At 36.3% G+C, this 42715-nt stretch carries 13 protein-coding genes; 4 read left to right on the top strand and 9 right to left on the bottom strand.

What is annotated here, in order from left to right:
* Positions 1-65: 65 nt before the first annotated feature.
* The 9 genes from HN894_16255 to HN894_16215 all read right to left on the bottom strand — a co-directional run bounded on the left by HN894_16255 (position 66) and on the right by HN894_16215 (position 17907).
* On the bottom strand, positions 66-614 hold the full coding sequence (locus HN894_16255; GenBank protein ID MBT7144877.1) for a hypothetical protein: 549 nt from the start codon (positions 612-614) through the stop codon (positions 66-68).
* A 52-nt stretch (positions 615-666) separates the two neighbouring features.
* A complete protein-coding gene (locus tag HN894_16250) occupies positions 667-1032 on the bottom strand; it encodes a hypothetical protein (GenBank protein MBT7144876.1) in 366 nt (121 codons plus the stop codon).
* Between the two features lie 55 nt (positions 1033-1087).
* Entirely contained in the window at positions 1088-2107 is a 1020-nt protein-coding gene (locus tag HN894_16245) for a hypothetical protein (GenBank protein ID MBT7144875.1), read from the bottom strand.
* A 395-nt stretch (positions 2108-2502) separates the two neighbouring features.
* A complete protein-coding gene (locus HN894_16240; GenBank protein MBT7144874.1) occupies positions 2503-3858 on the bottom strand; it encodes a YARHG domain-containing protein in 1356 nt (451 codons plus the stop codon).
* A gap of 1 nt (position 3859) precedes the next feature.
* Positions 3860-5344 (bottom strand): RHS repeat-associated core domain-containing protein, encoded by a 1485-nt coding sequence (locus HN894_16235; protein ID MBT7144873.1) that lies wholly within the window; start codon positions 5342-5344, stop codon positions 3860-3862.
* Between the two features lie 42 nt (positions 5345-5386).
* Positions 5387-6247, bottom strand: a complete 861-nt coding sequence (locus tag HN894_16230; protein MBT7144872.1) for a hypothetical protein — start codon at positions 6245-6247, stop codon at positions 5387-5389.
* A 13-nt stretch (positions 6248-6260) separates the two neighbouring features.
* Entirely contained in the window at positions 6261-8828 is a 2568-nt protein-coding gene (locus HN894_16225) for a hypothetical protein (GenBank protein ID MBT7144871.1), read from the bottom strand.
* Between the two features lie 377 nt (positions 8829-9205).
* Positions 9206-12874: a PKD domain-containing protein gene (locus tag HN894_16220; GenBank protein ID MBT7144870.1), complete on the bottom strand. Its 3669-nt coding sequence runs from the start codon at positions 12872-12874 to the stop codon at positions 9206-9208.
* 113 nt (positions 12875-12987) lie between these two features.
* A complete protein-coding gene (locus HN894_16215) occupies positions 12988-17907 on the bottom strand; it encodes a PKD domain-containing protein (GenBank protein ID MBT7144869.1) in 4920 nt (1639 codons plus the stop codon).
* A 409-nt stretch (positions 17908-18316) separates the two neighbouring features.
* Here HN894_16215 and gatE point away from each other — a divergent pair, with 409 nt between their 5' ends.
* The 4 genes from gatE to HN894_16195 all read left to right on the top strand — a co-directional run.
* Positions 18317-20290: a Glu-tRNA(Gln) amidotransferase subunit GatE gene (gatE, locus tag HN894_16210; protein MBT7144868.1), complete on the top strand. Its 1974-nt coding sequence runs from the start codon at positions 18317-18319 to the stop codon at positions 20288-20290.
* Positions 20291-20360: 70 nt separating this feature from the next.
* On the top strand, positions 20361-21788 hold the full coding sequence (gene gatD, locus HN894_16205; GenBank protein MBT7144867.1) for a Glu-tRNA(Gln) amidotransferase subunit GatD: 1428 nt from the start codon (positions 20361-20363) through the stop codon (positions 21786-21788).
* Between the two features lie 231 nt (positions 21789-22019).
* Positions 22020-24953 (top strand): phosphoenolpyruvate synthase, encoded by a 2934-nt coding sequence (locus HN894_16200; protein MBT7144866.1) that lies wholly within the window; start codon positions 22020-22022, stop codon positions 24951-24953.
* A 987-nt stretch (positions 24954-25940) separates the two neighbouring features.
* Positions 25941-42715 (top strand): hypothetical protein (locus HN894_16195; GenBank protein ID MBT7144865.1); only part of this gene is annotated, 16775 nt, incomplete at its 3' end.

Here is a 42715-nt window from a genome sequence, read left to right as displayed (position 1 = left end):
TTCTATAGCTATGCCATGGCAGATGGTATCTTTAATTATCTGTTTGATAATAAATATGGGCTAATTTATAAAACTAAACCCAAAATCCCTGATAGCCAGCTATCTATAATTTGGGAGGAAAATTGAGGAAACTTCAGTGAAGAAATGGTATTGCCATTCTCCACAGTTTTAGTTTCAAGTTGGGCAATTGTGTTTCTGCCTTCGGAAATCTTCAGAGTTTCACGTTCGTAATCCAATGTTCCTGAAACAGTTTTGCGGTAAACTTCAAAACCACCAATGTAAAATCGTTCTTCAACTATTCCACCAGTTTTTTCTACAACTTTTCTTACTCTTTCGCCACCTGCATCATAAACATAGTAAGCTTTGTTATTGCTTGCATCAAGCGTAACCTCTTTCAATTCATCTTTGTAATCCCAGGCTAATTCCGGCAAGTGTGGCATTTCTGTGCAGTTGCCATGTTCGTCATAATCATAAACATCTGTTTGGTTATCGTGGTTTTTCAGGCGGTTATTTACAGTTTCGTAGTAGTAATCGCGTGTCCAATCGCCAACAGATTTCATTTGGTTAATATTGCCAAGTTCATCGTAGGTGTATTCCTGTGTATAGTTTTGCATAGCTTAATCCATAAATCTATTGTTAAATATGTCAGACAATTGTGTAGACTTTTCAGAACTCTATAACTTTTGTATTTGATAGTTTATCATGCCAACCATTGGGATTTTTCGACAAAAATGAAATTACCTCAATAAAAATTAACCTCACTAAAGTTCTAATAAATATTTGCATAAAAGTAGGTCTGTTATTATTTGAACTAACAACTTTAGTATGTGTCAAATACTTTCCAAAAGACCTACCTGTAATACCTTCAAAAACCATGTAATAAATGACATACAATAGTATAAGGATAATGTTGATATCTAAATTAAAGTCATAATTTGACAGTTCTAAAATAAAAAGCAAAGCCTTTAATGAAAGAAAGAACAAAATCAATATACTTACGGTATCAATTAGAAAGTTAATAAATCTTTTCATCTTAGTTGGATTGCTGAATGTTTTATTCATAATTATAACTCGTTAATCAATATTATTAACTCCCACTACCAAATATTGCTTTGAATAATATAAAAATTGGCATTGGCGGTGCCTGACCTGTTGCTTGTTTGGCATAAGAATCAATGAGTATGGATCCTTTAGCACCAGCAATTACGGGGTTTCCGCCAATATTAATCTTAACAGGTCCAGTTTTTAATTTTATCTCCATATTTAAATAATTTACATCTCCTTCTACAGGCATATTCTTTAGTTCAGTTTTAGATTCATATGGTAAAACTGAACCAGATTTCTTGTATGATGAATTAGATGTATTATTACTGGCTTCTATACTACCTGCAATTAATTTTCCGTCTATTTTTAGCCCATCATTATTATATACGGCAGAACCTTCTGCCAAACTACCACTAGTACTCCCGTCTATAACATTTGTAATACTTCCACTCAATTTCACATTGCCTAAAGTCCCTTTTACTCCAATATTTGCAACATTCTCCTTTGCTGTAAGCAGTAACTTGCAATCGTCAACTTTTCCTTCAACATTAGCAATACTTATTGCTGCGCCTCCCTTCAAAGGGCCCAATTGACCTTCTACTCCTGCACCCCAAAAATTCCAATCTATTGAAACATTGAACCACACACCTGAAGCATCCCAAATATTTTGGCTGCCTATATTTACATCATGATTCTTATTAGGCTTTTTTATCTCAATAGTATTATTCTTAGTAGCCCTGTTTGTTAAAGTATGGCGATCTAAAATTCTATCTTGTCTTGCTGGCTCCAATTCAAAAAAGCAAGAGTTGCTATTAATATTTTTTTCCCCAGATGTTTGCTTTTTATCTTCATCTTCTTTCTTCGCTTCCTCCAACCCATCCAAATCAATAAAAGTAATAGGTTTATTTCCGGCATATTGGTAGGAACACAACTGCGGATACTCAAATTGCAGTGGGTCAACACTTAAACAACTCTGTACACCTTTTTTGTTTACAATAGGCTTTCTATATACCACTTTTAATGGTGTTTCAAGATTCTGATATCTTAGTTTCAATGCTCTCATTACTATCCGTAAAATTACTACTTTTTATTTTCATTTGAAGATTTTCAATTGGAAAAAAAAATAAAGTTGTAAGATTTGAACAAACCGGAGCATTTTAACCTCTTAGGCAACCAATCAAAGCCAGCGTAGGTAGGTCAAGGTTTTTGAGATGTTTTTTTAGACCTTAAAATTCCGATTTTTCATCTGGATTGTTGAAAGACCCTGCCATGCTGAAACGATTAAACGAAATCGGAAAAATGGAAAAGGAAGATAAAAGCCATATCCTGCACGTGCTCGATGGATTCATAAAATCTGTGAAACTTAAAAATATTGCGGCGATGTGAAAATGCTTTTCTGTTGTTGTACGCACGGATTGTAAATCTGTGCTAGCTGGGTTATGAAAAGAACGTCACTCTTTACTCACGGCACACATCCGTGATAGCGGGGTTTAATTTATTTATTGTATGTATAATTATCCACAAATTTTTATAATCAGTTGCATTAAACTTCTTCCAAATTTCTTTAGTCTTAACCCCTTGAGAAAAATAAAAGTCATAATAATTAAAATAAATCTTCAAACCTAAATCATCAAAATCATATCCATGTTTAGCAAAAATCATATTAGCTAATAATTTCAGTTCATTGATACTTAAAGCAGCTATATCATCATTCCTTAACGCTTTATTATTATATAGATTAAAAAATAAAATCTCTAATTCTGAATTTGGTTTATAGCCAAACATAAAATGCTGATCACTTATTTTTGTTTTGAAATAAATATGTTGGATTTTAGAATTACTTATATCATATCCAATCAACTTATATTTATTTTTAGTTGAAGGTGCTAATATTTTTTTAAATATTGTAGCATTTACCATTTCTAATGCACTTTTATCAACAATACAAGAATATACATTCTTAGTTGTTACTCTCTCCGTATGAATAAATAGTTTTGAGTCATCAGTATTGCTATGCATATAGAGAACATTACGTTCTAAATTATTTATTTCTTTAAAATTATATGTAATATCCTCTACCTCATTCTTCTTAATACTATAAAGATAATAGTTAAGACTAGAGTAACCTCCAGCCCAATCTCCAAATTCTAGAATATATGTATCGTCAAATAATTGATACCCTTCTACAAACTCATGTTCTGGCTTCAACATGCTTGACATTTGAAAGAGCATTCTAATTTCTTTATTATCTATACTAATAGCTGATATTGAATTGTTTTTTTCGTCAAAGTAATAAACCTCTGAACCATCATAATAGAAAATATCATATAAAATATCTATTAAAGCATTTGAAGTTTCACCCCTTAACATTAATATGTCTGACACTTGGTAAAAGTAAGCAGAGTCTCTACCACCACAACATATATTCAATAGATTGTTTTTTTTGTAAATTTTATAAACACTCCCACATAAGGTATCACATAGTAGAGAATCTATGCGCATGTAGTCAATGAAGTAATTGCCATTATCAATGCTTTCCTCAAATACCGAGATATTAATTGAATCTAAAAGATAAAAGAAACGAATATTTTGTTGGATTTTATATTTATTAATCTTTGTCTTATAATTAAATTCTTTTAATACAACAGTATCAATCACCTGCTTGTTTTTTGGTGCCAATTCATCTATTAACGTAATGTCACTAGACATTATGACTTGGCTGTTATTGTTTTCTTCTCTTGGACTATTTTGTTTCGTAGTACATTCCCAGAACAATAACAACACAGTAAGTATAAATATGTATTTTGCTCGCACTTTATCTCAATTTTAATTCAGGTTCATTCATTGGTTTACTTTGGAGTTTCTCTATTTTCTTAGGAGTTATCTTTTCCAATGGGTTTGCACTGTCCTCTATTCTTTCTGCTAATCCTGGGAGAGATTTAATTAACACAAATGCTTGCACTTCTTTTGCCAATTTATCTTTATATACCCCTCCTTTTCCCAACAAAGAAAATTTCCCAACCTTAGCTCCAGCCTGTACTACATTTCCGTATTGAATATTTTCATTCTCTAATTTCAAGGTAGACAATTCGTCAGACGGAACACCTGTGGCAATATGCCCACTTGCAGAACTACCGGAATCCCATGAATAATAAACCATTCCACCAGCATTTACAAAATCCCATGATTCATTCAAAGATACTTCATGAAAAACATCTGGGTTGTCATTCATGATCTGGTTCATAAAGTTAGCATTAACTCGATAATTGACACCTATAGCTTTCTGTTTGTTGCCATCATGGTCTGTGAACTCCTTGCCATACCATGGATTACCATGTTCCATCTCTTTTGTTAAATCATATGTAAATTGATTACACCATGTCACATTTTTTGAATCATATACTTCTTTTCTAGTAATATTATCTATTGTTTCACCAGGAGCAATATCCACTTTAATCAAACCAAAGGCAAAATTAGATTTCACATCCTTTAGTGGTATGTAAGCACGGTTCTTTTGATATTTTGGCTCCTTAGCCATTTCAAGCCCTTTTGATTCTATTTTGCTAACCTTTTGCTGCCCTTTCTCTTCTTCCTGAAAGTTCTTTGATTCCAACCCATCAAGGTCAATTGAGTTTATCGGCTTATTCCCTGCATACTGATAAGGAGAATAAAATGGAAACATAGTTGCCAATGGGTCAACACTCACAAACCGACAAAGCCAAGCCGAATAAAACCGTGCTCCATAATAGTACAGCCCGGTTTCTTCGTCTCTTTCTTTGCCAACATATTTGTATCTTTTTTGAGAAACTTCGGTTTCAGAAACTCCAGAACGGTAAGAAGTTGTTCCAAACGGATGGTACTCCTCAAAAGAAATAATTGCTGCATTTTCATCAAGTTCCAAACATGCACTTCCCAAATGATTGCTATATTGAAATCTTTGATTAGTAGTCGGCGAAGAAATGGCATTGCCATTTTCAACTGTTTTAGTTTCAAGTTGAGAAATTGTGTTTCTTCCTTCGGTAATTTGTAAGGTTTCTCGCTCATAGTCCAATGTGCCTGAAATAGCTTTTCTGTAAATCTCAAATCCTCCCAAATAGAATCTTTGCTCTATTATTCCACCAGTTTTTTCGACAATTTTGCGTACTCTTTCGCCCCCTGCATCATAAACATAGTAAGCTTTGTTGTTGCTTGCATCAAGTGTTACTTCTTTTAGTTCATCTTTATAATCCCAAACCAATTCGGGTAAGTGTGGCATTTCTGTGCAATTGCCGTGTTCATATATTTTAAAAGCTATTGTCATATTTTTTTACTTCATTGCAAATGTAGTTAAAAACTACAAATCTTAGAAAGCGAAGTTTGAAACTTCGCTTAGCGGGGAGTCATCGGGGCGTAATTGAAGGATCTTACCCGTATGATTTTTTTCTTTTAACCTAATGTAAACTTTTTTATTATACATTTTGTATATATTTTTTCGATTAAACAATATTTTTATTCTGTTTAAATCAAAAAAACGTTCCCAGTTAGTGGGCACCATTGCGATATAACCATACCATATTTCATACATTCGTGAATTGCGGTACAGTTTCATGCCCTTCAAAGAACCGTCTTTTCGATATCTTCTTATAGAAAGATTATCATATTTATCAAACTGATACCTTATCTTATAAACAATTTCACAATTTTTATATTTTTCAACGTAGCTTAAATCACCATCAGTATTATAGAAATATTGAGTACCATAAAGCTTCCCATTTGAATACGCACCAATTCTTGGTGAACCATACTGACTTAAAAAAACGGATGGTCCATTCAATTTTCCATTTTTATAAACATCTGAGTGATTACAAAAGATATTTAAGTCATAATATTCAAAGGTTTGATAATGACCATTTAACAAATTGTTTTTGTAATTACCAGATACTATGAGAAAAGTGTCATTTAAATATACTTTAAATACACCTTCAAGTTTACCTTGTTTATAATTCTTAACAACTTTAGCGCTTTCAATAAAACCTTTTTTTATATTTTTAAAATGGTTTCTCTCAAAGTAGAAAAGCGGCTTCATTTTATCAAAATCACGAAATGAATAATCGTGAAGGGAATCATAAAAATATGTAATCCATGTACCTGTTTTTCTATTTAAAGAGTCAAGCTGATTAATCTGGGCACGACCTGATAATGTATTAGCAATGACAATAATCATCACATACGTTAACTTATTTATTAAACGCTTCCTGAATATAAAATGAAACATTAGTTGAATGTAGATTACCATATAAAACAGTGTTAAATCGTTGTTCGTATTCTTGTTTGTTTGTCTCCAAATAGGAATATTTTGCTTCAAAATCATTTCTCATTTGAGTATCTTCTCTTTCCCATGTACTTCCTTCAAGCACAATAGAAAAATATACATCACCCAATTCATTTGCCATTGAACTATTAATGTCCTTTTGTTCTCTATTATTGCTTTCTAATATAATATTTCCAAAATATCCATCTGTTGTTTTAGACATACCTGTTCCTGCAACAGCTCTTGTGGAACCTGGAACAGTACCAATATCAACATTAATCATAGCTTCAGAATTTTTAGCAATTAAGTCTTCATTTATTTCATTAATCACATTGAATTTTTGTTCTAAAGCACCTTCAGGAAAATATTTTCTTTGATTTGCGCTAGCAAAATGTTGAACGTTTGGACTTTCAATAATTATAGCTTTAATAGCATTATCAATAATTTCTGCTTGCTTTTCTAGTGTTTGAGTTTTTCTGCTAATTTTTGAATATTCTGCTTTTAAAGGATCTGTTAGAATTGATTTAAGATTTGCATTATTGTTGTTTAATTCACTTCCGAGAATAAGATTCTGCTGGTCATCTATTTGCTTTTCAATGTCCGATATTTCACGAGAAATGTTTACTAATTGCTTAATATTTTTATTTAATTCATCTTGCTTCTTATTAACAAAACTAATATTAGAACCACCACAAATAACTGGACTTTTTGCTTTTCCCTTGATTTCGGCATCATGCTTAAACTCCTCCAACCCATCCAAATCAATAAAAGTAACCGGTTTATTCCCTGCATATTGATAAGGAGTATAATGTGGATATTCAAATTGCAGTGGATCCACACTTACAAACCGACAAAGCCAAGCCGAATAATACCTCGCTCCATAGTAGTACAGCCCAGTTTCTTCGTCTCGCTCCTTGCCTACATATTTATATCTTTTCAAGGAAACTTCGGTTGCTGATGAACCGGATCGGTAACTTGTAGTTCCAAACGGATGGTATTCCTCATATGAAATAATAGCTGCATTTTCATCCAATTCTAAGCAAGCTGAACCCAAGTGATTTGAGTATTGGTATCGCTGATTAGTTGTAGGTGATGAAATATTATTCCCGTTCTCAACGGTTTTAGTTTCAAGTTGAGCAATTGTGTTTCTACCTTCGGTAATCTTCAGTGTCTCTCTTTCATAATCAAGAGTTCCTGAAACAGTTTTCCGATATACCTCAAATCCTCCAACATAAAGTCTTTCTTCAACAACACTGCCTTTATCAACTACCTTTCGAACTCTTTCGCCACCGGCATCATAAACATAGTAAGCTTTGTTATTGCTTGCATCAAGTGTAACTTCTTTTAGTTCATCTTTGTAATCCCAGACTAAGTCGGGCAAGTGTGGCATTTCTGTGCAGTTGCCATGTTCGTCATAATCATAAACATCCGTTTGGTTATCGTGGTTTTTCAGGCGGTTGTTTGCTGTTTCGTAGTAGTAGTCGCGTGTCCAATCGCCTACAGATTTCATTTGGTTTATATTGCCAAGTTCATCGTAAGTGTATTCTTGTGTATAGTTTTGCATAGCATTGCTAGCAGTATTGGGCACAGCCAGATTGTTAACAAAATCTGTGTGGCTGGGCATTGCCAGTGAAGAAAGTTCACGGCCTGTGGCTTTAGTCAATCTGTATAAAGCATCGTAATAATACTTTCCTTTTGGCTCAACAACCGAATTTGAGTAATAGTGTGTTTGTTGGGCATCGTCTTCTATTTCTGTGATGTTACCCACTGCATCGTAAGTGTAGTTTATGTCCTGCAAAATATCGGAGCCTGTGTCGCGGGTAGTTAGCAGGCGTGTCAGACGGAATGTTTCCGCATCGTAATAATATGATGTTTTGCTGCCGTTTTCGTAAAAGATCTTCGTGCGTTGTCCTTTTTCGTTGTAGTTTATGTTGTTTACAAAATCTGTCCATGTGGCAGAACCTCTTATTTTTGCTTTCATTTTATCCAACAAGCCGGCTTTGTTATAGTCGTATGCTATAACAGAATTGTCGGGCTGTTTCATAGATTTCGGGCGGTTCATAGCATCATAAGTAAATTCAGTATTAAATATATCCGACAACAAAGCCGGAGAGCCACTCCAATCGATAGTCTGATTGTAGGCATCGCAAAAACGTTTTCGCAAATATACTAAATTTCCTTTAAAATCGTATTCGATAAAAGTATTAAATCCGCTTTGGTCGTATTGCTTAAAAAGCTTGCCATTGCGATTAGTTGAAACATCGGAAACTGTTCCGTAAACAGCTTTTTCAACGAGTTTTTCGCTTGTGCCTTCTTTTACATACATATCCACAGGACGTTGAAGTGTATCGTAGGTATGCCTGAATTGATGGTGGCGATTGTTCCACCGGTAAATAGGTTTCCCTGTAATATCGCTGAGCAACCATCTTCTGCCACTATCAATGTTTTCGGTATAAACAGCTTCGCCAAGCATATTGAAAATGTTTTTGGTCATTTATAAATCTCTACAATAATATGTATATTGGTTTCCATTTTTTAATGCAAATGTAGTTAAAAACTACATTCAATAAAAAGCGAAGTTCGGAAACTTCGCTTAGCAGAAGTTTTGAGTTGCGTAACTTTACAGACTTTCAACTAAAGTCCTGAAAGGATAATCTGTAATAGCCCTGGCATTTATGGCAGGGAAAAGGAAAACGAAAAAATAGTTTTGGCGGGATTTTTGATTTTTTTCAAAAATCATGACAAAACGGTGGGATAAAAATGGAAAAATCATATGCCACAAGTTACAAACTTGTGGTAGGTAAGGGAAAACTAACTGTTAGCTATTGGCATTTAGCTAATATCCAAAGGCCAAAACCCAAATGTCAATATTTAATTAGGAGGATAAACCAAAACACCCGCAACATTCATTTTCACCTGATAGCCTTCGCCCGGAATCATATTTCCAATGTTGTTGATATTATATACAGGCCAATAAACCAATCCGAAACCATTTTTTGCTAAAACAATTTCATTTACAATTGAGCTTAGCATTGTGTCGATAGGAGCGGGGCTTGTTCTTAAATAGCCAATCAGGTTCCAGCCTGAATTTATAGAAACCGGTGTAATTATCGGTTCACAAATGCTACCATAAACAATAAGGTTTGTTGAACTTAAAGTTTTTACCTGATATCCTTGGCCTAAGCTGAGATTGCCAATTTGGTTAATAGAAAATGCAGGCCAATAAATCTGGCCCATTCCACTTTTGACCATTTCAATTTCTGAAACAATTGGCGAAAAAACATCATGAATATCTGGATTTACAGGAATCATATATGTTGAAAAAATGCTCCAGCCCAAAGGAAGAGATATATTTTGAAAGTCGTAAGTGGTTAAAGATGTTATGCCGCTTGTTCCATTGTTTGCGTAAAATCCTTGATTTGTCATTGGAGGCATTGGCATATATGTAGCAATTGCGTCGTAGTCGGTATTTGTTGAAGCATCCCAAATCTTCCATTTAAATTCTTCGCCGTTAACGAAACCGTCGTTTCCTACATCTTCTCCCCAGACAGTGAGTGGTGTTGTGATATTTTCCCAAATTTGCATTCCCGCACAAGCCAATCCACCTATTCCATTGTAAAAAACACCAACATAATCGCCCGAGTCAATAGGAATTCCATTTAATAGAATTTCTGCTGAATTCGGAATTAAAATAACATGATTGTTACCAGTTGTATTGAAAAACCAGCTTGTAGGATATTGAGAGTTAGCAATTTCAACATAGTTTACCAGCTCAAAAGTATCTGCATCGAAAAAGTTAGTAACTATAAGCGAAACGGTATAAAAGCCTACTGTCTGGTATTCATGAACTGGGTTTTGTGATGTAGATGAATTTCCATCTCCGAAATCCCAAAGCCAAGTGGCAGGTGAACCGGTAGAAAGATCATTAAATTGAACAGAATGCGGAACAGGTCCAAATGGATTAAATGCACTGAAATTTGCAATAAGTTCGGGTGCTTGTTCAGCCCAAGCCGACTGATATAGCTGATGCGTAGAACTGTCCTGAACAAAGCTTACAAGCGATAAATTATTAAAATCTTCAATAGTATTGTTTGTAGGAAATATATAAGAAAAAGTGTATGTATAAGTGTTGCCGGGTGAAATTTGCGAAATATTTGTTCCATTTTCGTCAGGCAGCATTTTTTTCAAAATGAAAAGGGCGGAATCGATCTGCGAACAAGAAACATTGTTAAAAGTTTTGTTTTCGACAATAGCAGTTTGCAAAACTAAATTTTGGCTACTAATGCTGTCTATTGCAAAAACATCGACCATAACATTTATTTGATTTCCAATAATATCGAAAACAGGATTTAAACTAATCGGTGTAAGGTCATTGTTAAAACTATTAGAAATTGAAGTAGCCGTAATATTTGCAGAACTTACAGGAGTTTGTCCATTAAAGGTAACTGAAGGAATGGTGCTTATTAGCCCATAATAATTATATCTGGCAATAGATTCACTTGTCTCATATCCGTCGGGAAAAATATTTCCGGGATACCTTATTACAGCACACTGCCCGTTAGTTTGTGCCAAAACATTCTGAAAAGCCAGCTCTAAGTTGCAACAATTAGAGCAAGCACTTGAACCAGACGAAAAATGCTCTACCAATGGAAGTCTTGGAAAATATGCAGGAGAAAGTGTTATAGCATCGCCAATTGAGCACTGGTTTGCATCTGTAACCGTAACGGTGTATTGCCCAAAAGGCAAATTGGAAACAGTGGCTCCTGTACTACCAAAATTCCAGACATATGAATATGGTGGTGTACCACCAAGCACAGTTAATGAAATAGAACCACCTGTTGCACCGGACGTTATAGAATTTGTAATATTAAGCGCATCGGGTTGTGTAATAACAAAAGTATCGATTATAGAATTATTAGCCGCATCATTTACTGTTAGAAAATATGTACCAGCAACTATGTTAGAAATATCTTCGGTAGTTGCCCCATTGCTCCATGAAAAAGAATATGGAGGAATTCCATTATAAACATAAATATCAATAGATGCATTGAAGTATCCGAAGCAAGAAACATGGGTAACACTATCTATTATGGTAAAAGGCTGAGAGAGTTTAGACACAAAGACATCAGGATATGAACCAGCAGTTAAATTATATATAGCTGATCCCGGGTCAAAATCCACAGTTCCATTAAATCTGCCAAAAGTATAGATGCTTTGATTAGAATCAAGAGAAATATAATCACCACAATCAGTATTACTTCCACCCATACTTTTAGCCCATACAAAATTTCCAAGAGAGTCAAGTTTAGAAATGCAGATGCCAATGCTTCCTATGGAAGTGAGGTTTAAAACTCCTATGCCAGGATCAAAATCGACAATTCCTTCAAAACAACCAGTTGTATAAACATTTCCGTTTGGATCAAAGGCAATAGAACTACCATAATCAGAATTACTTGCACCTATGCTTTTAGTCCAAATAAAATTGCCAGCAAGATTAAGTTTAGAAATGAAAATATCAGTCTCTCCATTTGAAGTAAGATTATATATACCTATACCTGGATTAAAGTCAACAGTTCCTTTATAATAGCCTGTGAAGTATATATTTCCTTTTTTGTCAATTTTAATGGACTTCCCATAATCATTATCATTTCCTCCTATACTTTTAACCTCTAATAAATTACCGGAAGTATCAAGTTTAGAAATGAAAATATCATTCTCTCCATTTGAAGTAAGATAAAAAGTGTTATTAGTATCAGGATCGAAATCAACTGTACCATCAAAAGCCCCTATAATATAAAGAAAATTTTTATCACAAATAGCTAAGTCAGAACAGTAGGCACTGAAATCACCCACACCAAGCATAGATTTAGCCCATATGAAATTTCCTAAAGAATCAAGCTTGGTAATGAACATATCATAACCATAATAACCTGTTATTAGATTATACACTCCCGGACCAGGATCAAAATCCACAGTATCATTAAACCAGCCTGACAAATAAATATCTCCCAAATTATCTATTGCAATTGAACGACCACCATCAGATGTACTGCCACCAAAACTTTTAGCCCATAGAAAACCACCAGAAGAATCTAATTTTAAAGCAAAGATATCATTCAACCAAATCGAACTTAAATAATAAACACCGGGTCCTGGATCAAAATCAATATTTGTACCACTAAAAGAGCCTATAATATAAATGTTTCCAACAGAGTCAATAGCAAGAGATGCTCCTTCGCCGTCACTTTGTTCTATGCTTTTTGCCCAAACAAAACTTCCTGAGCAATTATACTTAGAAACAAAGATGTCGTCATATCCATTCGTGCCAAGATTATATATTCCAGGTCCCGGATCAAAATCCACAGTATCTTGAAAATCTCCAGTGATATATACATTACCAGCAATGTCAGTAATGCCATCATTGACAGTTATTTGGCTTTGTCCTCCAAAACCTACTGCCCATTCGAAATCTACTTCTTGGGCAATAAGATTTGTAGTAATTAAAAAAATACATAAAAAGATAAGAGCTTTTGTTTTCATAATTTCATTAATTAGAAAATACGTAATAAATTATTCAGCTAAGGTAATAATAAAAATTATTATATTGTTTTAGCCTCCTAATAAATTGGTAATGATTATTAAAAAAATCCCAATTAGTTTGGAGGATAAGTCAAGCTAACAAAATTCGTCATCTTCACCTGATAGCCTTCGCCCGGAATCATATCTCCAATGTTGTTTATTCCATATATTGGCCAATAGACCAATCCGAAACCATTTTTTGCTAAAACAATTTCATTTACTATAGAACTTAACATACTGTCGATAGGAGAGGGGCTTGTTCTTAAATAGCCAATCAGGTTCCAGCCTGAATTTATAGAAACCGGTGTAATTATCGGTTCACAAATGCTACCATAAACAATAAGGTTTGTTGAACTTAAAGTTTTTACCTGATATCCTTGGCCTAAAGTAAGGTCACCAATTTGATTAATAGAAAATGCCGGCCAGAAAACTAAGCCAGTTCCACTTTTGACCATTTCGATATCGGAAATAATTGGAGCCATAAGGTCAGAAATATCTGGATAAAAAGGATTTATATATGTTGAAAAAATGCTCCATCCCAAAGGCAAATCAATTATTTGAGAATCTAATGCAGTTAATGATACTAAACCACTTGAGCCATTTAAAACAAAGTATTGTTGGTCGGTCATTGGCGGAACGGGCATGTAATCGGCATTGGCATCATAGGTGATATTTTTTGAAGCATCCCAGATTTTCCATTTAAACTCTTCACCTACTGCAAAACCGTCATAACCTTCGTCTTCGTACCAGGCATTAATTACAGTAGATGAACCTTCCCACATTAGATATCCGCCACAAGCCAATGTATTGAGCGAATCGTAAAAAACCCCTATATAATCGCCATTTTCAATAGGAATATTATTTATAGAAATTTCTGTGCTACTCGAAACTATGATTATATGACTGGTACTTGTGATAGAGTAAAACCAACCGTATGGAAATGTGATGGGTATAATTTCAATATAGTTCATGAATTCTATAGAATCGGTTTCTAATGAATTGGAAACAGCGAGCTTAACAGAATAAAATCCGGTAGATTGAAATGTATGCGACGGGTTTTGTGCTGTACTTATAGTTCCATCACCAAAATCCCAAAGCCAATTTGTTGGATTTCCAGTGCTTAAATCTGTAAAATTTATGGTCTCATTTATGTGGCTGATGGTTTCGGATGCTTCAAAATTTGCATTCAATGAACTGACAACGATGTAATTCACCAAAACAAACAGGTCGGAATACATGCCATTTGAAATAATCAAAGATACTGTATAAGTTCCTGTGTCTTGATAGATGTGTGAAGGGTTTTGAATGCTTGCTGTGGTCCCATCACCAAACTCCCATAGCCAACTTATAGGGTTGCCTGTACTTAGATCTGTAAAATTGATTGTTTCGCCTAATGGAATTAATGATGCAGAAGCCATGAAATTTGCCTGTAAATCGCTTACAACGATATAGTTGTATATTGTAAGGGTGTCTGTATAAACCGAATCTGTAGCAATTAACGTAACAGTATAGCTTCCTAAATTTTGGTAGGAATGGGTTGGATTTTGCAAAGTACTCGTACTACCATCACCAAAATCCCAAAACCAACTGCTTGGATTTCCTGCTGTCAAATCAGCAAATTGAACTGTTTCTCCAATTGCAACCATAGTGTCTGAGGCAATGAAATTGGCTTGCAGATGGCTAACAGAAATATAATCTGCTTTGAGAAGGCTATCGACATTTGTACCTTCCGAAACTGTTAGAGAAACTGAAAATGTGCCATTAGTTTGGTAAATATGAATTGGATTCTGGATTGTGTCAGTTACTCCATCACCAAAATCCCAAAACCAGATTGTTGGATTTCCATTGCTTAAATCAGTAAACTGAACAGTATCACCAATAAAAATTTCTGTCTCAGAGGCGACAAATTGTGCTTTTAGTTTTTGCGAAAGTTTTAAAACAAAAGCATCATATGGACCACTGGCACTCCTATTTGCTACTCCTGGACCTGGGTCGAAATCGACATTATACTCAAAAATTCCGGTAACATAAACTTTGCCGGCATTATCAACAAAAATATCGTTCCCACAATCGTCTCCACCGACACCTCCCATACTTACTGCCCAAACAAAATTTCCACCAGAATCTAATTTTGAGATAAAAAGGTCATGATTTCCATTTGTTATAATGTTATAAACTTCTGGTCCGGGGTCGTAGTCTGCAATCTGTACACCACCTCCAAAAGTACCCGTAGTATATATATTCTCGTCCGCATCCAGTGCAATTGAATAAGAATAATCGCCATTATATCCACCCATATTTTTTGCCCAGATTAAACTCCCTGATGCATTCATTTTTAGGATAAAAACATCTCCTTCTCCATTTGAGCTTAGAGTATATACGGATGTATCAGGATCCAAGTCTGTAGTTCCCCATAATCGTCCTGTAGCATAAATGTTTCCTTCTGAATCAACTACAAGCCTTCCCATTTGATTGCCTGTTCCATCAAATGATTTTGCCCAAACAATGTTTCCGTTATTATCAAATTTTGATATAAACATATTCTGAGATCCATTTGATGTAAGATTATAGACTCCCGGGCCAGGATCAAAATCAAATGTATTTTCGAAAATGCCAGAGAAATAAATATTTCCCTGAGCATCACTATTGTTTAAAAAATCGTATTGTGTGCCCTTGTCCAATGCCCAAATTAAGTTGCCTGAAGAATCAAATTTTGAAATGAACTTAGAGTTGCTTCCATTTGCAGTAAGATAATTCGTGCCAAAACCCGGATCAAAATCGACTGTTCCGTTGAAATAGCCCGATACTAAAATGTTTCCGGAGGCATCTAATTGTAATCTTTGAATGCCATCGTTTAGAATTCCTCCAATTCTTTTCGACCAAAGGAAACTCCCCGACGAATCAATTTTATGAATAAAAATATCATTTTCTCCACTTGAAGTGAGATTATAAACCCCACTGCCCGGGTCAGTATCGAATGTTCCATTGAAAAAACCGGCTGTATAAACATTGCCTAATGAATCAATATCTGAGCTATAATAATCATTTGCACTACTACCGAAACTTCTTACCCAAATAAAATTGCCGGACTTATCAAATTTTGATATTGAATAATCATACATTCCAACCGATGTTAAATTTGAGACTCCTACACCGGGATCGAAATCTGCAGTTTCTCTAAAATGACTAATAATATACACATTGCCATCGGTATCGAGTAAAACTTGTTTGCCTACGTCATTATCAGATCCTCCCCATGTTTGTACCCATTCAAATTCGGGTACTTCTGATTCAGTACTTGCAGGAACGATTATATCAATATAGTTGGTTTTAATTAAGGTATCAATATTCGTTCCGTCAGAAACAATTAATGTAACTGAATATGTGCCTGTGCTTTGATAGACATGTGCCGGATTTTGAATATTGTCGAATGTGCCATCGCCAAAATCCCAATACCAGGAATTTGGCTCGGCATTGGAGATCTCATAAAATTTGATTGTGTCGCCAAAATTAAATAATGTGTCGGTGGCATAAAAATTTGCTATAAGAGGTTGAGTTTGAGAAAGTTTAAATACAAAAGCGTCGCTGTTTCCGGCAGATGTAATATTCGAAACTCCTGCACCCGGGTCAAAATTGACAGTGTTTTCAAATGCTCCGGCTACATGAATATTTCCAATAGAATCAACATGCAAGGAGTATGCATAATCATCTGAAGTTCCGCCAAAACTTTCGCACCAGAAAAAATTGCCGGCTTCATCAAGTTTTAAAATGAAAAAATCTGATCCTCCACTTGTAGTAAGATTATAAATTCCGGTTCCGGGCTTGAAATCTGTTGTGTCTTCAAAATTGCCAGCTATATAAATATTTCCGTTGTTATCCAACTCAATTGAATGAGCGTAAACATCAGAGGTTCCGACTATATGTTTTGCCCAAACAAAACTCCCGGAACTATCCAATTTTAAAATGAAAGCAGCATATTCTCCTTCATTTGAATTTAAATAATAATAACTTGAGTCTGGATTGAAATCTGCCATTCCTTCAAAATACCCGCAGATGTAAACATTTCCTGCCGTATCTGCCACAATATCTGATGTTCTGCCAAAATAATAACCGCCGATAGATTTTACCCATTTAAAATTATGATACTTGTCAAATTTTATGATGAAAAAATCGTAAAAACTTGAGGAGGTGGGCAAATAAAATGCACCAGGTCCAGGGTCAAAATCATGAGGATGATCGAAAAGTCCGGTTGCATATATGTTCCCATATGGATCAAGAGATAGATTAAACATTTGATTTGAATATTCACTAAGGTAGGCTGCCCATTCAAAATTTCCTGATGCGTCTAAAATTAGTATAAAATTGGCATAAGTACCAATAAGATTATGGACTCCGACTCCGGGATCGAAATCAACAATTTCGTTAAATATTCCGGAAACATAAATTTCTCCAGCAGTATTTACTTCTATTGAATTTCCCCAATCCTCATTAGAACTTCCAAAGCTTTTAGCCCAAATAAAGTATCCTGAAGAGCTTAATTTGCAAACAAAAATATCCGTAGCTCCATTTGAACTAAGATTAAAAGTTCCAACTCCGGGGTCGAAATCTGAAGTTCCATAGAACTTCCCTGTGATAACAATATATCCTGCCGTATCAATCGCAATGCAACTTCTATAATCATTTGAACTACCACCAAAATTTTTTGCCCACAACAAATTGCCCAAAGAATCCATTTTTGTAACAAATATATCTGTATATCCATTTGAAGTAAGGTTAAAAACTCCCGTTGGATCGGGGTTGAAGTCAACTGTGCCTTCAAAATTCCCAACAGTATAAATATTTCCGGAAGGATCAATTGCAATAGATTTTGCAACTTCATCACTTGTTCCGCCAAAGTTAACAGCCCATTCATATTGAATTTCCTGATTTATTTGTGCCAAAAGGCTTGTAGTAATAAAAAATAGGCTTAAAAAAGTAGAAATTTTTGTTTTCATAATTTCTTTATTTTAATTTTCGAATCAATGTAAATTATTCAGCTAAAGTAATAATTATATATGCAAAATGCAAATTATTACTTTTGTATTTTTCGAATTGTATTTGTCATAAAAATAAAATACTTGTTTTTAATGAACAGAACTGATAGTCCCGATTAGTTTCGTGATTATCAGACCTGATATTCATGCGATTAACTTTAGCAAACTTATTACTTCTCAAATCATATAAATTGGTATTCAGCTTAAATTGTAAAATAACAAGTCAGATATTCAAACGTATATTTTGCAAAAACTAACAAATCACAATTTATAATCCACAATTAATAATTCATATCATATTATTCCCAATTAATAATTATTTTTGAGCTTTTTTATTGAAAATGTTCATTTCTTACTATTAAATTGAAATATGGAAAAGAAATTTGATGCTGTGGCAAACTATCAGCTTTCCCGAAAGGAAATAGGATATCTTAGTAGAAAAGATGCTGCTAACGAGGATTATAAGCGAATAGGCTTTATGTCGGGCTTAGAAGTTCATCAACAATTAGATACTAAAAGGAAGCTTTTTTGTCATTGTCCTGCCGGAATTTACCACCAAAACGACGATTATAATGCTGAGGTAATTCGTCATATGCGACCCACATTAAGCGAGCTTGGCGAATATGACGGAACGGCATTGATGGAATTTAAAACTAAAAAAGAAATTGTTTACAGAATAAACAATAAGACAGCCTGTACTTACGAAGTTGATGATACACCTCCTTTCAAAATTGACCGGGAGGCACTCGAAAAAGCATTGGAAATTTCAATTCTCTCGAAACTAAATATTGTTGGCGAAGTACATATTACTAGAAAACAATATCTAGATGGCAGCATCCCCACCGGTTTTCAACGAACAGCCATTCTCGGAGTTGAAGGAGAAATTCAATTAAAAAACAAAAAAGTTAGACTCATTCAATTGAGCATTGAAGAGGATTCTTGTAGGGAAATTTCAGATGTTGGACACACGCGTGTTTATAAAACCGACAGACTTGGAATGCCTTTGATAGAAACTGTAACCTACCCAGATTGTGAAACGCCGGACGAATTGATGGAGGCAGCACAGTATATTAGATTTCTCAATAGAAGTACCGAGAAAGTTAGAGTAGGAATGGGTGCTGGCCGCGAAGACGTAAATGTTAGTTGTGCAGGAGGAACACGTGTTGAAATTAAAGGCGTGGCACATAATAAATGGATACCTGAATTGTCTCATAACGAAGCTTTCCGGCAGTGGGCTTTGCTACGAATGAGAGACAAACTCTTAGAAAAAATCAAGAATCCCAAGAACTGGAAAATTGATTATAAAAAAATTGATTCTGCTATGTTCGAATCTGAGTGTGAACAACTTAATTTTGCAAAAAAGAATCGCAATCATATTTATGCTGTAAATCTACCAAATTTCAAAGGAGCTTTATCTCATTTTACTCAACCGGACAAGATCTTTGCCGATGAAATAACAAACAGGCTTAAAGTAATTGCTTGCATAGAAAAACCAAATATGATTCATTCAGAGGAACTTACACAAATTTTTCAAGAATCGGATTTCAAAAATATCAGAAATATTTTCAATTCAGGAAAAAACGATGCTCAGATAATTTTCTGGGGACCTAAAGACGATATAGAAACAGCTCTGGAAACTATAGAAGAAAGGTGTCAGATGGCTCTTGCAGGCATTCCAAACGAAACACGAAAATCTTTTGCTGATGGTACAACAATTTTTGAAAGGGTTCTTCCCGGAGCCGATAGAATGTACCCCGATACTGATTCAGCACCTATTCCTTTAGAAAATGATTATATTGAAAATCTACGTAAGAATATCCCTATTGATATATCGGAAAGATATGCACAAATGCAAAAATGGGAAATTCCTGAGGATACATTTTTTTATATTTTAAGAAATAACCTTGTACCTTTAATCGAAAGAATTTCTTCCAAGCTAAAAATTAATGCGAGATTTATTGGAACATTTTTCGGGCACACTCTAAAAAGTATCGAAGGACGGATGTCGAAACATCCGGATTTTACTTATGAAAAAGTTTATGGCATATTCAATTATCTTGCTAAAAACAATATTGAGCCTATATATGCTAAGAGGATGCTACCCATAGTTTTTGAACATCCTAGTATGGATTTTGAATCGATACTCACCATTTTAAAGTTTAAAAAACGCACAAAACAAGAATTGCTTGCTCCTATAGATTTTCTTAAAGAGAAATTTAAAGATATTAGAATCTCTAAAAATGAAGGTGTTACAGCCAACTGGTTGATGGGGCAAATTCATTCGCAGGCAATCGGGAATGTTTCGCTAAAAGAATTATTTGAAGAAATCAAAAAGGAATTATAATCCTGATAGATATCGGGAGAATCATGAATTGTCAATATTCAATTAAATAAAATAAATAAAAAATTAAGTGATGGCTGAAGATTTTTTTCAAGGATATAAAGGCGAAAGCCTCAAAATGTTAAAGAAATTTAATGTACGTGTTTGGGGACAAGCAAAGTTCGAAACCTCACGAGGTATTTTTAAGGGAACAGTACTTCCACGAGCCGAAAACGACGATGACCAGCACATTGTGGTAAAAATTCCAACAGGTTATAATATAGGAATTGATATTGCTACCGTAACTGATATTAAAGAAACAGGATATAAAAAAGCAAACTATAAAATTCCTGAAAAAGAATTCCCCTATACCGAAGGACTTCCTAAAGTTAAACTTATTGGTACCGGAGGAACTATTGCTTCGCGTTTAGACTACCGAACAGGTGCAGTAATTCCTGCTTTTTCGCCTGGCGAATTATATGGAGCAGTGCCGGAACTTGCTGATATTTGTAATCTTACAACAGAAAAAGTTTTTGCTGTTTTTAGCGAAAATATGGGTCCAGACCAATACAAACAATTAGCAATTGCCATAGGAAAAGAAATTGAAAATGGAATTCAAGGGGTAATGATTGGGCATGGCACCGACACATTACACCACACAGCCGCTGCACTTTCGTTCATGATTCAAAACCCTCCAATTCCAATAGTTTTGGTTGGTTCGCAACGCTCTTCAGACCGCCCTTCATCCGATGCTGCTCTCAACCTTATTCACTGTGCATACACAGCAGGACATTCAGATATTGCCGAGGTTATGGTTTGCATGTTTGGTCCAACATCTGACGAATACGGATTTTTACATCGTGGAACACGCGTTAGAAAGATGCACTCTTCTTATCGCTCAACTTTCAGAACAATCGGTGATACTCCTTTAGCTACCGTTACTAGAAACTCTGTAAAGCCATTAAAGGAAAAATATAACCACAGGCGAAAAGATCGTGATGTGAAAATTTATCCTTATTTTGAAGAAAGAACAACTATGCTTTATTATTATCCACAAATAAAAGCTGAAGTTATGGATTCGCTTGTTGAGATGGGTTATAAAGGAATTGTGATTGTCGGAACCGGACTTGGTCATGTAAATAAAGAATTGTATCCGGCAATTGAACGAGCTACAAAAAAAGGAGTTGCAATATATATGACACTGCAAACTATTTGGGGTTATGTGCATATGTTTGTGTACGATACTGGACGCGATATGATGGCAAAAGGAGTAATTCCTGCTGGAAATATGCTACCCGAAGTAGCATGGGTGAAATTAGGTTGGGCTCTTGGAATGGTAAGCGAGCAAGAAAAACAAAGCGGGAAAAAATTCGAAAGAGTTGAAAGATTGGAAAAAGTAAAAGATATTATGCTTGCACCAATTAACGATGAAATTACTGAAAGAGAACCCTATAACGGTTACCTTGTCTATCAAGGTGGTGTAAAAGAAGTTGAGGAATTTGTCAGGAAATTTAGAAAGTAAAACATTATGAAAGAATAATTACAATTTAACATCTGGTTGATTTGGGATAATTCATTCCAAACTGTAGGATGGTTTATTAATGAAAACGAAATATGAGTTAGTGTCGTAATAAATGAAACTGTGTATCAGATTTCGCATTCTATTTTTTGGTAAAATATATGGTGTAGGAATGAATCCAAATTTAATGTAATGAAAACAATAAAACACGAGTCGGCTCCTTCTTTATCAAACATGAAAGACATCTATTTCGGCCTCCTCATCAGAAAAAGAATTAAAAATGTATTGTTGATTAGCAGTAAATACGATGCATTCCTGATTGAACAAGATGGCAGAATAGACGAACAAATTTTTAACGAATATGTTTCTTTAAACCTACGTTATCCTCCGAGTTTTTTGCTTGCTCATACATCTAAGGAAACTTTCAAAATTTTAAGCGAAGATAGCATCGACTTAGTTATAATTATGTTGGGAGTAGGAAATAAAGAGGTTTTTGAAATTGCAAGAGAAATTAAGCAGGAGAACATAGATTTACCAATAGTTTTGCTTACAAATTTCTCGAAAGAGCTAATAGAAAAAATTGACAGTGGCTATTTATCTACCATCGATTACATTTTTAGCTGGCTTGGCAATGCCGATATTTTGATGGCAATCATCAAACTCATAGAAGATAAAATGAACCTAGTTCACGATGTTGAAGAAATTGGTGTTCAGGTGATTTTGTTTGTTGAGGATTCAATTAGGTACTATTCGAGCTATCTTCCACATGTTTATAAAATCATTTTTGTACAATCGAAACGCTTTATGCAGGAAGGTTTGAACGATCATGAAAAAATGCTGAGAATGCGCGGCCGTCCGAAAATTTTACATGCTACAAATTATGAAGATGCAAACAGAATTTATGACAAGTATAAAAATAGTCTTTTGGGCATAATTTCAGATATTGAGTTCAGTAGAAGTGGGAAAATTGATAAAGATGCAGGGATTCGGTTTTGCAGAAAAGTGAAAGAAGATGATAAATTTATGCCCGTTATTTTACAATCTTCCGATAAATCATATGAAGAAATAGCTCGCAAACTTGGAGCAGGATTTATTTATAAATATTCGAAAAATCTGTCAATCGATATACGAAATTATTTAATAAGAGAATTGGCATTTGGCGATTTCGTATTTTACGACCCCGACAGTATGTTAGAAATAGCCCGTGCAAACAATTTGCATAGCTTTCAGCAAATTATTGCAAAAATTCCAGCACGTTCAATCGAGTATCATTCTTCAAACAACCACTTTTCTAAATGGCTGAATGCAAGAGCATTATTCTATATTAGTTCAGTTTTTAAAATACTTTCCAAATCTGATTTTCAAGATGCTGAAGAAATCAGAGAGTACATGTTAGACACTATTTCCCTTTTCAGAAAAACCAAAGGTAGAGGAGTTATTGCAAAGTTCAATAAGAGATATTTCGACGAGTATCAGATTTTTTCAAGAATCGGCAACGGTTCACTTGGAGGAAAGGCCCGTGGATTAGCTTTTATCGATTCCATTATTACAAAAAACAAACTATCCGACAAATTTGAAGGAGTAAATATTACTATTCCTCAAACTGTAGTTCTTTGCAGTGATATTTTCGATAATTTTATGGAAAGTAATAATTTGTACGAAATTGCTTATTCTGGCATCTCAGACGAGCAAATCCTGAAATGTTTTGTAGATGCAAAACTTCCGGGCAGAGTACATCAAGACCTTTATGCATTTATTTCTGTAGTGAAAAATCCTATCGCCGTTAGATCATCCAGTCTATTAGAAGATTCACACTATCAGCCGTTTGCAGGAGTATATTCTACATATATGCTTCCCTTTATCGAAACTGATAGTAAACTTATGATAAGAATTTTATCGGATGCTATAAAATGTGTTTACGCTTCAGTATTTTTTAAAAGTAGTAGATCATATGTTTCAGCAACAACTAATGTCATCGATGAAGAAAAAATGAGTATTATTTTGCAGGAAGTTTGTGGCAACAAGTATGGAAACAGATTCTATCCAAGTTTTTCGGGAGTAGCTCGGTCGCTAAATTTTTATCCCATAGAGCCCGAAACAAGCGATGATGGAATTGCAAATATAGCTCTTGGTTTAGGGAAAACTATAGTTGAAGGCGGGACTTCAATACGGTTTTCGCCAAAATTCCCACAAAAAGTATTGCAATTATCGTCGCCGGAAATGACCCTGAAAAGTACTCAAAAGAATTTTTATGCCCTGAATTTAGACCAATCGAGTTTCAAAGCCTCCACAGACGATGGTGTAAATTTACTAAAACTCAGAATTAAAGAAGCCGAAAAAGATAAGTCATTAAAAGATATCGCCTCAACCTACGATTTTCAGAACGGAATAATCAGAGAAGGGACAATATATGAAGGGAAAAAACTAATAACCTTTTCTAATATTCTGAAGCACAATGTTTTTCCTCTTGCCGAGATTTTGCAAACACTCTTAAAAATTGGGGAGCAAGAAATGAACTGCCCCATAGAAATAGAATTTGCCGTAAATTTGGATACTCCCAAAGGAAAACCCAGGATTTTCAATTTTTTACAAATTAGACCAATTGTTGAAAATGAAGAAATTATTGATTGTGACATTGAAAATATTCCAGACGTAAATAAAATAATACATTCAAATTCTGCTCTTGGTAATGGAAAAATTAGCGATTTATGCGATTTAGTCTATGTAAAACCTGAATCCTTTGAGGCTTCTAAAAGTGAAAAAATTGTTGAGCATATAGAAAAGATAAACGATAGATTTATTAAAGAAAATAAAAACTATATACTAGTTGGTCCTGGAAGATGGGGCTCGTCCGATCATTGGTTGGGAATTCCTGTGAAATGGTCGCAAATTTCGAAAGCAAAACTTATTGTTGAATCCGGATTGCAAAATTATAGAATAGACCCAAGTCAAGGGACTCACTTTTTTCAGAATATTACCTCCTTTAGAATTGGCTATTTTACAATCAATCCTTACATTAATGATGGAATTTACGATTTAGACTTTTTATCTAATATAAAAGCTAAATTTGAAGATGAGTTTATTCGTCATATTCGTTTTTCAACTCCATTGAATGTTATTATTGATGGGAAGAAAAATATGGGAATTGTTATGAAACCTGAAAAATAATTACCCCAATATTTTAGACAACAAGTTAAGTATTTTTTTCAAAATACATGATGCAAAGCTTTGGATTAGACAATATTGTGAGTTTTAAGATTGAAAAAATAGTTAATTTCACAATGCTTATTTGACTATATTAAACAGATCGGCATCATTTCACAGGGTAAACGCACGAAACATTGTTTCAAATATAATATCGCTCCTACAGAGCTTAGTATCAGATGCATAAATAATTATTACAATAATATCAATCTTCTGGATTTCATGAATATATTTGATCCAGAGGGATGAACCTATGGTAATAATAATATTTCAACCTAATTAGTGTATCTAAGAAAACCTACTATTTCTGAGGTGGTTTTTAAGAAAGCGACAAGAACAAGGCTTGTGAAGTGTTTAATAACAGGAGTTTACTTTTGTAAATGACTTTTATTAAACACGAGTATAACGAAGTTATTGACGTTTTCTTAAAACCACTAATTAAAGCCTCGTAGAGGGGAAATTATCTTTTTCATGTTGCCATACATCATTCCAAAGCCATAAAGGTCAGATGCCCTGATAATATCTTTATCAACTGAATATGCCTTTTCGTGTAGAAAAATGATTCGTTTGTCTATTTTATTTGTTAAAAATATGTAAAAATAAAATTATTATTATTATTTTAGGCCTTTATTGATGTTAATTTAAAATATGAAAATATGAGTTTATTGATTGTGTTGAAAATAAGCGTAGTATCTATATATTTATTGAATAAACTAACAAAAATACCTGAGAAAGGGAACCTTAAGAAATATTATTTTTTTTGTAGATAGAAAAAAAAGTAACTTAATAATCTGATTTTTATGTTTATAGCACATTCAACATGAGTCAATATAAAAAAAGAAAACAGAAATATTTCGAAACCTATATTAAAATGTCAATTTTCAATTGTAAAAATCTAATAAATGAAAATTTAGCCTTAACAATATTAAAATACAATTAAATCAAAAAATTATGAAAAGAAAATCTACAAGTTCAAAAATTCTACAAGGAATTATTTTTGGTATTGCATTCCTTTGCTACTTTTGTGCAATACAAGCGGTTGAAGCTCAGACAGTTGTTCTGAGTGAAGATTTTGATAGTTTTACCTCTGGAGGAACAAGTTGCACGAGTACGTGTACTTTAACAAATAGCTGGACAAACGAAACAGGTGATGATAAAGATTGGTGTCCACGTTCAGGTTCTACGGGTTCTAGCAACACAGGACCTTCTAGCGACCATACCGGTAGTGGAAAATACCTTTATACTGAGGCAAGTAGCTGTTATTACAAAACCGCATATCTTAAGTCTCCGTCATTTAGTTTATCCGGTAATGCTACATTGACATTTTGGTATCATATGTATGGTTCTACTATGGGTTCGCTCACAGTCTATATTTCGACCAATGGCGGCTCATCTTATACTCAGCTATGGTATAAATCAGGCGATCAGGGAAACTCATGGCAAGAAGCTACTATAGATTTGTCCAGCTATTCCGGGAGTTCAAATGTGTGTTTAAGATTTAAGGGTGAAACAGGTTCTTCCTACTATAGCGATATAGCAATAGATGATATATCAGTTACAGTTTCTAATAGTGCTTTGAGTGAAAGTTTTGACAGTTTTACAACAGGTAATACAGCTTGCTCAAGTACAAGCACTTTATCGAATGATTGGTCAAACTCAACAAGCGATTATCAAGATTGGGTCCCGTACTCAGGTGCAACTTACACAAGCTATACCGGACCAAGTAGCGACCATAGCGGTAGCGGAAAATACCTATATATGGAATCAAGTAGCTGTTATAACAAAACCGCAGATGTTTACTCTCCATCGTTTAAAATAGCTGGTAGTAGTAGTACACTAACATTTTGGTATCATATGTATGGTTCTTCCATGGGTTCACTCACAGTTTATATAAACACTGGTGGCTATAGTTATACCCAGATTTGGAATATGTCAGGTGATCAGGGAAACGCATGGCAAAAGGCTACTTTAGATTTGTCCAGCTATGCCGGGAGTTCAAATATAAGATTAAAATTTAGGGGAACTACAAGTCCTTCCGATTATAGCGATATGGCAATAGATGATATATTAGTTAGTTCATCCGCTGTTTTGAATGAAGATTTTGATAGCTTTTACTCTGGATATACATATTGCACAAGTATATGTAATTTAGAGAATGGTTGGACAAACGAAACAGGCGATAATAAAGATTGGTGCCCGATTTCCGGTTCAACTCCTTCATCCTATACAGGGCCGAGTAGCGACCATACCGGTAGTGGAAAATACCTATATACAGAATCAAGTAGTTGCTATTATATGACAGCTTTACTTAAATCTCCGTCGTTTAACTTAAATGGAAGTAGTACACTTTCATTTTGGTATCATATGTATGGTTATTATATGGGCTCGCTTTATGTTTATATTTCGACCGATGGAGGTTCATCATACAACCAGATTTGGTCAAAATCTGGCGATCAAGGGAACTCCTGGCAACAAGCAATCATAGATTTGTCTTCTTATTCAGGTTCAAATTGCATTTTACGATTTCAGGGTGTTACGGGTTCGAGCTCTTCAAGCGATATGGCAATAGATGATATATTAGTTGAAACTGTAACTCCACCACCTGCAAACGATGCCGGAATTATCTCATTTCTTAATAGCCCCCATTGTCAAGGAACAAATGCAATTAAAGTAGAATTGAAAAACTTTAGTTCTACAGATATTCTTTCGTCTGCAACAATAAACTGGTCTGTGGATGGTGTTAGCCAAACACCTTATTATTATGTAGGGAGTTTATCCTCTGGGGCAAGTACTACTATCGAACTCGGTACACATTCATTTTTAAATTCACAATATTCAATTTCTGCCTGGTCAAGTTCTCCGAATGGTTCTGCCGATGAAGATCCATCGAATGATACATATACCATAGATAATCAGGCAACAAAGCTTTCAGGAACATACACAATTGGTAGTTCAGGCGATTATGCTGATTTTACTTCCGCAGTTAGTGTCTTAAACCACGTAGGCATTTGTGGCCCGGTAGTGTTTAATATCGAAGGCGGGACATACGATGAGTATATTTCATTTTCTTCAATAGATGGTACATCATCCACCGATACTATCACTTTTCAGCCGGAAGGCACAGAAGAGGTAATTTTTACATCTTCACCCGGAAATAGTTCCTATCTTGTCAAATTCGATGGTGGAGATTATATCACTTTTAAAAATATGACTTTCACAGCCCAAGGTTCAAGTACAAAAGTTTTTCACTTCGAAAGTGGAAGTGACTATATTACCCTTGATGGAAATATTCTTAATGGTGTTGAAACTAACTCGACTAACAGCGATGAGTCAATCATATATTCAGCATCAGGCACCACGAACTCTAATATAGTTATAAAAAACAATACTTTTAACAATGGCTCTTATGGAATGTATTTTTGGGGTAGTAGCTCAAATTATGAATATATAACTGAAATTATAAACAATACTTTCTCCGAGTTTTCATATATTGGTATATATTTGAAATATCAAAATTCACCACTTATTGAAGGTAATACAATTGTTTCCAGTGAAACCGACGGATATTCAAATCAGTCTGGAGTAAATTTAAGTTCATGTAAGTGGGCAACGAAAGTTTCAAAAAACTTTATTCAAGTGCATGGCACACTTGTTAATTATGGATTGTATATGTACGGTTGTCAAGGAGTTTCAGGACTTGAATTTGAGGTATCAAACAATTTTATTTCTTGCCATAACTCTACTTCAAACAGCTCAGGTATTTACTGTCAGAATTCAGATTATATTCAAATCTATCATAATTCGGTGAATGTAACTGATGGCAATTACAATGGTAAAGCATTATCAATGTATACCTGTTCCGACAATGAAATAGTAAACAACATACTTGCAAATACACAAACAATAGATGGAGGATACTCAATTTATTTATACTCAGTTACCATTGCAAATCACAACTACAACAATTTGATTACAAATGGAACAAATTTGGTTAATTGGGATATTAATGATTATACTGATTTGGCAAGCTGGCAAACAGCATCTGGAGGAGATGCCAATTCAATTTCTGTTGATCCGGTATTCTTTTCTGCTAGCGATTTACATTCTACCTCAAGTCAAATAGACAATGCCGGAACTCCACTTTCTGTAGTTGGCGACGACATTGACGGCGAGGCAAGAGATGCAAGTAATCCGGATATTGGTGCAGATGAGTTTACAATGTACTTGAACGATGCCAGTGTTATGGCGATGATTCCGGATACTTTTTGCCCTGGAAATACAAGTATTTCTGTTGAAGTGAAAAATCTTGGCTCAAACCCAATAAACAGCCTTGTTGTAAATTGGGAGATAAATGGCCTGCTTCAATCTCCGGTAACTTATAGCTCTACAATTTCTTCTGCCGCCAGTGTTCAGGTTACACTTGGAAACTATACTTTTAATAGTGTAACTGCTTACGATATAAATATTTGGACAAGTTTACCAAACAATACTGCAGATGGTGATACCTCAAACGACACTTTGAGTTTTATAGGTGTACAAACTGCATTAAACGGAAACTATATAATTGGTGGAGCTTCGGCAGATTTTTTAACTCTGAATGAAGCCGTTTCCTATTTAATGAATTATGGTGTTTGCGGACCTGTTATTTTCAATATAGAAGATGGAACTTATACCGAACAAGTTTCTATAGGTGAAATTCCAGGAGTTTCTGCTACAGATACTATCATATTCCAGGCATCTGCTTCTGCAAACCCGATAATTACATTCTCACCTACAGCTTCGGATAACTACATTGTGCAGTTTAATAATACTGAATTTATTACCTATAAGGACCTTACATTTACCGCAAACGGAACTATTTACGGAAGAGTTTTTGATTTTGCTAATGAAAGCCATAATATCAATATTGATGGAAATACCATAAACGGGCTTGTTACTACTAATACCGGAGATGAATCAGCGATCATTTTCTCTTATGATGGAACATCGAACAATAATATAATTATTCAGGACAACGAAATTTTCAATGGGAGTATATCAATTTCTTTCTACGGCAAGGATGCAAGCAATCTGGAAACTAATAACCAAATAATCAATAATCATATAGAAGACTTCCACTACAGGGGTATTGTAGTTTATTACAACGATGCCATTAACATCTCATCGAACACAGTAGAAGCATTGGAAAATGGTGCTAATGATACTCAAACAGGAATAGATATTGGGTATTGCGATAATGGTAATACTATTGCTAATAATGAAGTGCTTGTTTTTGGAAGTTCAACAAATAGCGGACTAACTGTTTATAGCTGTAGTGGTTCAAGCGGAAACGAAATTATGGTTTATAATAATTTTGTTTCTTGCCATAATTCAACCGGAATTAGTACGGGATTTAAGATTTCTAGTAGCGACTATGTTAATGCATATTATAATTCTGTCAATAATGCCTGTGGAAATACAAGTAGTAAAGTATTGTATGTGTTTAATGGCAGTAATATTAGAATTGCAAACAATATTTTGGCAAATACTTCGGCAACCGGTGGATATACTATTTACAAATATGGTTCTTCTAATATTGTTGTATGCAATCTTAACAACCTTTATTCTGCAGGTTCATATTTTGCCTTCTACCAAACTCATAGATCAGATCTGTCAGAATGGCGAGCCTATACCGGCTTTGATCTCATTTCAGTTTCAGTAAATCCTCTTTTTGTTTCAAATACCGATTTGCATGCTCGTTCAAGTGAATGCGATGGTATAGCAAATCCAATGCCAGACATTAGCACCGATATTGACGGCGAACCAAGAGATGCATCCTACCCGGATATAGGGGCCGACGAGTTTACATATGTAGCTACGGAGCTTTCAGGAACTTATACTATTGGAGGCACGAATCCCGATTTTGAAAGCTTTGCAGCTGCTAAATATGATTTAGACCTTTTGGGCATTTCTGGGCCAGTAATTTTCAATGTAAGGGAAGGAACTTATACAGAACAGATTTCTTTGCAGGCTATTTCAGGCTCTTATTCATGGAAAACTATAACCATTCAGCCCGAGGCATCGGCTAATGTGGTTGTTACTTATCCGGCAAATAGCAGCAATAACTATATTTTTGAGTTCGATGGAATAGAATATCTCAATATTTATGGTATTACATTTACTAAAACAGGCTCAAATTATGGAACTGTTTTTAATTTCAAAAATGAAAGTAACTATATTACAATTGATGGGAATACCTTGAATGGAACGTCAACCAATAGTAGTAGCTATAATTATGCAATAATTCATTCTGCAAGCTCAACAAACAATGAATATATAACAATTACTGATAATACAATAAATGCTGGTTCATACGGTATATATTTTGAAGGAAATAGCTTTAGCGATGTGGAATCAGGAAATGTAATTTCAAATAACACAATTGTGGATTTTGGCTATCAGGGTATTTATCTTAAATATCAGGATGCTATTGATGTTTCATCAAATACCGTAACTGCACGCAGCAATTTGGGTATTAATACGAACTATGGAATTTATGCAGCTTATTGCAAATGGGATTGTGTTTTCGCAAAAAATAGGATTACTGTATATGGACTTAACGAAAACTACGGTCTATATTTAGATAATGTCGATGGTTCACAATCAAATGAAGTAAACATAAATAATAATTTCATTTCCTGTAGCAGATCTTCGGATATAAGCTACGGTATGTACTTATATGAATCCAATTATATATATACATTTTACAACTCTGTAAACATTAATGATGGTAGCGCTGACAATGGTAGAGGCTTATATGATTATTCTTGTACATTTCTTGATATAAAAAACAACATTTTAGCAAATACCCAAACATCAGGCGGATATGCTATATATACAAATTCTACTACCGGAATAAATTCCTGCGATTACAATAACTTATTTACGAAAGGCGATAATCTTGGGTTTTGGTCATATGATTGTACATCTTTATCAAATTGGCAATCGGTTAGTAGCCTTGATGCGAATTCAGTATCTGTTTATCCGGCATTTGTTTCCAATACCGATTTGCACGCGAACAGTCTGGCTTGCGATGGTGCAGCTAGTCCCATTTCGGCAATTACCAACGATATTGATGGAGATGCAAGAGATGCAACAAATCCAGATATAGGTGCCGATGAGTTTGTTTGGGCCGATACCATGTCGCTGGCCGGACAATACACAATTGGAGGTACTAATCCCGATTACGAGACAATTACCGATGCAAATAATGCACTAACATATTTTGGTGTTTCCGGAGCGATAGTTTTTAAGCTGAGAACCGATACATTTGTCGAACAAATTAGTATTCAGGAAATTACGGGTGAATCTGCTACAAATACTATCACTTTTGAAGCAGACTTGAATGCATCGCCTGTTATAATGTACCACATAACAGGTTCTGAAAATAATTATATTATTCAACTGGATGGAGCAGACTATCTAAGCTTTAAAAACTTGATATTTACTGCAACATCAAGTAATAGCTATTCTTATGGAAGAGTATTCGATTTAGTGGCCGGTAGCAACAATATTGAAATATCTGGTAATTCGATAAATGGAGTTCTTACAAGTAGCAGCGATAATTCTATATCCGCAATATATTCTTACGCAGCTAACAACAATATTGTAATTTCTGATAATGACCTCTATAATGGCTCATTTGGAATTTATTTTGATGATGCTTCCAGTAACGGAACCGGTAACGAAATCCTAAACAACAACATTTCAAACTGTTATAATGGAGGAATTCGTTTAACAAATCAAGACCAAATTATTGTTGAAGGAAATAATATAGCTACAAAACTAAGCGGAGGTTATACTAATCAATATGGAATTTATGCTAAATACTGCGATAATACATTAAGAATTGTTGCAAATCAAATACAAGTATATGCTCAAAGTTACAATTATGGATTATATTTTTATCAATGCGATGGAGTTTCAGGCAGCGAAAGCATGATATACAATAATTTCGTTTCAACTCACAACTCAACCTATCGTAGTTATGGAATTTATTTATCTAATACACATTATTGTGGGATATACAACAATTCGGTGAATATTACCGATGGAGATGACGATAATGGGATTGCTCTATATGTTTATTATAGCGGTAACATTGAAGTATTAAATAATATTTTGGCAAATACTAAACAGATAGATGGAGGTTATGCTTACAAAGGAAACTCTACAAACATTACAAACAGCGATTATAACCTACTTTTTTCTTTTGGTGAAAACTTAGCATATTGGGGAGCAGATTGTGCCAATTTGAGTGCTCTACAAACCTCCAGTTCAATGGATGCAAATTCAGTATCGGCAGAACCATTTTTCTATTCCGATACCAATTTGCATATAAACAGCTCGGCTTGCGATGGTGCAGCAACACCTATTGCGGCAATTACCACCGATATTGATAACGAAGCTCGCGATGCATCAAATCCTGATATTGGTGCTGATGAGTTTTTATTAGCTCCTCCGATTATTCAGGCTTCAAATATTACATTTGCCAATTTGCAACCAACACTGATGGATATAAACTGGACACGTGGTTATGGCGATAGCTGTACTGTGTTTATTCTTGCCGGAACAAGTGGAACGGCATCACCGGTAGATGATGTTTTTTATGAACCGGATGCTGATTTTCAAAATGGTGATCAGATTGGAACATCAGGTTGGTTTTGTGTTTACAGAGGCACAGGAACTTCTCTGACTATTACAGGACTTACAAGCTTAGATTACCGTGTGCATGTTTGTGAATTTAACAATGGCTCAATATTGTATAATAGTGATTCTGCATTAAATAATCCTTCAAATCAGCAACTGTCGGATTGTTCCTACCCCGCAAACCAAACAGAAACAAACCTTGCAGCTACATCAATAGATTTGGGCTGGACCGAATACGGTTCTGCTTCAACCTGGGATATCGAATGGGGCGTGGAAGGTTTTACACAAGGCAACGGAACTACAATTTCAGGGGTTACATCAAACCCATACACACTTACAGGTTTAGCAGTCGGCACAATTTACGACTGGTATGTACGTGCCGATTGTGGAGGTGTTGATAGTAGTACATGGACAGGCCCTAATACTTTCACAATCCCATGTCCGGTTGTTACAAGTATAACGGACTGGAACCAGACAATAAAAGCAGTTGCAAGCGACAGGGCAGCTAATGATTGGTTTGGCCATTCTGTTTCAATATCGGGGGATTATGCTATTGTTGGTGCTTATCAGGAAGATCAAGATGCCGCTGGTAACAATTATGCTAGTTATGCCGGCTCAGCTTATATCTTTAAAACTTCTGATTGTGGGGCAAGCTGGACGCAGGTGCAAAAAATTGTAGCAAGCGACAGGGCAGCTTCTGATTGGTTTGGCTATTCCGTTTCAATATCTGGTGATTATGCTATTGTAGGTGCTCCTTCTGAAGATCAAAATGCCTTTGGTGGTTACACATTATCTAGCTCTGGTTCTGCATATATCTTTAAAACATCAGATGGCGGGGAAACATGGACAGAGACAGAAAAAATTGTAGCAAGCGACAGGGCAGCTTCTGATAATTTTGGCAGGTCAGTCTCAATATCGGGTGATTTTGCTATTGTAGGCGCTTGTTATGAAGATGAAGATGCCTCGGGTGGTAACACTATGAGTACTGCCGGTTCTGCCTATATTTTTAAAACTTCTGATGGTGGGGAAACATGGACAGAGACAGAAAAAATTGTGGCAAGCGACAGGGCAGCTTATGATTATTTTGGCCAGTCCGTCTCAATATCAGGTGATTATGCAATTGTTGGTGCTAATGAGGAAGACGAAGATGCTACAGGTGGTAATTATCAATCTAAAGCCGGTTCTGCTTATATATTTAAAACTTCTGATGGCGGAGCTACATGGACAGAGACAGAAAAAATTGTAGCAAGCGACAGGGCAGCTAATGATAATTTTGGCTATTCCGTAGCAATATCAGGTGATTATGCTATTGTTGGTGCTTTTGCTGAAGATGAAGATGCCACAGGTGGTAATACTATGAGTTCTTCCGGTTCTGCCTATATATTTAAAACTTCTGATGGTGGAGCAACATGGACAGAGACAGAAAAAATTGTAGCAAGCGACAGGGCAACTTCTGATAATTTTGGCAGGTCAGTCTCAATATCAGGTGCTTATGCTATTGTTAGTGCTTATGTCGAAGATGAAGATGTAGCTGGTGGTAACACTATGGATGGTGCCGGCTCTGCTTATATCTTTAAAATTTCTAGTAGCGGGGAAACCTGGACAGAGACAAGAAAAATAGTAGCAAGCGACAGGGCAGCTAATGATAATTTTGGCCGCTCAGTCTCAATATCAGGGGATAATGCTATTGTAGGTGCTTATTATGAAGATGAAGATGCCGCTGGTGCTAATACTATGTCTGATGCCGGCTCAGTTTATATCTTTGGAGGCGTACCTGCTACATGCCCCGAACCATCATCCCATATAGCAACAAACTGTTTCGCAAGCTCAGCCGAGCTTGGCTGGACAGAAAATGGAACAGCCACAACCTGGGATATTGAGTGGGGCTTGGAAGGCTTCACACTAAGCAACGGAACTACAATCTTAGGAGTTACATCAAACCCATACACACTTACAGGTTTATCAGTCGGCACAATTTACGACTGGTATGTACGTGCCAATTGTGGAGGTGGTGATAGTAGTGAATGGACAGGCCCAAATACATTCGCAATCCCATGTCCGGTTGTTTCAGATATCACGGACTGGAACCAGATAATAAAAGCAGTTGCCAGCGACAGGGCAGCTTCTGATAATTTTGGCAGGTCAGTCTCAATATCAGGTGATTATGCTATTGTAGGTGCCATTAAAGACGGTGAAGATGCCGCTGGTGGTAATACTATGAGTAATGCCGGATCGGCCTATATCTTTAAAACTTCTGATTGTGGGGCAAGCTGGACCCAGGTACAAAAAATTGTAGCAAGCGACAGGGCTGCTGATGATTGGTTTGGCTATTCTGTTTCAATATCGGGAGATTATGCAATTGTTGGAGCTTCTCGGGAAGATGAAGATGCTACGGGCGGTAATTATAAATCTTTTGCTGGTTCTGCATATATCTTTAAAACTTCTGATGGCGGGGAAACCTGGACAGAGACAGAAAAAGTTGTAGCAAGCGACAGGGCAGCTTATGATTATTTTGGTTCTTCCGTATCGATATCAGGTGATTATGCTATTGTTGGCGCTTTTCAGGAAGATGAAAATGCCGCGGGTTATAGCACTATGAGTTATGCCGGTTCTGCCTATATCTTTAAAACTTCTGATGGCGGGGAGACATGGACAGAGACAGAAAAAATTGTAGCAAGCGACAGGGCAGCTAATGATTATTTTGGCAGCTCCGTCTCAATATCGGGGGATTATGCTATTGTAGGTGCTTATTATGAAGATGAAGATGCCTCGGGTGGTAATACTATGAGTAATGCCGGTTCTGCTTATATCTTTAAAACTTATGATGGAGGGGAAACATGGACAGAGACAGAAAAAATTGTAGCAAGCGACAGGGCAGCTGATGATTATTTTGGCAAGTCCGTCTCAATATCGGGGGATTATGCTATTGTTGGTGCTTATCAGGAAGATGATGATGCCTCGGGTGGTAACTCTATGGATGGTGCCGGCTCTGCTTATATTTTTAAAACTTCTGATGGCGGGGAAACCTGGACAGAGACAGAAAAAATTGTAGCAAGCGACAGGGCAGTTGCTGATTATTTTGGCCTCTCAGTCTCAATATCGGGGGATTATGCTATTGTGGGTGTTTATGGCGAAGATGAAGATGCCTCGGGTGGTAACACTATGGATGGTGCCGGCTCTGCATATTTCTTTAGAACTTCTGATGGCGGGGAAACCTGGACAGAGATAGAAAAAATTATAGCAAGCGACAGGGCAGCTGCTGATTATTTTGGCCTCTCAGTCTCAATATCCGGGAATAATGCTATTGTAGGTGCTTATACAGAAGATGAAGATGTTGCGGGTGCTAATACTATGTCCGATGCCGGTTCTGCTTATTTCTTTGGAGGCATAGATGCTTCTTGCCCCGATCCATCATCTCCAACAGAAAGCTACATGACCGCAAGTTCAGCCGATCTTGGCTGGACTGAAAACGGAACAGCCACAAGCTGGGATATCGAATGGGCCCTGGCAGGTTTTATACAAGGCAACGGAACTACAATCTCAGGGCTTACATCAAACCCATACACACTTACAGGTTTAACAGACGGCACAACTTACGACTGGTATATACGTGCCGATTGCGGAGGTGATGACTATAGTGCATGGACAGGCCCATATACATTCACATTCACAATCCCTTGTCCGGTTGTTTCAAATATCACGGACTGGAACCAGATAATTAAAGCAGTTGCCAGTGACAGGGCAGCTTCTGATTATTTTGGCTATTCTGTATCAATATCAGGGGAATATGCTATTGTTGGTGCATATAAGGAAGATGAAGATGCCACTGATGGGAACTCTATATCAGATGCCGGCTCTGCTTATATCTTCAAAACTTCTGATTGTGGGGCAAGCTGGACGCAGGTACAAAAAATTGTAGCAAGCGACAGGGCAGCTGATGATCATTTTGGTTATTCCGTCTCAATATCGGGTGATTATGCTATTGTTGGCGCTTATCAGGAAGATCATGATGCCACGAGTAGTAATCCTATGGTTTCTGCTGGATCTGCCTATATATTTCAAACTTATGATGGCGGTGAGACATGGACAGAGGTACAAAAAATTGTAGCAAGCGACAGGGCAGCTTCTGATTATTTTGGTAAATCCGTCTCAATATCGGGTGATTATGCTATTGTTGGTGCTTCTAATGAGGATTCAGATGCCTTGGGTGGTAGCCTTATGAATAATACTGGATCTGCATATATCTTTAAAACTATAGATGGCGGTGCGACATGGACAGAGACGAAAAAAATTGTAGCAAGCGACAGGGCAGCTGAAGATTATTTTGGTTATTCCGTCTCGATATCGGGGGATTTTGTTATTGTAGGTGCTTATTCTGAAGATGAAGATGCCTCGGGTGTTAACACTATAAGTTCTACCGGTTCTGCATATATATTTAAAACTTCTGATGGCGGGACAACATGGATAGAGACAGAAAAAATTGTAGCAAGCGACAGGGCAGCTAATGATTATTTTGGCTATTCAGTCTCAATATCGGGTGATTATGCTATTGTTGGTGCTTATCGGGAAGCTGAAGATGCCTCAGGTGGTAATACTATGAGTACTGCCGGTTCTGCTTATATCTTTAAAACTTCTGATGGCGGGCTAAGCTGGACAGAGACAGAAAAAATTGTAGCAAGCGACAGGGCAGGTTCTGATTATTTTGGTTATTCCGTCTCAATATCAGGGGATTATGCAATTGTTGGTGCTTATCAGGAAGATGAAGATGCCGCGGGAGGTAGCACTAAGAGTTATGCCGGATCTGCATATATTTTTAAAACTTCTGATGGCGGGGCATCTTGGACAGAGACAGAAAAAATTGTAGCAAGCGACAGGGCAGCTTATGATTATTTTGGCTCGTCCGTTTCAATTTCAGGGAATTATGCTATTGTTGGTGCTTATCGGGAAGCTGAAGATGCCGCGGGTGGTAATACTATGAGTTTAGCCGGATCGGTCTATATCTATGGAGGCTTAGATACTACATGCGATCCATCATCTCAAACAGAAAGCAACATCACAGCAAGCTCAGCCGAACTTGGCTGGACTGAAAACGGAACACCCACAAGCTGGGATATCGAATGGGGCGTGGCAGGTTTTACTCAAGGCAACGGAACTACAATTTCAGTACTTACATCAAACCCATATAGTTTAACAGGCTTAGCAGGTGGTACTATGTATGACTGGTACATTCGCTCTGATTGTGGGCCTGGTAGCAGCAACTGGGTTGGGCCCGCAACATTTACCACAAATGTAACAGCTCCCGTTACTCAGGCCACTAATGTTAGTTTTTCAAATGTTCAGGGAACTCAAATGGATATTAGCTGGACACGAGGTGATGGAGATAGTTGTGTTGTATTCATGAGTGTTGGTACAAGCGGAACAGCATTGCCGCTTGATAATGTAACTTATAATACCGGCCTGACACTTCAGGATGGCGACCAGATAGGCATTTCACCCTGGTTCTGTATTTACAGGGGAACAGGAACTTCTGTTACCGTAACAGGGCTCCTTGAATTAACAAATTATCGTGTGCATGTTTGTGAGTTTAACTACGGTTCTACACATCACAATATTAGTTCATCAACCAATAACCCCTCCAATCAGCCAACACCGGAGACTTGTGACTACCCAAGCAATCAAACTGTAACTAACATCACGGCAAGCTCAGCCGATCTTGGCTGGACAGAAAATGGAACAGCCACAAGCTGGGATATCGAGTGGGGCGTGGCAGGTTTTATACAAGGCAACGGAACTACAATTTCAGGGCTTACATCAAACCCATATAGTTTAACAGGTTTATCATATGGTATGTATGACTGGTACGTACGTGCCAATTGTGATGGAAGTAATAGTAGTGCATGGATAGGACCGAATACATTTGCAACCCCTTGTCAGGATGTTTCAGATATCCAGGACTGGGAGGAGATAATAAAAGCAGTTGCAAGTGACAGGGAAGCTTCTGATTATTTTGGCTTTTCTGTATCAATATCAGGAGATTTTGCAATTGTTAGTGCTAGTTATGAAGATCATAATGCCACTGGTAACAATTATGCTAGTTCTGCCGGCTCAGCTTATATCTTTAAGACTTCTGATGGCGGGGCAACATGGACAGAGGTTCAAAAAATTGTTGCAAGTGACAGGGCAGCCTATGATAAATTTGGCTCTTCCGTCTCAATATCGGGAGATTATGCAATTGTTGGTGCTGTTTATGAAGATGAAGATGCCACTGGCGGAAATACTGCAACTAGTGCCGGATCTGCTTATATTTTTAAAACATCTGATGGCGGGGCAACCTGGACAGAGGCACAAAAAATTGTTGCAAGTGACAGGGCAGCCAGTGATAATTTTGGTATTTCCGTATCAATTTCGGGAGATTATGCAATTGTTGGTGCTGTTTATGAAGATGAAGATGCCTCGGGTAACAATTCTATGAGTAGTGCCGGATCTGCTTATATCTTTAAAACTGCTGATGGCGGGGCAACCTGGACTGAGGTAAACAAAATTGTTGCAAGTGACAGGGCAACCGGTGATTATTTTGGTTATTCCGTATCAATATCGGGATATTGTGCAATTGTTGGTGCTTATTATGAGGATGAAGATGCCGCGGGTAACAATTTTGAGGGTAGTGCCGGTTCTGCTTATATCTTTAAAACTTCTGATGGCGGGGCAAGCTGGACTCAGGCACAAAAAATTGTTTCAAGTGACAGGGCAGCCGGTGATAATTTTGGTAATTCCGTATCAATATCGGGAGATTATGCAATTGTTGGTGCTTATTATGAAGATGAAGATATCAATGGGAATAATTATGCGTATGATGCTGGTTCTGCTTATATCTTTAAAACTGTTGATGGCGGGGCAAGCTGGACTCAGGCACAAAAAATTGTTGCAAGTGATAGGGCAGTTTGGGATGAATTTGGTACTTCTGTTTCAATATCAGGAGATTTTGCCATTGTTGGTGCTTGTCTGGAATCTGAAGATACCTCGGGTGCTAATACTTTAAGTGAGGCAGGTTCTGCTTATATCTATAAAACTAATGATTGTGGAGCAAGCTGGACAGAGACAGAAAAAATTGTAGCAAGCGACAGGGCAGCTTATGATTATTTTGGCTTGTCCGTATCAATATCAGGAGATCATGCGATTGTTGGTGCTATGTATGAATCAGAAGATGCCGCTGGTGTTAATACTAAGAGTTATGCCGGTTCTGCTTATTTCTTTGGAGGTATAGCTAGCTGCTCCAATCCATCATCTCAAACCGTAACTAACATCACAGCAAGCTCAGTCGATCTTGGCTGGACTGAAAACGGAACAGCCACAAGCTGGGAAATTGAATATGGAGCACCTGGATTTAGCCAGGGCAGCGGAACAGTGGTTTCAGGAATTTCAACAAATTCATACACTTTATCAGCCTTGGGTGAAGGTACATCTTACGATTGGTACGTCAGGGCAGATTGTGGAGGAGGCTCGCTCAGTAATTGGGTGGGACCACATAATTTCACAACCGCTTTCTGTACCGTAGTAGTTACGGCAAGTTTAGATAGCGAGCCATCTTGCAATGGTCTGGCTGATGGCTCGGCAATAGCTACCATAAGTGGAGGCATTAGTCCTTTCACATATTCATGGTCGAATGGCAGCATTGCGAATACCGCTTCAAATCTTTTGGCCGGAACTTATACAGTTACAATAACTGATAACTTTAATTGTATGGCTACTGATGATGTAGTAATATCGCAGCCCGATGATTTGATTGTTTCTCTTGACCAGCAAACCAATGTTTCATGCTTTGGCAATACTGATGGAGCAATAGATATTTCCGTTTCGGGCGGAACAACCGATTATAATTACCTATGGTCGAATTCCGAAACTACCCAGGATATTTCCGGACTAATGGCAGGGACTTATTCAGTTACAGTTACAGATGCTCAAAATTGTGAAACCACTGAAACTTTTGTTGTTACCGAACCAGATGTTTTGGCAATAACTTTAGACTTACAAACCAATATTTCATGCTTTGGCAATGCTGATGGAGCTTTAGACATTTCTGTTAGCGGAGGAACACAGGCTTATTCTTACTTATGGGCAACTGCTGAAACAAGTCAGGATATTTCTAACTTATTACCCGGAACATATGATGTTACGGTTACAGATGCACAAAATTGCGTTGAAACCGAAACCTTTGTAGTTACCGAGCCCGATATTTTGGAAATAACTTTAGACTTACAAACCAATGTTTCCTGCTTCGGCAATATGGATGGAGCCATTGATATTTCTGTTAGCGGAGGAACTCAGGCTTATTCTTACTATTGGGCCAACGCTGAAACAAGTCAGGATATTTCTAACCTGGCTGCCGGAACATATGATGTTACGGTTACAGACTCACAAAATTGTACCGATACAGAAAGCATCGTAATTACTGAGCCTGATGTGTTGGAGCTATCCTTAGTTTCTCAAACAAATGTTTCTTGCTTCGGCAATGTTGATGGAGCTTTAGATATTTCTGTCATTGGGGGAACACAATCATATTCATACTATTGGGCAACTGCTGAAACAAGTCAGGATATTTCCGGACTAATGGCAGGGACTTATTCAGTTACTGTAGCAGATGCACAAAATTGTGAAACCATTGAAACTTTTGTTGTTACCGAACCCGACATTCTGGAAATAACATTAGACTTACAAACTGATGTTTCCTGCTTCGGCAATGTAGATGGAGCTCTTGATATTTCTATTAGCGGAGGAACTCAGGCTTATTCTTACCTATGGGCAACTGCTGAAACAAGTCAGGATATTTCTAACTTATTACCCGGAACATATGATATTACGATTACAGATGCGCAAAATTGCGTTGAAACCGAAACCTATGTAGTTACCGAACCCGATGTTTTGGAAATAACTTTAGACTTACAAACTAATGTTTCGTGCTTCGGCAATGTTGATGGAGCTATAGACATTTCTGTTAGCGGAGGAACTCAGGCTTATTCTTACTTATGGGTAACTGCTGA

The sequence above is a fragment of the Bacteroidota bacterium genome (assembly GCA_018692315.1).
In the GTDB taxonomy this organism is placed as follows: Bacteria; Bacteroidota; Bacteroidia; order Bacteroidales; family JABHKC01; genus JABHKC01.
This window is presented reverse-complemented; position numbering and strand designations above follow the sequence as displayed.

Coding starts and splice junctions, on each gene's coding strand:
- HN894_16235 (MBT7144873.1), bottom strand. CDS start 5,344: ATGACAATAGCTTTTAAAATATATGAACACGGCAATTGCACAGAAATG.
- gatE (MBT7144868.1), top strand. CDS start 18,317: ATGGAAAAGAAATTTGATGCTGTGGCAAACTATCAGCTTTCCCGAAAG.
- HN894_16245 (MBT7144875.1), bottom strand. CDS start 2,107: ATGAGAGCATTGAAACTAAGATATCAGAATCTTGAAACACCATTAAAA.
- HN894_16250 (MBT7144876.1), bottom strand. CDS start 1,032: ATGAAAAGATTTATTAACTTTCTAATTGATACCGTAAGTATATTGATT.
- HN894_16225 (MBT7144871.1), bottom strand. CDS start 8,828: ATGACCAAAAACATTTTCAATATGCTTGGCGAAGCTGTTTATACCGAA.
- HN894_16200 (MBT7144866.1), top strand. CDS start 22,020: ATGAAAGACATCTATTTCGGCCTCCTCATCAGAAAAAGAATTAAAAAT.
- HN894_16230 (MBT7144872.1), bottom strand. CDS start 6,247: ATGATTATTGTCATTGCTAATACATTATCAGGTCGTGCCCAGATTAAT.
- gatD (MBT7144867.1), top strand. CDS start 20,361: ATGGCTGAAGATTTTTTTCAAGGATATAAAGGCGAAAGCCTCAAAATG.
- HN894_16215 (MBT7144869.1), bottom strand. CDS start 17,907: ATGAAAACAAAAATTTCTACTTTTTTAAGCCTATTTTTTATTACTACA.
- HN894_16220 (MBT7144870.1), bottom strand. CDS start 12,874: ATGAAAACAAAAGCTCTTATCTTTTTATGTATTTTTTTAATTACTACA.
- HN894_16255 (MBT7144877.1), bottom strand. CDS start 614: ATGCAAAACTATACACAGGAATACACCTACGATGAACTTGGCAATATT.